We start from the raw sequence: 57,671 nt of genomic DNA, 5'->3' as shown, positions 1-57,671 counted from the left end.
TTGGGGTTGATATGTATACCAGTGTCATCATCATCTCTATTATTACTACCATATATACAGTAGTTGGCGGTTTAACGGCCGTGGTAGTTACCGAGTCTATCCAAACGGTGGTGCTTTTAGGTGGCGCTATTATCATGAGCATTGCGGCTTATACCAAAATGGGTGGTTGGGAGCCAATGGTTGAGGTATTAAAACATACCGGACAGCTTAATAAACTATCTATGCTCCGCCCTCATGGCGATGCCAGCGGTATGCCTTGGTATGCCGTTTTTTTAGGTTACCCGGTATTGGGCATCTGGTACTGGTGTGCCGACCAAACCATTGTGCAGCGCGTTTTAGGCGCCAAAGATGAAAACCATGCGAGGATTGGTCCGCTGTTTTGCGGCTTTATAAAAATATTACCTGTTTTTATTTTTGTGATGCCTGGCCTGTTTGCCTACACGCTGGCGCAAAGTGGGCACCTGGACATTTCGGCATTAAAAAGTGTGGTTGACGGGAAAGAGGTGGTAAACAGCAAAGGGATTTATACATTGATGATTACCCAGTTAATTCCTCCGGGGCTGATAGGCGTACTTGTTGCCGCGTTGTTATCCGGTTTAATGAGCCAGATATCGGGGGCGTTAAATTCAATATCAACCATTGTAAGTTACGATATTTATAAAAGATATAAACCCGAAGCAACAGACAAAAAATTGGTGAGCATTGGTAAAATAGCAGCCGGAGTAGCGCTCGTTCTGTCGTTAATGTTGTTGCCGCTACTCAATAATTACGAAAGCATATTTAACGGTTTAAATGACATTATAGCCCACATAGCGCCGCCGATAACCTGTGTGTTTTTGTTAGGCGTATTCTGGGAAAAGGCATCGGCTGTTTCGGCCAAATATACCTTATGGATAGGCTCGGCAATAGGGGTAGCGGTGTTCATCATTGGCAAAGTTTATCCTTTAAGCGCAATTGGCTCAATTCCTTTTATGATGATGGCCTTTTATCTTTTTGTAGTGTGCCTGTGTTTACAGATCGTATTATCGTACATGTACCCCGTTCAACATACCAAAGAAAGCGCTACCCTCTATTGGAAATCGCCCTGGGAACCTTTGCGTGGTGTAGCCTGGAGCGGTTTAGGCAATTATAAAGTACTTTCGGTTTTGTTAATTGGCATAATGGCCATATTGTTTTACATTTTCAGGTAGCAGCATCATGAGCACAGTTGTCCATCAAATTAAACAGTTTACGATTATACTCGTGGCTTATGGTATTGGTTTTTCGGCATGTAAATATGGCGGCAAGAAAACAGCCCTACCGCAGGATACTGCATCAACAAAAAACGTGCAGCCCAAAAATGTGCAACGTTTTGGTATGATAACCGGCTTGAAGCCCGAAAAGATGGCCTACTATAAACAATTACACGCGCATGCCTGGCCTGGTGTTTTAAAAAAGATAAAAGAGTGTAACATACGCAATTACTCCATCTATATTCAAAAAATAGAAGGTAAGTTTTTTTTGTTTAGTTACTTTGAATATGTGGGCGCTGATTTTAAGGGTGATATGGCCAAAATGGCGGCTGATACCACCACCAGACGTTGGTGGAAAGAAACCGATCCAACGCAAATACCCCTCCCCGAGGCTGCTACCCACAAGCAGCAATGGCAAACAATGGAAGAGGTGTTTCATACGGAATAAAACCTTTGCCTAATTTAAATCGTAAAAAACGTATCCCCTTTTGTTAATTGGTTAAAATTGAAGTGGTGTTGTGAAAATAAAGTGGTGTTTTAACAGCGAATATTCCATTGTTAGTGAAAAACGTAATGTATAACTTTAATGGATTTTATTTAGTTTTGATTTTTAAACTGTCGGAGCACCAAAAAACGACTGTTGCGTTATAAACCTGACGTGATTTTTTGAGTTTTAATTGCGTACTTATTGCATTTTACTAAGGGGGAATAATGCAAGTAGGTACTGGAACAGATTAGCTTCTTAAAAATTATAAATACAAACTTGAATAAATTGATAATTACCTGTTAATTTAAAATATGAGGAAAATTTTACCCTTTAACAAAAATGTTATCTTTTTTGAACTGCATCCGTTTAGTACGTTGGTAATAAATGCGATGCCCTTTGCTGGTTATACAAATCAGACCCGCTAAATGAAAAAAGTGGGCGGTTATGTTTAACTACGGAACACACACAGATGAGCAGCTTACCGCCCTTTTAAAAGAGGGGGATCATGCTGCCTACACCGAAATTTACCGGCGGTACTGGAAAAAATTGTTGTTAATAGCCTGGAATCACAGTAAAGACGAGCTTGCTGCGAAGGATATTGTACACGATGTATTTATATCGTTGTGGGAAAGATATCCCGAGGTTGAGATCAATAATCTAGCCGCTTTCCTGGCAACATCGGTAAAGTTTACCGTTTACAAGTACTATCAAAAAGAGCAGCGCAGGAACGACCTGGCGTTAAAAAATTACGAGTATGAAGCTACCGTAAACGATGAACATAAGCTGGACGCAATTTTTTTGCAGGAATATGTAAACGGAATTGTTGAAAAAATGCCCGAAAAATGCCGCCTGGTATTTGGCTACAGCCGAAACATGGGGATGAAGAATTCAGAGATAGCTACCAAAATACAAATTACCGAGAAAGGGGTTGAAGCAAACCTTACCCGCGCGCTCCGTATTATCAGGGGCGAACTTAAAAATCACGGCTGGATACTCATCATAGCCATTCATATCCACAGGCTTTTCAAATAAAAAAAGTGCACTCCTGCCTTTTTTAAATAAATAAACTTTTTTTTAATAACCATGTAGGGTACCGCTGTTTTCGTGGTACATACCTATACTAAAGCGCAATACCAATTGAACCGCCAAACCATTTACAAGTTAATACGTAAGTATAAAGATAATACTGCGACCGAATCGGAAAAGGAAACTTTAACCGAATGGTACCGTAGTGTAGCCAATCAGGATGCCGAATTTCCCGACGACGAAGAAAGCGTTGAGGAAGAAATGCTTTTGCGCCTGAATCAGCAAACTAAACCTCAAAAACCGCATCGCTTTTTTTTGAAGCGCTGGTCGGTTGCAGCATCTATACTTTTTTTGCTTTCTGCAGGAGTCATTTTTTTCATAAAAAAAAATGGGAGTATCCAGAAGCCGGAATTAGTTCATAATACGATAATAGCACCAGGCGGCAACAAAGCCATTTTAACGCTTGCCAATGGCCAAAAAATATCGCTTACAGACGCGCAAAAAGGGCAAATTACTCAGCAGAAGGGAGTTCAGATATCAAAAACTGCCGATGGACAACTGGTTTATACCGCAGTGGATGATAGTAATGGAGGTTCAAATGCAGTTGCTGTAGCGCAATATAACACTATGGAAACCCCAAGGGGCGGGCAATTTCAGTTGTTTTTGCCCGATGGTACCAGGGTATGGCTTAACGCAGCATCATCATTGAAATACCCGGTAGATTTTGGGGTGGCTGGCGAGCGCAGGGTAGAATTGAGTGGTGAGGCCTATTTTGAGGTAGCTCATAATAAAGACAGGCCGTTCCGGGTAATAACCAACAGGCAGGTAGTTGAAGTTTTGGGCACCCATTTCAACGTGAATGCATATAATGACGAACCAAATACCAAAACCACACTACTTGAAGGTTCGGTGAAAGTTACCGGCGGCGATAAAAGTGCCATGTTAAAGCCTGGTCAGGAAGCAAGCCTTACAGACCATCTTAAGGTATCTGATGTGGATACCGAAGAAGCCGTAGCCTGGAAGAACGGGTATTTCAGGTTTGATGATGAACGTTTGGAAACAGTCATGCGCAAAGTGTCCCGCTGGTACAATGTAGATGTTGTTTACCGCGATAACGACGTTAAGGACGATTTGTTTGCCGCTGTAACCACACGCTTTGCCAATATATCAACCCTGCTTAAAATAATGGAACAAACCGGCGATGCAAGTTTCAGCATTGAAGGGTCAAAGATTATTATTAGCAAAAAGGTAAAAAAGTAAACTGCCAAAACCAATATATAACCAATTATCAACCCTAAATTAAAACCAGCATTATGAAGAAAAACACTACCTGAAGAGTAAAAGATAGCTTATTTGGTAAGTAAGATCAGGAACACTCGCGATGTTCCCGATCTAATAGCTTATAAGCTAAAATGCTAATGTGACTACACCTTTTAACTTTAACAGCCTTAACAAATGTATAAAAATTTTACTACAAACATTTGTATGCCTTCGGGCTACATCAAGAAATTTCTGCTCATAATGAAGATGACAAGCTTTATGCTCATGCTTGCTTTTATGCAGGTGAGCGCAGCGGTTTTTTCACAAAAAATCACTTATGTAAATAAGGATGCTACGCTAAAGCAAGTATTTAAACAAATTAATAAGCAAACGGGGTACAACATATTCTGGTCGCCTAAAAACGTTGACAGCAACCATAAAATAGATGCCGCTTTTAAAGACGCGTCTATTGACCAGGTGCTTGCTACTTGTTTAAAAGACTTTCGGCTAACTTATTTAATTGAAGGTAAATCGGTAATCATTAAAGATGCTCCGGTTGTAAATACACCTTCTATACTGGTTGAAACGATAGCTGATATCACGATAACAGGTACCGTAAAGAATGAAAAAGGCGAAGCCCTGGCCGGGGTTACAATTGCCACTGCCGGCACAAAAAAGTCTGGTACCTTAACCGATAACAACGGTAAGTTTGTATTGGATGTAAAAGACGGAACAGAAATCAAAGTTTCATACATCGGTTACAAATCGCAAACAATTACGGTTACAGCAGATAAAAAAGTTTACAATATTGTAATGGTTGAAGATGTTACTGCAGCCGAAACAGTAGTTGTAACGGCTTACGGCCGTAAACAGCTAAAGGAAGCAATCGTTGGTTCTGTAACAACAGTAAAGCCCGGCAATTTAAAAATACCTGCAAGTAACCTAACCAATGCTTTGGCCGGACAGGTTGCAGGTGTTATTGCTTATACACCAAGTGGCCAGCCGGGTCAGGATAATTCAAATTTCTTTATAAGGGGGGTTACAACTTTCGGTTATAAAAAAGATCCGTTAATTCTGATAGATAACGTAGAGCTAACTTCATCTGATCTTGCGCGTTTAAATGTTGATGATATCGAAAGTTTTTCGATATTGAAAGACGCAAGTGCTACCGCACTATATGGCGCCCGTGGTGGTAATGGTGTAATTTTGGTGAAAACCAAAGAAGGTAAGGCCGGGAAAGCTCAAATTAATGTGAGGGTTGAAAATGCCAGGTCGCAATCAGTAAAAACATTGCAGCTTGCAGATCCTATAACATACATGAACCTGTTTAACGAAGCAGTTATAACACGTAACCCTTTAGCTGAAAGGCCATTTTCGGCAAATAAAATTACCAATACACAGGCGACATTGGCAAATGCCCCGGGAAGTAATCCTTATGTGTATCCCGCTGTTGACTGGTTGAAAATGTTATTTAAAGATCATACCAATACACAACGTGCAGATATGAATCTTAGCGGAGGCAGCGGTATTGCCCGTTATTATGTTGCGGGATCATACAGTAATGATAATGGTATTTTAAGAACTGATATCAGGAACAACAACAATAACAACGTAAAATTTCAAAATTATCAGTTACGCTCCAATATAAATATTAACATAACTGATAAAACGGAATTGATAGTACGTTTATCGGGCACGTTTAATGAATATAACGGCCCGCAAACTGCGGATGGCGGTTTTTCTACCGATTTGTATAACCTGGCCACGCATACCAGTCCTGTTTTATTTCCGGCCTACTTTGCGCCCGATTCTGCCAACTTAAATGTAAAGCACATTCTTTTTGGTAATGTAGCCGGTACAAGTACCGGATCAACAACAACAGTTAATCCCTATGCTTCATTATTATACGGGCATAAAAACTCATCCGAGTCGCGTATGCTTGCTCAGTTGGAGCTAAACCAGAATTTAAGCTTTGTTACGCAGGGATTAACGTTTCATGGTATTTTTAGTACCAACCGCCATTCTACTTTTCAATCATCAACTTACTACAACCCTTTTTACTATAACGTAGCCAGTTATGATAAGCAGTCCAATCAATACAAATTATTCTGGATAAATAACCAGCCCGGCCAGGCGCAGGAATACCTGTCATATTATCCCGGTTCAAGCGGTTTAGATAACTTTTTATATCTGCAGGGGGTACTTGATTATTCGCGCACTTTTGGCAATAATACATTGAGCGGTGCATTAATTGGCACACGCCAGCAACAGGTATACGCAAACGCCGGATCTCTGTTTGCATCGTTGCCATATCGTAATGAAACACTTGCCGGCCGTGCCACCTACTCTTTCAAAAGCAGGTATTATTTGGAGTTTAACTTTGGTTACAACGGCTCCGAGCGGTTTTCGGCAAATCACAGGTTTGGTTTTTTCCCTACTATCGGCGGATCCTGGATCATATCTGATGAAAAGTTCTGGGGCGATCTTTACAACGTATTTGATCGCATGAAACTCAGGGCCAGCTATGGTTTGGTGGGTAACGATGCTATTAGCGACCGTCGATTCTTTTATTTATCTGATGTTAACCTCAACGGTGGCGGTGGTGCTTCATTTGGTACCAATAATGCATACAGCCATGGTGGCGTTTCAATCAACAACTATGAGAATGATGATGTAACCTGGGAAAAATCAAAGCAGCTAAATCTGGGCCTGGAATTTACTGTAATGAAGGATTTTAATGTGGTTGCCGAGGTTTACAAAAACCAAAAGTATGATGTATTGCAAAACCGTAACAACATTCCATCAACAATGGGGCTTGAAGCTGCAATTGCCGCCAATATTGGCAAGGTTGAGTCAAAAGGTATCGATATCCAGGTTGATGGGAAAAGAAACATTGGCAAATCAGCATATATATCTGCAAGAGGTAATTTTACTTATAGCGTAAATAAGTATGTTCAATATGAAGAGCCTGCTTATGAGGCATACCGTTTGCTAACCGGCCAACCGCTTAACCGTAATTATGGTTACGTAGCCGAACGCTTATTTGTTGATGATCAGGAAGCCCGCAATTCGCCAAGCCAGATATTCAGTACCGGTGGTTTCCCGCCACAGGGTGGTGATATCAAATACCGCGATTTGAATGGTGATGGTAAAATAGATGGCGCCGATCAGACATTTTTAGGCGATCCTAATATTCCACAGATCGTTTATGGTTTTGGTGTAAGTGGTGGCTGGAAAGGATTTGACCTTTCTGCATTCTTCCAGGGACAGGCAAAAGTATCATTCTTTATCGATCCGGCCCGCACCAGCCCATTCATACAAAGCCCCGATGCTCAATTTAACGGCAATACACAATTATTGAAAGCATATGCCGATGACCACTGGTCTGAAAGCAATCAAAATTTATACGCTCTTTACCCAAGGTTAGGGCCAAACGGTGCTATTATAGAAAATAACAGGCAAACCAGTACCTGGTGGATGCGCGATGGTAGTTTCCTGAGGTTAAAATCAGTGGAATTAGGTTATACGCTGCCTGCCAGGATTGCCAAAGCCTTGGGTGTCAGAAATACGCGTGTTTATTTTAACAGTTTAAACCTGCTTACCTGGAGTCCGTTTAAATTGTGGGACCCCGAACTGGGCGGCAATGGATTTGCTTACCCTATACAAAAAGTGTTCAACATAGGATTAAATGTTAATTTATAATATTAACTGACGATAACTTAAGAATATGAAATCATATTACAAATATTTATGCATGGTTGCAATCGTTATGACGAGTGTATCATGTAAAAAGTACCTTGATGTTACTCCTGATAACGTTGGTACTATAGATTACGCTTTCAGGAACCGTAACGAGGCCGAAAATTATCTTTTTGGTTGTTATAATGCCATGCAAAGCCTTGCAGATATCAGGTACAACACTGGGTTTGTAACGTCTGGAGAAACGCTTTTTCCTAATGATCTTACCAGTAATTCGAGTATTGACCCGCAAGGGTTTAACCTGGTGCGTGGTACGCAAACCGCACAAAATCCTGCGCTTAATTACTGGGACGGGTCAAACGGAGGACAGGCAATGTTTAAAGCTATAAGAAAATGCAATACAATGCTTGAAAATATTGATAAACCAATTGACCTTACCGCCGCCGAAAAAGAGAGATGGATTGCCGAGTTGAAGTTTTTAAAGGCTTATTATAATTATTATTTATTCAGGATGTATGGCCCAATACCCATTATCGACGTAAACCTGCCAATTACAGCATCAACTGACGAGGTAAAGGTTAAGCGCGCGCCTGCAGATTCTGTAGTTAATTATATAGTGAGGTTACTTGACGAATCGGCGCCTCATTTACCTCCGATTATCCAAAACCAGACCCAGGAATTAGGCCGTATTACAACAACAATAGCGCTTTGTGTAAAAGCAGAGGTATTGGCTACTGCTGCCAGCCCATTGTTTAACGGGAACCCCGATTTTGCCAATTTGAAAAATAAAGACGGGCAAAAGCTTTTTACCACAGCCTATGATGCAACAAAATGGGATAAAGCGGCTGTAGCTTGTAAGGCAGCTATTGATAATGCAGAAGCAAATGGCTACAGGCTGCACACGACAGCAGATTTAACCGCTAATATCCCGGCTACGCTAACCGACTCGTTAAAAAAAGTTTTAAACATTCAAACAACTATTACAGATAAATGGGAGACCAACCCCGAATTGATTTGGGCCTTAAATGCTCATTTTGGATATGGTAACCAGGAATATTTTATGCCAAGGTTAACAGCAGCTGCAGCCGGTAACTTAATTGCCGAGGGTACTATAGCAGCCCCCATTAGCCAACAGGAATTATTTTATACTGATAAAGGGGTGCCAATTAATGAAGATAATACATGGGATTACGGCAATCGTTATACTTCACAAACCAGCGATAACTCTACCAGGTTTTATATTCACTACGGATACCAGACAGTGAAAGCGCATTTTAACCGCGAACCAAGGTTTTATGCAGATTTGGCATTTGATGGTGGTGTTTGGTACGGTAACGGTTTGTTAGGTAATGGCGAGAACGCATATTTTGTAGCGGGCAGAGGGCCTTCCTCAAACGCCGGTCCTAAAGATTATGTACGGTTAAACGAAACCGGTTACTGGCCCAAAAAACTGGTTAATTATTTAACCGTTTATGATAAAACCATGACCTGGGAAGATTTCCATATGCCTTTGATCAGGCTTGCAGGTATGTATCTGTTATATGCTGAAGTGTTAAATGAACAAGGGAAATCCTCGGCCGAAATAGTTCCTTATATTGATAAGGTACGCACGAGGGCCGGCCTGCCAGGCGTTGTTGCGGCATGGACAAATTATTCAAAAAACCCAACCAAGTTTGCAACCCAGACTGGTTTACGCCAGATAATTCACCAGGAAAGACGCATCGAGCTGGCTTTTGAAGGACAGGCCGGATGGGATTTGCGCAGGTGGAAGGAGTTGCAGGCAGTAATGTCAAGACCGCTACAGGGATGGTCGATATTTGAAGATTCGTTTGTAAACTATTATCGTCAGAACACGCTTATAACGCCTGTTTTTAATACAAGGAATTACTTGTGGCCTATAAATGCAAATGATTTGGTAGTTAACGATAACCTGGTTCAAAATCCAAACTGGTAAGCCAGTAACAAAGCTTTAAATATATAATTGAAAAATTATGAAAAATATAAATAAATATTCATTACTGCTTTTTTTAGGGCTGATAATGATGAGCGTGTTTTCCTGTAAGCGAAATGATGGCTTCAGTAATACGCCAATTTCTACCGATAAAACCAAACCTGGCGTTATAACCAATGTTAAAGTAGAAAACTTTAATGGTGGCGCAAACATAACATACGATTTGCCAAAATCAGATAACCTGCTGTATGTGCTGGCTAAATATACCATTAGGGACAAGGTATCAAGAGAAACAAAGGCATCATACTACACAGACACCGTGGTAGTAAATGGCTTTGCCAAATCACAGGATTACCAGGTTACACTTTATGCCGTGAGCCGTGCAGATGTAATGTCCGATCCTGTTACTGTTACCGTGCATCCCCTGACACCGGTTTATGAAATGGTAAGGCCAACCGCAGCAATATCGCCCGATTTTGGCGGTGTTAATATTAAAGCGCTGAATCCTTTAAAGAAGAACATTGGTGTAATAGTAACTGCATTTGACGATGTTACCAAAACAATGGAAATACAGGAGCAGCATTTTACCAAAGTTGATACTATTGACTTTTCGTTGCGTGGTTATACAACAGCCTCGCGGGCTTTTGGAGTATATATTACAGATGAATGGGGTAATATTTCTGATACCTTGAATGTTACGCTAAACCCATTGTTTGAGCAATTACTGGATAAAAGCAAATTTAGCACCTATACCTTACCAAGTGATGACGCCCTGTATGAAGGTGGCGGCTGGACAGTTGATAAGTTGTGGGATGGAAGCCTGAACGATCCGGGATGGCATACTTATTCAAACTCGGTACCGCCTTTTACCTGTACCTTTAGTGTTGGCCCAAGCTATAAACTGAGCCGTTTTGTGATGTACGGAAGGATTAATGGTTACGAATACGGGCACGGTAACCCTAAAGATTTCAGTGTATGGGGTTCTAATAAAACATTACCCGCCGATGCCGTATTGCCTCTTTCGGCCCCCGAAGGTGCAGTGATAGGAGATTGGACCAATCTGGGTAATTATCATTGGCCACCGCCACCATCCGGTTTGCCTTCAACTGCCCCAAGTGCAAGTGATAGGGCATTTTTTGATCTGGGGGCCGGGTTTAATATTCCGTTTAACGCGCCATCAGTAAAATATTTGCGCCTGTCAGTTGCCAGGACATGGGAGGGTGGAACGCTTTGTCATATCATCGAAGTGTCGTTTTACGGTAAACCTGAATAACAGATTGTTATGAAAGCAGGGATAAATTTTTTATTAAATAAAAGCAAGAAGATGAAAAATCTCATATATGCGTCATTGTGTTGTGTGCTGCTGCTTGTAGTATACGGCTGTAATAAAACTCAAACGGATTTTAGAAAATTTGAGAATGGTAAAGAGTTGGTGTACACAGGAGCCGTTGCTGATGTAATATCCGAACCCGGAAACCTTAGAGTGGGCCTTAAATGGAAATCAAGTTCGGACCCCAGTATCGTTAAGTACGTAGTATACTGGAACAATAAAGCCGATTCGCAGGTAGTTGCTGTAACCACCAAAACCGACAGCGTAAAAACTGTTATTGCCGGCTTACAGGAATTTGTTTACTCATTTACCATTTATTCGTTTGATGCCAAAGGGAATAATTCAATACCAAAAGAAATTGATAACGTAAAAGTTTATGGGCCGGTATATGCAAGTACGCTTTTAAACAGGGCTTATAACGCATCTAATCCATATGTTGTGCACAATGACGGTTCGGTAACGCTAAACTTTAAAGGTCCCGATACATCCATTGTAAATGGTAATACCATAATTAACTACACAACTGCTGCAGGAGTAGCATCTACAGCAGTACTTTCGGGCAAGGACAGCGTAATTACATTACCAAGTTATCAGTCGGGGGGGAAGGTTACTTACCAGTCTTCCTATTATCCAAACAAAAACGCGATTGATGCCTTTACGGTTGCCAAGGCTGATGCTTATCCTGATATATTCCGTATTGTTCAATGTGATAAGTCAATTTTTTCAGAATTGCGTTTGCCTCAGGACGTAGGTTTCTATCAATCGGACACAAGGATCAGCAAGTTATGGGACGGAAGCGACGGTCCGCAGGGATATCCAAATATCTTCCACAGTGATGGCGCATATATACCTCACGTATTATCGTTTGACATGGGAAAAAGCTATGTACTTACTCAGGTAGAGGAGACAGGCAGGAATTGCTGTAATAATCCGGATCAGTTTGAAATATGGGGTATAAATGACCTTACCGGAGCTACTACTACTTTACGGGCCGATAATTCAGGCTGGACGGCGGAAGCGATAGCAAAAGGATGGATCTTACTCAAATCCGTTACCCGCTCAGATGATGGCCAGGCTAAATTGAAAGTAGACGTATTACCTAATGCGCCACAGGTAAGGTATATACGCGTCAGGGTATTACATACCGTAACAGGATCTGGTTATAGCAACATGAGCGAAATGACCTTTTATGGCAAGCAGTAATTACTCATTTTAATGTGGATAAAAGAACCTCCCGGCCGCATGTGTCCAGGAGGTTCTTTTTTTACAAATTTTTGCCACCGGTAACGATACTCTTGATGTTCTAAAAACGCAATCATTTGCTAATATTGCTGTTTATATACGATTGTTTTATATAGATATTTAGCTCATCCTACTTTAAACCAAATATGACCAAAAAGATAATTTGCATTGCCCTTGTAGCTATCGGCGCGGTAGCCTTTAACCCGGTAAGCGCTCAAAAGAAAGCCGTAGAAAAACCAAGCCCTTTAGTTATTTGGGACAATAAACCAGCCAAAACCTGGATGACAGAAGCTTACCCCATGGGGAATGGCCGCTTTGGCGGAATGGTTTTTGGCGGCCTGGCACAAGAACATATTCAATTTAACGAGATAAGCCTCTGGACGGGTGATGAAAACGAAACCGGCGCCTACCAGGCTTTTGGCGATTTGTTTATCAATTTTAAAAATAAGGATACAACGCAGGCTATACCTGCTAATTATCGCAGGCAATTGGATATCAGCAAAGCTGTACAGCAGGTTACTTATACTGATAATGGTATAACTTTTAAACGCGAGTATTTTTGCAGTTTCCCGGATAAAGTGATGGTGTTGCATTATACTGCCGATAAGAAGGGGGCTTACTCGGCTATAATCAGCCTCAAAGATGCCCATGGCTCAAAAATAACCGGCAGTGGCAATACGTTGGAGTTTGAAGGTAAGCTTGATAATGGTTTAGCATATAGCGCAAGCATTGATATAAAGCTAACAGGTGGAACTGCTGTGGTTTTAGACGATGATAAAGGTGGTTCGCAACTGAGCGTCAGCAATGCGGATAGTTTTACAATCTTGCTCTCGGCTGCGACTAACTACAGCAACAAGCGCGAACAACACTGGCGCGGCGAAGCACCGGGTGTAAAGGTGAAGCAAAGCCTGGATGCAGCATCTGCCAAAACATACGCGCAATTATTGGATAATCATATAGCCGATTATTCGGCACTTTTCGGTCGGGTTGCCATAAACCTGGGTATAACACCACCACCGGATGCCTCCGAACCAACCTACAAGCGATTGATTGATTATAAAAAACAGGCAGATCCGCAACTGGAGGCGTTGCTTTATCAATACGGACGATATCTATTAATCAATTCTTCGCGCAAGGGTGGCTTGCCTGCAAACCTGCAGGGGCTTTGGAATGAGAGTAATAATCCGCCATGGCGAAGTGATTATCATTCCAATATCAACATCCAGATGAATTATTGGCTGGCCGAACCAACCAATCTTTCGGAATCCCATATCCCGTATCTCGATTATATCAACAGCATGCGCGAGGTAAAAAAGGTAAGCACGCAAAAAGAGTATCCCGGTGTACGCGGGTGGACAGTGAAAACCGAAAATGGTGTGTACGGTGGCGGCAGCTTTTTGTGGAACACCCCCGGCAGCGCATGGTATGCCCAGGGTATTTGGGAGCATTATGCGTTCACTAAAGACAAAAGTTATTTGCAAACTTTTGCCTACCCGATACTTAAAGAGATTGTGGAGTTTTGGGACGATCATTTAAAACGCCGCCCGGACGGCACCCTGGTTTCGCCATTGGGCTGGTCGCCAGAGCATGGGCCAACCGAAGATGGGGTAACTTATGACCAGGAGATTGTATATGACTTGTTTACCAATTATATATCGGCGGCTGATATTTTAGGTACAGATAAAACTTATCGCGATCATGTTGCCGATATGCGCGAGCATTTGTTAAAACCTAAAATTGGCAAATGGGGCCAATTACAGGAATGGGAAACAGATCGCGATGATCCGAAAGATACGCATCGCCACTCATCAAATTTGTTTGGCCTGCACCCGGGTAAACGCATAAGCACTATAAAAACACCCGAACTGGCGCAGGCCGCCAAAGTAAGTTTATTGGCACGTGGCGATGTATCAACCGGATGGTCGATGGCCTGGAAAATGAATTTTTGGGCACGCCTGCAGGATGGCGATCATGCTTACAAAATCCTGAATAATTTTATTACCCTGGCTGGGGGATCGGGTGTTGATTATAATAACGGTGGCGGCGTTTATTCTAATTTACTTTGCGCGCATCCACCATTCCAGATAGATGGTAATTTTGGTTATACAGCGGGCGTTACTGAAATGCTGCTCCAAAGCCAAACCGACGAAATTCAGCTTTTGCCTGCATTACCCAAAGCCTGGTTAAACGGCAACGTGCAAGGCCTTAAAGCCCGTGGCGATTTCGAGATCACAGATATGGAATGGAAAAACGGTAAAATTACCCGGATTGCTGTTAAATCATTGGCTGGCGGAGTGTGTAACCTACGATCGCCAAATAAACTGATGGCCGAAGGGACAAAGATTCCTGGAACTATAGTAAATAACGACTTTAAATACCAGTTTAATTCAGTTGCCGGTAAAACGTATATTTTCAATGCGGGTAATTAATAGCAGGCGGTCCGGATTTCGGTACTTAGCTTTTCTGTTAGCATTTGTAGCTATTCATATCGGCTTACCCTCGTATGCCATAGTAAAATATCCCGATATCAGTAATCGTAAAGTATCGTCGGGCAATACTATGTATTATGTTGATGCTAAAAAAGGGAATGATGATAATTCAGGAATTGATAAAAAACATCCATGGAAAACCTTCAAGCAGGTTAACAGGCGAATCTTTTCGTCAGGAGACAAAATAACAATTGCCGGCCCGGCCGATATCAGGGAATCGCTGTTCCTGGTAGCGCGTGGCAGTAATAAAAAACACGTTAAACTGGTATTTGAAAAAGGTACCTATAATTTTTACCCGGAAACAGGTTTTAAAAAGCAATTCTTTATATCCAACACCAATGACGATGCTTACACCCCAAAAGCCATTGCTATTTATATTGATAGTTCAAGTTATGTAGATATCGATGCCTTGGGGGCCAAAATGCTGATGCGCGGAAAAATGATTGAAACCTGTATCGATCATAGCCATGATATCAAAATACATGGCGCCACGTATGATTATTACCGGCCAACCGTATCGGAATTAGAAGTGATGAAAACCGCTGATAATTTCGCCGATCTGAAGATTCATCACGATTCAAAATATAGTATTAAAGATAGCCTGCTTACCTGGGAAGGGGAAGGTTGGAGGTATAATCCAATATCCTTGTGGCAGGTGCTCGACCCTGCAACAGGCCACCTGCAACGTATTGATATCAATATGGATGGGTTGAGGTATGCGGCAACAGGCTTAAATAGCGTTCGGGTTTATTTTAAAAGCAATCCCGGATTTAAAAGTGGCCTTATTTATCAAAACCGGGATATTACGCGAGATTGTGCAGGAGTATTTTTGGTGCGAAGCAACAATTTGTCGCTAAAAAATATCCATATCAATTTTATGCACGGTATGGGTGTGGTAAGCCAGTTTTGCCGGGATATCAACATCGATTCTGTTTTTGTAAAACCGGCTGCAAACTCCGGGCGTACCTGTGCCGCCTGGGCTGATATTTTGCATTTTTCGGGCTGCGGGGGTAAAATATCGATTATCAATTCCTGGTTATCGGGCGCAAATGACGATGCCGTAAATGTCCACGGTACCTATTTGCGCATAATAAATCAGCCTCAACCTAATCAGCTTCTTGTGAGGTTTATGCACAATCAAACTTTTGGTTTCGAGGCTTTTGTTAAGGGGGATAGTATCGCTTTTGTACATTCAAATAGCCTTTTGCAATATGGGGTAAACATTGTATCAAAGACGGTAAGGGTAAATGATAAAGACATATTGTTAACCCTTAAAACGCCCTTAACCGATGCTATAATGCCAAATGATGTAGTTGAAAATATTACCTGGACACCTCGGGTATATATAGCTCATAATACCGTCGAACATATCCCCACAAGGGGCATTTTGGTTACTACGCGTGGCAAGGTGGTAATTGAAAATAACGTTTTTCAACGCACCAACAATAACGCCATAGCCGTAGCCGACGATGCCGCAAGTTGGTACGAATCGGGCATGGTTAAAGACCTGGTTATCAGGAGTAATAAATTCAATTTATGTGGCGGGCCGGTTATATTGGTTTCACCCGAAAATACCGAAAACAGCATAACAAAAGTCCACAACAATATTTTAGTGACGGATAATGAATTCATTTTACTGCCGGCCACTGATGCGATTTACGCAAAAAGCGCTGCTAACATCAGGGTAGTAAACAATAGCTTCAAAGTTAACGGTGCGCCTGTTACCGAAGCCGGCCTGGTAAAATTTCAGGATTGCACAAATACACTGGTATTGCATAACAAAATTTATAACCGATAAAAAACTATATAATATTTGCATTATCAGCTGAAAAATATAAGCCAATGAAATGTTGGATTTGATTAGATATAGGTGTTTTCTCCATGCCTGGATAACAAAATTGATACAAATGGCTTTTGGGCCTAATCATTCACGGTCGTTTTTTAGCACCTTGGCTGTAGTTGAAGTGCTGTTGGGGGATTTTAGGGTAACATGCATACCCAACTCCAGGCTTTCAGTGGATTGTCCATCGTTTTAAAAGGTTTATCCATTTTTTAAAAAGTAATTAGCTGATACATTTACCCTAACCAATAATAACAGATCGGGTAGATGCGGCATTTTTTAATACATGTACATTGCCGTAATACGGCCTATTTAAAAATACTTTATTCACTAAAATAGCAAGGCTCACAACACCTTTGCCCGAAATTGAAATGTTAAAGCCAATGTCAAAATTTAAACACGCTGTTATCTTATTGTCGTTACTAACTGCTTTTGTTGGTGCCCACGCGCAAAGCAAGACCAACTTATGGAAAGGCTTTGAGAAAGTACAACTAAAACTTGCCGACCGGGATGCTTACTATGTTAAGCCCGCACATCCGTTGCCTGGTAATCCCTGGGTTTGGCGCACATCTTTCCCCGACTGGCATACCGAAATTGACAGCATTTTGCTTGCAAAAGGATTTTATATAGCCTTTATAAATGTTGATAACCAGTATGGCGCACCACCGGCAATGAAGTTTTATGATGTGTTTTATACCTATTTAACCACCCAACTCGCCTTTGCACCAAAGGTAGCGCTCGAAGCCGTAAGCAGGGGAGGCTTGTATGCTTATGCCTGGGCCAAACGCAATCCAGACAAGGTGACCTGCATTTATGCAGAAACGCCTGTTTGTGATATTAAAAGCTGGCCGGGCGGAAAGTTGAAGAGCCCCGGAGATGCCGCTGCCTGGAACGAACTAAAACAGGTTTATCATTTTACCGAAGAACAGGCTATTGCTTATAACGATAACCCAATTGATAACCTGGAGGGCCTGGCCTCATTCCGTGTACCCATTTTACATACAATAGGGCTCGACGATAAACTTGCCCCGCCTGTCGAGAACAGCGATGTGCTGGCCAAACGCTATATTGCTTTAGGCGGCCCCATTAGTATCCATCCCGTAACGCAGGGGCCCATGGAATTACAGGGGCATCATTTTAGGGTAGACCGCCCGGCTTACTATGCCGAATTTATATACAATAACTCGTACCCTGTACAAAAAATACTGCCTTATACAGATTATATCAAAATGGCCGGTGGCTTAAATAATTTTTACTACGCAGCTACAGTAAATAAAAAAGCTACCGTTTCTTTTTTAGGCGGATCGATTACATTTAATCCCGGCTGGCGCGATAAGGTTTGCAAATATCTCAGGGAAACTTACCCCGAAACGGATTTTCATTTTATAGCTGCCGGCATTCCCTCGTTAGGCAGCTTACCGCACGCATTCAGGTTGCAAAGGGATATCCTTGATTCAGGTAAAACTGACCTGCTGTTTTTAGAAGCCGCTGTGAACGATAGAGGCACAGATAGTACCACCCAGGTTCGGGCGTTAGAAGGCATTGTGAGGCATGCAAAAATGAACAACCCGATGATGGATGTTATTATGATGGCCTTTGTTGATCCTCAAAAAATAGAAAACTACGCCAAGGGTAAAGTGTCTCCGGAATTGCTGAACCACCAGATGGTGGCTACACACCACAATTTGCCCTATGTAAACCTGGCATTGGAGGTTAACGATAAAATAAAAAACAAGGAGCTAACCTGGGCCGATGATTTTAAAAGCATCCATCCCTGGTATCATGGGCAGGAGCTTTACTTTGAAACAATTAAAGCTTTGTTGCAGGCCAGCGTTGCTGCAAATTACAAACAGCCGGTTAAAGCAGTGTTACCTAAACCAATTGATAAGGCCAGCTATAACAATGGCAGCTATTATAACATTACTAACGCCAGGCTGGACAAAGGCTGGGCTGTAGATGCTGAATGGAACCCAGGGGATGGTTTGTCAACCCGTCCGGGTTTTGTTGATGTGCCCATGCTGCAGGCTACAGAACCGGGTAGCGAATTAACCTTGCCATTTAAAGGTACAGCTGTTGGTATTGCAGTGGTAGCCGGGCCCGACGCGGGTATTATAGCCTACTCAATTGATGGAGGTGCCTATAAAGATCTGGACTTGTTGACTGAATTTTATAGCTGGATTCACCTGGGCGTTTACCACATGTTGGGCGACAATCTGAATGGCGGCAGCCACACTTTAAAAATTAAAATAAGCGACAAAAAGAACAATTTGAGTAAAGGTCATGCCTGCCGCATTGTTAACTTTTTTGTAAATAAATGAGTGAGTGGTTGATTAGGTTGAATGAGTGGGTAGTTTTTAAAGCCAAACTAACCTAATCCAACTCAATCAACCTAATCCAACCCAATCTAACCATAAAACTAATTAAACTATACTATGAAAAGAAAAGCAGGACTATTGGGAGTCCTTTTATTAAGTACCTGTTTAGCTATCGCTCAGCAGGCAACAAGTTCAATTCCGGTTAAAACTCCAAAAGCGGTCATTGATCAATTTATGGATAAGCGTTTTGGTATGTTTATTCATTTTGGCCCTGTAACCCAACGCGGCACCGAAATAGGATGGAGCCGTAATGATCAGGTGCCCGAGGAAGATTACGATAACCTTTACCACGAATTTAACCCGGTATTATTTAACGCCGATGCCTGGGTAAAGGCTGCTAAGGACGCTGGTATGAAATATCTCACCATCACAGCCAAACATCATGATGGCTTCCTGTTGTGGCCAAGTGCCTATTCGGATTATAATATTTCCAAATCGCCGTTTAAAAGGGATCTTGTTGGGGAGTTGGCCAAAGCCTGTAAAAAACAAGGCATTACCTTTTGTATATATATGACAGTGCTCGACTGGCATGACCAGGATTACCCGGTAGACAACCCGCACCATCCCGAAATAAATGCCCGCAAAGGCGATATGACTGCCTTTAAAACCCGCATGAAAAATGAGCTCAAAGAAGTGATTACCAAATACCATCCGTTTATGCTTTGGTTTGATGGCTATTGGGAAAAACCATGGACAACAGAAGACGGCAAAGAGATTTACAATTACATTAAAAGCGTTGATGTTAACGTAGCTGTAAACAACAGGCTTGGAAAAATAAGCGATAAGCTTGGCGGTGATGCCGTTGGCGATTTTTTAACACCGGAGCAAACCATAGGCAAACTTAATATGGATGAACCATGGGAAAGTTGTATCACCATTTGCAACCAATGGGCCTGGAAACCAAACGACGGCATGAAATCGTTAAAACAGTGCATCCAAACTTTGGTAACATCGGCATCGGGCAACGGGAACCTGTTATTTAACGTTGGCCCGGCAATGGATGGCCACATGGAAGCCCGGCAGGTAGCCCGCTTAAAAGAAATGGGGGCCTGGTTAAGGCAAAATGGCGAAGCGATTTATGGCACAAAAGGCGGCCCATACGTGCCAACTGCCGAATATGGTGCAACGCGCATGGGCAATAAGATTTATATCAACGTTTTTCAACGTAAGGATAGCACGTTAAATATTCCATTACTGCCAAATACCAAAATCCTGAAATCTTACTTTCTGAATGGTAACGCCGTTGCCATCCGGTCGGATAGTAAAGGCTATAAGATAGAGTTGCCTGCCACTTTACCTGATGAAAACTGCTCGGTAATTGTGTTGGAGCTTGATGTGAACGCTATGGATATCCCTGTAATAAAATCATAACCCGCGCTAAATGAATTTTACAAAAAACATATCCGTTGCGGCCGTTCTTTTATTGCTGTCGACGGTCTCAATTGCCCAAAAAAAGGCGCTTACTTTGCATTACGATAAGCCCGCATCGCGCTGGGAAGAGACCCTCGCATTGGGCAATGGCCGTTTAGGCATGATGCCTGACGGGGGAGTGAGCGACGAAAAAATTGTACTTAATGACATAACACTCTGGTCGGGATCGGTACAGGATGCCAATAATTATGACGCCTATAAAAAATTGCCCGAGATAAAGGCATTGCTATTGGCCGGTAAAAACGTGGAAGCTCAGGCCCTGATTGATAAAGATTTTGTGTGCAAAGGCCCCGGATCTGGAGGTAAACAATGGGGCTGTTTTCAAACGCTGGGCGATTTAAACCTGAAGTTTGACTATAATGGTGCTGATGCTACTAAATATACCAACTATCAGCGGGAGTTATCGCTGGATAACGCTTTAGCTAAAAGTATTTACACTGTTAACGGCGTTACCTATAAGCGTGAGTATTTCACCAGTTTTGGCAATGATGTGGATGTTATCAAACTTACTGCTGATAAGCCTGGTCAGCTGAATTTTAGTATTGGCATTAGCCGCCCCGAGCGCTCAAAAACTACTACAATTGGTAATACGCTGCAAATGGAAGGCCGGTTAGATAATGGCACCGATGGTAACGGTATGCAGTACATAGCCAACGTTAAAACCAAACTTACCGGCGGTACATTAACCGCCACGGATAATAGCCTGGTTATAAAGAACGCCACCGAGGTTATTATCTACATTTCGGCAACCACCGACTTTAAGAGTCCCAATTTTAAGATTAAAATGGCTAAGAATTTAGCTGATGCTATGTTAAAGCCCTATGCTTTAGAAAAGCAAGAACATACCAGGAAGTTTCAAAAGCTGTTTAACCGTGTAAGTATCAGTTTAGGCGACGATAATTCAACCGGAACTACCGACCAACGCCTCATTAGCTTTCATAAAGCCCCCGCCGATGATAAAGGCTTGCCGGTATTGTTTTACCAATTTGGGCGCTACTTAAGCATTTGCAGTACAAGGGTAGGCTTGTTGCCGCCCAACCTGCAGGGACTTTGGGCCAACGAAGTACATACCCCGTGGAACGGAGATTACCACCTGGATGTAAATGTACAAATGAATCATTTCCCGGTCGAGGTTTCTAACCTGTCTGAGCTAAACCTGCCATTGGTTGAGTTGGTGCGCGGCATGGTAAAAAATGGTGAGCGTACAGCCAAAGCCTATTACAATGCCGATGGTTGGGTCGCCCATGTTATCACCAATGTTTGGGGATGGACTGAGCCCGGCGAAAGTGCCTCATGGGGGGTAACCAAAGCTGGCTCGGGCTGGTTGTGCAGTAACATCTGGGATCATTATGCTTTTACAAATGACAAAAACTACCTGAAAAGTATTTATCCGATTTTAAAAGGCTCGGCACAGTTTTACAACAGCATATTAGTAAAAGACACTAAAAGCGGCTATATGGTAACCGCACCGTCATCATCGCCAGAAAACAGTTTTATGATGCCCGATGGTAGCGGCAATCACGCCAGTATCTGTATCGGTGCAACTATCGATAACCAGATTATGCGCGAGTTGTTTGCCAATGTAATTACCGCATCAGAAACCTTAGGTGTTGATGCCGCTTTTCGTGCCCAATTGAAAAAACGGTTAACAGAAATTCCACCCGCCGGTATCATCAGCAAAGATGGTCGCATACAGGAATGGCTGGAAGATTATAAGGAAACCGAGCCACAGCACAGGCATATTTCGCATCTGTATGGCATCTATCCGGCATCCGAAATTACAGCAGATGGCACGCCCGACCTGGCAGCCGCAGCTAAGAAAACGTTGGATGTACGTGGTGATGATGGCCCAAGCTGGTCTATCGCCTATAAACTGTTATTCTGGGCAAGGCTACACGATGGTAACCGGGCCTATAAATTATTCACCGAGATAATGAAACCGACTACAAGCACCGGTATTAATTACGGTGCGGGGGGCGGTATTTATCCAAACCTGTTGTCGGCCGGTCCGCCATTCCAGATTGATGGAAACTTTGGCACTACCGCCGGTATCGCCGAAATGCTGATCCAGAGCCATGAAGGCTACATCAACCTGATCCCTGCTATCCCTGATAGCTGGAAAGCATCTGGTGATGTAAAAGGGTTACGTGCCAGAGGCAATTTCACCCTCGATTTTAAATGGAAAGACGGTAAGGTTATTAGCTACCGCGTCACTTCAACCACGCCGCGTAAAGTGAAAATAAAAGTTAACGGAGTAATAAAAGAGGTGATGGCGCAAAAGGTGTAGTTAAATCAATGTGCTAAACTACCGTCATTGCTCCATACCTCGCAATGACCTTTATTATTAAAAATACTAATCAATGAAAATAAGCTATAAAATAATTTTTACCTTTTCGTTAGTCATAAAAACCCTGGTCAGTATTGCATCAACCAGGCAAACAACTATGGTAACAATTCCATACGGTAAAGGCAACAGCATTGTTTATGATCTTAAAACCGGTACCTATAATGTTTATCATGGCAAAACAACCTTGTTTTCTAATGTGACATCCACTTTCAAAATAAAAGATGCAGCCGTAGCTACAACTGATAATTTATATCGTAAGTATGCCTCAACACCCATAACTGATGGTTTTGGCAAAGGCGAAAAATACGTAGTAACACTTACCGGCAGCGGCCTGCCAAAAATTGAACAGGTATTTTACGTTTATCCGGGTCGGGAATTTTTCCTGACCCAGGTTGTATTAACAGGAAAAAAACTATCCAGTAATTCTATTATTCCCTTTTCGGGAAATATTCCCGCTGTTACGGGCGATGCCCGCAGCGTTTTTGTGCCCTTTGATAACGATACGTTTATCCGCTACAATGCCAAAGAGTTTAAAGCCCCGTTTAACAATACCAGTGTCGAAGTTGGTACGGTATATGACAACGCCAGTCGCAACGGTTACATAGCAGGATCTGTTGAGCATGAGGTTTGGAAAACCGGGGTTCGTAGCACAGCCGCAGGCGAAGGTAACCGGGTAGTTGTTTGGAGCGGATATACCGAAGAAAGCGTAACCCGCGATAACATTGAACATGGCGAAGTTAAAGGTGATGTAGTAAAATCACCAAAGATTTTTATTGGCTACTATAACGACTGGCGTACAGGTATGGAAGAATATGCCAAAGCTAACCGCATTGCCGAACCCCCGTTTGTTTTTAACTGGACAAAACCTACACCCGTTGGATGGAATAGCTGGGGTGTAATGCAGGAAAAACTTAGCTACGAAAAAGCTACCAAAGTTGCCGATTTTTTTGCTGACAGCTTATCAACCTTCCGCACAGGTAGCACCGCTTTTATCGATCTGGATTCCTATTGGGATTTTATGCTGAAAGGCGGCTTAGAGGGCGATTACAGCAAGCTAAAGGAGTTTGCCGACTATTGCAAAAGCAAAGGCCTGCAACCCGGAGTATATTGGGCGCCATTTACCGATTGGGGCTGGAAAGATGGTCCCGACAGAAAAGTAGCCGGTACCAGTTACACTTACGGCGAAACCTGGACAAAAGTTGGCAAAGGCTACCACGATATTGATGGTGCGAGAGCTGTCGACCCTACACATCCCGCAACGCTGCAACATATTGATTTGGTGATTGGTAAGCTGAAAGAATGCGGCTTTAAGATGATTAAAATAGATTTCCTGGGTCACGCCACTGCCGAGTCTACCCATTTTTATGATCCTGCCATAACTACAGGAATGCAGGCATACCGTAAAGGGATGGAATACCTGATCAGCAAACTGGGCGATCAGATGCTCATTTACGCCGCTATATCGCCAAGTTTGGCCTCGGGCCGCTATGTGCATACCCGCCGTATTGCCTGTGACGCTTTTAAAACCATTGATAATACGCAATACACTTTAAATAGTGTAAGCTACGGCTGGTGGCAAACCTACCTGTATAATTTTGTTGATGCCGACCACGTGGTGTTAAACAAGGAAAGTGAGGGAGCCAACCGAGCCAGGATGCTTTCGGCCGTGGTTACGGGTACGTTTATCACCGGCGACGATTTTTCGGTGCATGGGCAGTGGAGTGAAAGAGCTATACAGTGGTATCAAAATCCTGAAATATTAGCAGTGATAAAAAATGGCAAATCCTTCAAACCTGTGGAAGGTAACACCGGCCAAAACGCGTCTGAGTTGTTTGTTCAAAAAGTTGGAAACGCGTATTATGTGGCTGTATTTAATTACTCGGATAAGCCTAAGGAGTTTGCGTTGGATTTTAAAAGATTAGGCCTGCCGCAGCAAAAATATAAAGTTACCGAAATACTAAAAGGTACTGATACAGATTTGAATGTAAAGCTTCCGGCTGCCGATGCTGCATTATATAAATTTGAGTTCAAGAACCAATAGTCAATAAATTTAACCTTATTTGTACCTGATAAATAACCTATAAAAAATTGAAAAAGAAGTTAATAAACAAAGTACTGCCATTTGGCGTGGTGCTTGTAAGTTCGGTTGGGTTGGCTATGGGAAGCCACGCTCAAACTGTTACTATTCCGGTAGAAACACAAAATAATGCCCTGGTGCTACAAACCGATGGCGATAAAACCCTTAAAATGGTTTATTTCGGCGGCAAGCTGGGTAATGCCAAAGAGTACGAACAGATTGGTAAAATGTACCGCCAGGCCGATGACTCTGGCGTGTTAACTGAAGCCTACATGGCATCGGGCTCACAAAGCCTGGCCGAGCCGGCAATAACGGTAACGCATACCGATGGCAATAAATCTCTTAACCTGGTTTATGTAAGCCATACCGTTACCAAAGTTGACGAGGATATAAGCCTGCTGACTGTTAACCTGAAAGATCCCGTTTATCCGTTTGAAGTAACATTATATTATAAAACCTATTTTAAAGAGGATGTTACCGAACAATGGTCGATAATAAAACATAACGAAAAGGGTGAAGTAATGCTTAACAAATATGCATCGGCTAACCTTAATTTAAAAGGCAACGGCTTTTGGCTGAAACAATACCATGGCAATTGGGCATTGGAGATGCAACCAGAAGAAGCCAAATTAACCCATGGTATTAAAACTATTGACAGCAAACTGGGCACCCGTGCCAATTTGTATCAGCCATCTATGTTCATGGTATCTATGGATAAACCTGCTACCGAGGATGAAGGCAAAGTAATGCTGGGCGCGCTGGAATGGTCGGGTAATTTTAAGATCGACCTGGAATTGGATGTATCCAATAACTTAAGGGTTATTGCCGGTATTAACAACGCCGCGGCCGAATATCACCTTAAACCAGCGCAGGAATTTACCACGCCGGCGTTTGTTTATACATACTCCGATCATGGTAAGGGAGATGCCAGCCGCAAGCTGCAACGTTGGGCACGCAAATATAAAATTGTTGATGGCCAGGGTGATAGGCTTACTTTGCTGAACAACTGGGAATCTACCTATTTTGATTTTAATGAAAGCAAATTGTTTGGTTTATTAAAAGATACCAAAAAATTAGGTGTCGATTTGTTTTTGTTAGACGATGGCTGGTTTGCTAACAAGTTTCCACGTAATGATGATCATGCTGGCCTGGGCGATTGGCAGGAAAATAAGTTGAAATTGCCTAATGGCATTGGCTCGTTGGTGAAGGAGGCAACTGCCGATGGCGTAAAATTTGGCATCTGGATAGAGCCCGAAATGGTTAACCCCAAAAGTGAACTTTACAGCAAACATCCGGATTGGGTGATAAAGCAACCAAACCGTCCCGAAAAATATTTCCGCAACCAGTTGGTATTGGATCTGTCCAATCCTAAAGTTCAGGATTTTGTATTTGGGATAGTGGATGATCTGTTTACTAAAAATCCAACCCTGGCCTACATTAAATGGGATTGTAACGCGGTGATCTATAATGCATATTCGGCTTATCTGAAAAAGGATCAATCGCATTTATATACCGACTATGTTTTTGGTTTGTACAAAGTATTGGAACGTGTCAGGGCAAAATATCCCAAAGTACCTTTGATGCTATGCTCTGGCGGCGGCGGCCGTGTTGACTACGGCGCGCTTAAGTACTTTACTGAATTTTGGCCGAGTGATAACACCGAACCGCTGGAAAGGGTGTTTATCCAATGGGAGTACTCCTACTTTTACCCGGCTATGACCAGTTCAAACCATGTTACCGATTGGGGTAAACAGCCTTTAAAATTCCGCACGGATGTGGCGATGATGGGTAAACTGGGTTTTGATATTGTAGTAAGTAAATTAAGCGAGCAAGACCTTGCCTATGTGCATGACGCGCTTAAAAATTACGATTACCTGAAAGATGCCATTTGGCACGGCGATCAATATCGCCTGCAATCGCCATGGGATAACGATGCCGCATCTATTATGTATGTTAATGATAGCAAATCAAAAGCGGTAGTATTTAGTTATTTGGTTAATAATCGTTACGGTGCCGGCACAAAAGTGCCTATCCGTTTGAAAGGTCTCGATCCGCAAAAAAAATACCTGGTTAAAGAGATTAACCTTTACGCAGGCTCCAACTCATCCATCGAAAATAACCTGGTTTTAACAGGCGATTTTTTAATGACCGTAGGCATCAACCCTGATGTTAACAGCGGCAGAACAAGTGTTGTTTTGCAGCTTGAAGAAAGCAAGTAACAAGGATGTTATGTAACAAGGCTGCAACAGTTTAAAATAAACCGTTGCAGCCTTGTATTTTTAGCCAAGTTAATTCCTGTCAGTTTTACAAGTTTAAATCGATAGCCTTAAGTTATAAATCGTTTGCAACGAATAACTTTCTGGCTTAAGACTTTTTAACTCCGGACTTAACCCAGCTACATCTGCCTTACCATGAAAAAAACTTTACTCTGTTTATTTATATTGATGTTTGCCGCCATAGGCTATGCCCAAAACCGTCGGGGAGGTGGCAACGGGAATGGAAACAGTGGCGCTGGTAACTTCGGGAGGCAACGCGGTGCAAAAGATCAAAAAGGTACTTTGCCTTTCAGGGAAGTTTATGGGGTAGTTAAGGATACTGCAAATAAAAAATTGGAAGGGGCAACCATTAAACTGGTATCGGCTACAGATAGCATGGTTACCGGCACCGGCCCAACAGGTAAGTTCAGGTTTGGGAAGGTTAAATCGGCTACGTTTGTCATCACCGTTACCAGCGTGGGGTTTCAAACAATAGTACGCAAGATGCTGAACAACGACGAATCGCGCAGTTTGGAGCTTGATGCCTTTGTTTTGAAGCCGCAGCAGCACATGCTGGGCGAGGTAGTGATAAATGGCGAGCCAAGCGTTACTTACAAAACCGATACGGTTGAATATCGCGCCAGCGATTACAAAGTGCGCCCGAACGCTACCGTTGACGAATTGATTAAAAAAATGGAAGGCGTGGAAGTTGCCAAAGATGGAACGGTAACGCACCAGGGCCAGGCTGTAGTGAAGGCCCGGCTGAACGGCAAAGACTATATAGGCGGCGATGTTGCCCAGGCTATTAAAAACCTGCCTGCCGATATAGTTGATAAAGTACAGATAATTGACGACTACGGCGACCAGGCGGCACGTACAGGTATCAAAGATGGTGACCCGCAAAAAGTATTGAACATTACCACGAGGGCCGATAGATCGGTAGGGAATGTTGGGCGGTTAAGCGCAGGTGTAGGTAGTGATGACCGCTATGATAACCGCCTTTTTTTTCAGCGGATAAACGGCAACGAGCAGATAGGGGTGATAGGCAGTTTTGTAAACACGGTAAATGGCGTTTCGGGCGGTACAGGCGGCGGCAGCGGCGGTACTACCAAAACAGGGGGACCTAACATCAGCTACCGGGGCTATCTCACCAAAAAAATCCAGATAAATACCAGCTACAATTATAATTTCAGAGATGTTAATTCTATTAACCATAGCGATGGTCAACAGTTTAGTACATTGGGTACCACTAATTTTATCAGGAACTCCAATTCGCAAAATAATAACAAAACTCATAATGTAAACCTGGAACTGGAGTATAATATCGATAGCGCTAATTACCTAAAAGTGACACCCAGTTTTAGCTACTCGGGTATAAATTCAACAAACACATCTCAAAGTTTTAAAACGGGCCTCATTCACCAGGATATTTTAGGGTTAACAGGCAGCAATAATACTGTGCCCAGTTGGGGAGGTATTGTGTTTTATCAGCATTTGTTTAAAAAGCCAAAGCGCAACCTGTCGTTGCAGGTAAGCTACAACCGGGCGGATAATGAAACCGTTAACGAGCAGGATAATAACATTATCTACTACCAGGATTCTACTAATCACGTTTTAAAAGATTCACTGGTGAACCGCCACATCAGCCGCAGTAACCTGAGTAAAAACTTCAGGACGAGTTTTACCTACGTTGAGCCCCTTACCGATGTGTCGCAATTGGAGTTTAACGCGCAGGTAAATTCGCGAAGTTATGATAACCAGGCCTATACCTATAATATCGATTCGCTCGGCAGGCGCAGTCTTGTCGATTCATTGAGTAATGTTTTTAAATACTCATTTACAGAAACCCGCCTTGCACTTAATTATCGCATTAATCAAAAAAAATACAATGTATCAATAGGTGTAACCGGTGTGCCAACCGTTTTGGACGGAACAAAAGTAACCGGTGGGGTGGTAAGTACGCACCGTACTAATTTTAACCTGATTCCGATAGCTCGTTTTCAATATGTATGGTCAAAGCAGGAGCGTTTTTCGGTGAACTATTCGGGCAGCCCACAAGAGCCTTCGTTTAACCAGATTCAACCTGTGCGCGATGAGTCGAATCCGCAAAACCCTGTAGTTGGTAACCCCGATTTAAAACCATCGTTCAGGAACTCCATCAACCTGCAATACAATAATTACATGGTCGATTCAAAGTTCAATGTATCGGCCAATGCCAACGTGAGCATTATAAAAAATCAGATAGTCACCAATACCGTGCAAATAGCCGATACTCTTGGCGCTTTAAAAAACGAAACACACTATATTAACTTAAATGGCAGCTATACAATAGGCGGTAACTACAATATTTCGAAACAACTGGACAATAGGAAATATAACCTGGCGCTTAATGGCACCATCAATTACGGCCATGGTGTGTCAATGAGTAACAACGTTCAAAACTTTACCACTACTTGGCATTTTAACGAACGGTTAGGCCCACAAATAAACCCAAGCGAATCGGTAGAAATTAATCCGTACGTTTCCTATGACGTGGCAAAATCATATTTCACGCTGCCACACTCGGTAAATACCAATATCAGCACAACGGCTTTGGCCATTGATGGTAAGTTTTATTTCCTTACCGGGCGTACTGCTACCTTTGGCTACAGCGCCAACAAAAACTTTGTAAAAGGGATATCGCAAAACCTTACGCGTAACCCATTGGTCATTAACGCATACATTGAACAGCAATTTTTTAAGCGCCGTAACCTTACGCTTACATTCCAGGTATTTGATATTTTAAAGCAAAATAACTTTGTTAACCAGGTAACTACCGAAAATTCGGTAACCAACACCCTTAGTAACGCCCAAAGCCGCTACTTCATGTTCAGCGTCAAGCTAAACCTCCAAAAATGGACGGGCTCGCCCATGCGCCACGGACAAAGGATGAAGAGGAGGGGAGATGGAAGCTTTATTGAGTAGGGAGCCAGCTTCTCAACAAAACCAAAGTCATGCCGAACTTGTTTCGGCATCCCATATGCTAAGTGTACTTCATGCAGATCACCTTCCTGTGGGATACTGAATCAGGATGACATTTTCTTCGCGATATGCTAAAGTCATGCCGAACTTGTTTCGGCATCCCACATGCAAGGTGTACAACATGCCGGTTACCGTCCTGTGGGATCCTGAAACAAGTTCAGGATGACGGTTTCTTCGCGATATGCTAAAGTCATGCCGAACTTGTTTCGGCATCCCACATGCAAGGTGTACAACATGCCGGTTACCGTCCTGTGAGATCCTGAAACAAGTTCAGGATGACGATTGCCACCGCACAGTCGAGGTTTACAACATTGATTCAATTTCGTCCTTCAAATCTTTCATCGTAGGGTTTATCGACTTTATCAGGTTGATTTTCCAGTCTTTATGCCATCTTTTTAATTGTTTTTCCCGGTCGATTGCGTCTGTTATGCGTTCAAAATATTCATAATAAACAAGATCATAAAGTCGATATTTCTTAACAAAAGCAGAACCTTCTCCGTTGGTATGTTGCCAAACCCTTGCACGCAGATCGCTGGTTACGCCTATATAAAATGTAGTGCGATAAGCGTTAGACATAATGTAAACATGACCTTGCTTGTAAAGCATTTCCTTAGCTATTTAAGTTTAGGGATTTCAATATGCAAAGTTATTAGCACACTGATTACTTGGCATGTGGGGTGCCGAAACAAGTTCGGCATGACTTGGGATTATTGAAACAGGGCACTTATATCTTTATCAATTCCTGCTTCAGCGCGGCAATTACCAGTCCTGTTCGTGATTTGGTTTCAAACTTTTGAAATAGCGCTTCGCGGTAATTGTCGATAGTGTGTGGGCTTAGGTTCATCATATCGGCTATTTGCTTGTACGTAAGGTCGCTGCAACATAGCTCAAGGAATTTTAGTTCATTAGCATTTACTTCAACCAGCTGGGTTTTTACAGGCTGATTGTTTTGAATATTGCGTAGCAGTTTGCCACTTACCAGCTCATTAATATAAAATGATTGTTTAGCAATGCCGTTAATAGCGTCAATTAAATCGGACGCCCGCGATTGTTTGAGCATATAACCGCCGGCACCACTTTTAAGCATGCCTATAATTGGCTTATCTTCTTCAAACATACTTAATGCCAATACTTTTATTTCAGGATGGTTTTCCTTAATCCATTTGGTGCTTTCGTAGCCATCCATCAGGGGCATGGTAATATCCATCAGGATCACTTCCGGCAGGCTATGGCGGGATAACTTCTGGATCATGTCCTGGCCGTTTTCGGCATCAAAAATCACATTTATTTTGCCCGAATCGCTAAGCAGGCTTACCAGCCCCTGTCTAAAAAGGGTATGATCGTCAACAATGGCTATATTTATTTTCTCAGCGTCCATTAATATTTAGTAGGGTATAGTTACAATAATTTCAGATCCGCTTCCCGGAGCAGAGTTGATAGAGGCAGTACCATTTATCATGGCCGCCCGTTTGGTAATGTTGTGCAGGCCCATCCCGTTTTTACGTTTCAATGTTTCTTCTACATCAAAACCCTTCCCGTTATCACGTATTGTTAACTGAAATGAACTTTCAATCTGCGCTAAAGTTATAAATATTTCCGTTGCTTTGGCATGCTGTATAATGTTATTTATAATCTCCTGGAACAGCCGGAAAAGGATGGTTTCTTTACCGCTATCGGCATTAAATGTGCTAAGGTTCCGTTTATCGAAATTGATTTTAAACTTGTCTGAACGTTGCAGCCATTCCAGTTCAAATTCAATAGCGGCCGCCAATCCACGGTTTACTAACTCTTCGCCATGTAACAGGCGCGACAGTGCTTTTACTTCTTTAATAGACCGGGTGGTCAGGTCCTCAATAAACGCAAGTTTTTCGGCTGTTTTATCTGTATTGTTCAGGTCGATGGAACTTAAAGTGATGGTGGTGATACTTAGCAACTGGCCTATATTATCGTGCAAATCGTAGGCGATGGTTTTAAGGGTTTGTTCCTGTACTTCTATCTGTGTTTTCAGCAGTTCATTTTCAAATGTTTTTTGCAGCAGCAGTTTCTCCTCCTGGTGTTTCTTTTTTTTGCGGTTGTATGAAACAACGTAAATGATGAGGAACAGGGGGGCAATCAAAAAAATGAGGGAAGTTAACCCTATCAGGAAGATGATTTCCTGCGAAGATACCTGCATAAGAAAGCGTATGACCAAAATGCGTAAAGTATAATATTAAGTAAATTAAAAATATAGTACCGTATAGAGTGCCCATATATTACCGTACTTGAGTGCGACATATAATCGAAAAAAACATTACAAGTAGTGCTCCCGAAATAAAAAAACAAGGAGCCACTTACCCACCAAAAAGGTGCCGAAAATGCCAGCTGTTCAAACTGTTCATCCATTAGTTTAAGGTAATAGTAATAAAGGCAGGCAAATACAAACATTACCGACATTACCGTTGCTGTAATTGAAACAAAGGTTTTAAAATGAGTTGCAAATAACTCGGTAATAAATATTATCATAAAAATACTGTACCAGGAAAGCAGCCATTTGCGCGTGTCTTTATAGGGTTTGTATAAATTATATAAGGTGTAGCTAACCATGCCACACTCAAATAACAAAAACACATTGTACAAATGATGATTGAAGATATGCGCTATCCTGTTCATATAAATGCCTGTAAGCTCTACAATGCAGGTTAACAGCATGTAAGCTATAAATAGCTTCCAGGCCGCTATTTTTTCGTTTGATAGAAAAATAAGGGCGGCCAGGAAGCAAATAAATTCGGCAACAGTATTTATTGTGATAAAAATCATGTGGTTTAGATATTATTGTACCAATGTTGCACCTATGCTGCTGCAGGTGCTTGGAGGTGGGCATTGCTCGCCGCGGTTTTCAGGAGTGGTACCTACTATAAAGCCGGTTGCGCCATTGTTTTGCCCTGGTGCCGGTTTCTCCTTATAGTAATCCCAATGCAGCGTTTTGCCGTCTTTTATTACTGGGGTGGTTGATACCATTATCAATGTATTGCGGCCCCAATACATTTTATCCGGAATGTGGCCGTCAACAAAAGTGCCTGGATAGTCGTTATGATAGGTTGCGAGGTAAAAACGAATGCCATCGCCATGTTCCTTCTTTATACTATCAACTAAAGCTTTCAGTCGGTCAATATCAAACCAGATAGCCCGGGTATTAGGCACTTTTACAGTGTCGGGCTTCTGGTCAAGCTTAATAATGGAGTCAGCCTTGCCGGCATGTTTTTCGTAATTTTTTACATAGGCTAAAGCTAATTTATACCCTACGGTATCAAGATTAGCCTGGGGGTCGGGATCTGCTACCGTAGTGGTGGCCTGTTTTTGCTGACACGAACTAAAGCCAATAGCGGCAAAAGCCAGTGTAATTAAGGTAATTTTTTTGATCATGATGTTGTTATTTGAGTTTATCGAAAGTGCTTAATTATGTGTAGAAACACAACATCTATATTAAACCTTTTTTTACCCTAAAAAACACCTTTAAAAAAGCGGATTATACCCTATACTACCTTTTAACTATAACAGACATTTGTGATGTGATGCAAATACAAAATACATTACGTTCGTTCTTTTTTAGTTAATTCAAATTTTCAGTTAAATATAACTTATCCGCAATATTAATGCTTTGTAATGCAGGCGTTGTGCTTTATTCGATGGGTAAATTACCTTGTAATATACTTTTGTAAGTAATTGATTTTTAAGTTGATGTTTAAAATTTTATTTTATTTTATCAAATGCGATTTAAGCTATTGTTGGATTTTAATAATATATATTTACCGATAATTAAACAGAATTAATCAATTCTAAACCTAATATAACTTATAACTAAATCCTAAAAACTATGGAACCTTACATTGGCGAAATCCGCATGTTCGCCGGCAATTTTGCACCCCAAGGGTGGTTTTTTTGCGATGGCTCAACATTGCCAATTTCGCAGTACAGTGCATTTTTTTCTTTATTAGGCACTACTTATGGTGGCGATGGCATGAGCACCTTTCAAATCCCTGATCTTCGTGGCCGTGCACCTATACACTCAGGTAACGGGCAAGGGAAAAATGTATCACGTTATGAGCTTGGCCAATTGGGCGGCAACGAAAATGTCACTTTATCTACGCAACAACTGCCTGCGCACTCTCACGTAATCAATTGTTCTGCAACCGCCGACCTTGCAGTTCCGGCAGCGGGCTATCCCGCTGCATCTACAGACCCGGCCTTAGGTACTATTATTAACAGTTACAGTTCAGCCACAGATTCGCAAATGAACCCCGCAGCCGTTGCACCTTCAGGTGGTAGCCAACCTGTAAACGTAGTAACGCCTTATTTAGCCATCAATTTCATTATTGCCTGGCAAGGTATCTGGCCTTCAAGACCATAATAATGAAAAAAACTTTGATGGATTTTAATGCATGCCAATGAAAGTTGGTATCGTATCAAATTCAAAAATATGTATACCCCTGCTTTCGTACCTAAGCAGTATCAAAGCAGGGGTTATATTATACTTCGGGAAATCTGCCCATGCTGATATCAGTGTAAATGACATGGCCGGTTTTTGCAGGATGAACTATATATCGTTCTACGCAGAAGATGATAAAAAAGAGCTTTATAACTGGCAACAACTAAACGAACCTGATATAATTTTCATAACAGGGTACAGTCATAAAATTGATATAAAGGAATTAAGTGGTGTGCCAACGGGAACGTATAATATCCACTTTGGTAAACTGCCGCAATACAGGGGGCCTTCGCCGGTTTTCTGGCAATTGAAAAATGGCGAAACGGAATTAGGCTTATGCATACACCAACTAACCAATAAGCTGGACAGCGGCGCGGTTATTTGGGAACAAAATATTAAAAACGAAGAATACCATACCTACAATTATATAAACCAGGCATTTAGCCAGCTGCAGGTGCAGGGGGTAGCGCAGATAATTGCTGCCCTAAACAGCAAGCAAGCGCCGTATAACAAGTTACAGGATGAAACCAAAGCCCGGTATTACAACAGACCACAATTGGCCGATGTAATGATAAACTGGGATTCGATGGATACAAAAAATATCCTCGATCTTATTAAGGCATGCTCATCGTGGAATAACGGGGCAAGCACTTTAATAAACGGTTTCGAGCTGAAAATATTAGATGCCGAACCGGATTTCGCAGGAGCAAATAGCATACCCGGCACCATTAACATAGCTAACAACAAGTTTAATGTAGCTTGCATAGGTAACCAGGCTTTGAACATAAACTTTTTCAATATAAATAATACTTGCATCCCTGCCCGGCATGCCGGTTTTTATGGTTTAAAAACAGGGCAAACATTCATTAGCAAAATATAACGGCGCAGCCGGACAATAAACAGAACGTTTAAAATTTCATTATGAAAACACTTTTACCTGTATCTAAAAAAGAATTAATAACAAGCGTGCGTCAAATGTTTGCGCCGTTACTGTTGTTAATTTTCCTGTGCGTTGGCGGTAGTACCCAGGCGCAAGTTCATTATACTACCACAGGCAGTGCCTCTACCACGGAGGTTAATGACGCGTTGAGCAGCGTTAATTATAATGGTACAGGTGCCGCTGCAATTATAAACTCGCTGGTACCGGCGCCTACTGCTACAGCAATAGATTATAATGGTAGCCGCGCGTTTGTATATGACAATACAGGCGGGGTAAAACAAATTAAGGTTATATCCCTTACCACTAAAGCTGTTACAGGTACTATAACTGTACCGGACGTTTTAACGGCTATGCGTTACGATGCTGCGAGTGATTATATTTATTATTTAACCACATCCGGAGCAAATACTTTAGCTGCAAATGACGCATTGAGAAAAGTTCAGCCAAGTGGCACTAACGATGTGGCTGTGGTTACATCTATAGCTAATACGCCTATAGGCCTGGCGCTTGATTTAGCGCACAATGTTGTTTATGTACTTGATAAGTTCGGTTCATCAAATGTTATCAAAAAAGTTGATTTTACTACACCTGCGTCTCCTGTTACAGTTACCGTTTTATCACAAACTAAGTCGATAAATGGGTTGGATTATAATCCGAATGACGGAAATATTTATTTTTTGCAAGCTGATGCCACTGGTTTTACATCAAAAGGGGCAGATGATGCTATTTTGAAAATTAGCGGAAGCGCGGTTTCTGGAACACCAACAGTTATTGCAAGTTCAATAGGCTATCAGCCCTCTGTGTTTGCGCTTGATGCTGGTAATGAAAGGGTGTTTTTCTATGACGGATCAACATCTGCGAGCGCTTTGGCAAGAGAGATAAGGCCAGTATCATTCACCGGGGTAGTTGGCGGTGCGATTGTGACTTTCGCCTTAGGTACGTCCACCATTTCGGTATCAGCTTTAAACGCACCGAGGCCTGCAGTAACATCGACAGCAGCTGTCACAACTTTCTCATCTGGGTCGGCAACATTAGGCGGGCAGGTAACACGTAGCGATATAAGCGTTACAGAGCGTGGTATTATATATAGCTCCACCAACCAAACGCCAACAATAGGCGGCAGTGGAGTTACAAAATCAGCTATAGGCAGTGGTAATGGTGCTTTCTCCGGAAGCATAACCGGGCTGTCAAGTTCAACCACTTACTATGTACGCGCATATGGAACAAGTACTGCGGGTACGGGTTACGGTGATGTGGTTTCTTTTTCAACGCTATCAAATGATGCCACACTTTCGGGGCTTAGTTTAAGTAGCGGTTCATTAAGCCCAACATTTGCTTCGGCCACTACTTCTTATACAGCCTCGGTACCAAACAGCACAACAACAATTGCCATTACACCAACGCGCAACCAGGCCAACGCTACTATCAAAGTTAACACCACCATTGTAACATCAGGCTCGGCATCTGCCAATTTCAACTTAAATGCAGGCGATAATGCCCAAAGCATTGTGGTAACCGCGCAGGATGGTTCAACCAAGACTTATACAGTAACCGTAAACAGGGCCAAGGCCGCACAAACCATTACTTTTGCTTCAACAGCCTCAAAAACATATGGCGATGCAGATTATGCGCCGGGCGCAACAGCAAGTAGCGGGTTAACGGTTAGCTATAGCAGCGATAATACAGCTGTGGCAACTATAGTGAGTGGTAAGATTCACATTGTTGCACCCGGTACCGCCAATATTACGGCCTCGCAGGCAGGCGATGCCAGTAATCTGGCCGCAACCAGTGTAGTGCAGGCCTTAACTGTAGGTAAGGCTTCAATAACGGTAACTGCAAATGCTGCAAGTAAAATTTATGGCGATGCCGACCCATCGTTAACTTATTCAGTTACCACGGGTGCGTTGGCGGGCAGTGATGCTTTCACCGGTGCATTAACACGCGATGCCGGTACCAATGTTGGCACCTATAATATTACCCAGGGAACGCTCGCTCTAAGCGCCAGCAAATACACACTTAGCTTTGTATCCGGTGTTTTAACTGTTAGCAAGCGGGCTATCAGTATTCAACCTGCACCTGCAAGTAAATCTTACGGTGATGTCGATCCCAACTACCCTTACTATTATAGGGTGGGCTCGTTAGCAAGTGGCGATGGGATGACAGGTTCATACGTGCGCGATCCGGGCGAAACCCCAGGTACATATGCACTAAGTATAGGAACTAAATACCCCGTTAATGCCACAACAGGTGTAGACCAAAGCAATAACTATGTTATTACTTATATACCAGAATATTTAACCATCACCAAAAGGGCTATAACGCTGCAGCCTGCTCCGGCCACTAAAGTTTACGGCGATGCTGATCCTGGCTTCCCTTATTATTATCGGGTGGGTTCGATTGCGCCAGGCGAAGGCATGACTGGTACATTTGGCAGACAGACCGGCGAAGATGTGGGCACTTATGTGCTAAATCTTGGTACCAAAAGGCCGGTAAATGTAACAACAGGCGTTTTTACAGATCAGTATTATACCATATCATTTTTACCCGATAACCTTACCATTACCAAAAAAACAGTTAATGTAAGCGCGAACGCGCAAAGTAAAACCTATGGCGACGTTGACCCGGCTTTAACCTATAGTGCCAGCGCCGTTGGGTTTAGTGACACATTTAGCGGTGCGCTCACGCGGGCAGCCGGCGAAAGTAACGGCACTTATGCCATTAGCCAGGGAACGCTTGCTTTAAACACCACAAACTATAACCTTAATTTTACAGGTTCAAATTTAACTATAGGCAGAAAAGTAATTAACGTTACTGCGGCTGCCCAAAACAAAACCTATGGAGATGCCGATCCTACCTTAACCTATACTGCCGATGCATTGACAAGCGGCGATAGCTTTACAGGGGCATTAACCCGCGCATCTGGCGAGGCAGCCGGTACTTATGCCATTAGCCAGGGAGGCCTGGCCTTAAATAACAACTATACTTTAAACTTTACTGGCAGTGCCTTAACTATAGGTAAAAAGGTAATAAATGTAACAGCAAACGCGCAAAGCAAAGCTTATGGCGATGCCGATCCGGCTTTAACCTATACGGCCGATGCATTACTGGGTGGCGATACTTTTAGCGGTTCGTTAACGCGTGACGCTGGCGAGCTTGCTGGCAGCTACAACATCAACCAGGGCAGCCTTACATTAAATGATAATTACGCTTTAAATTATGCTGGCAACAGTTTGACAATTAATAAGATTGCTTTAAGTTACGTGGCAACCCCGGCAACTAAAACTTACCTGGCGCCCAATCCGGCCTTTACCGGTACCGTAACGGGTTTTATCAATGGTGATACACAAGCTACGGCCACAACAGGTACATTAACCTTTACATCAACAGCAACAGACTCAAGTCCGCAGGGAAACTATCCTATTAATGGCTCGGGTTTAAGCGCCAATAATTATAGCTTTGTACAATCGCCGGCAAATGGTTCGGCATTAACAGTAGTTTTATCTTCTGATGCAGCTTTATCCAATATATCTGTCTCACAGGGAACGTTAAACACGTCTTTTGACGCCGCGACACATCAATATTCGGTAAATGTAGATCATAACACCACATCAATTGATCTTACGGCGGTGGTTCATCAGGGCAATGCCACTATGCTTGTAAACGGTATGGCGCTTACCTCAGCTTCTGCAATTACTTTGCCTTTAAATGGCGGTGACAATTACTTTACCACGGTTGTTACTGCCCAGGATGGCACAACTACACAAAGTTACCTGGTAACTGTAAACAGGGCGCTTTCTACAAATACCCTATTAACAAATATTGCGCTTAGTGGTGTTACAATTAACCCCGTGTTTGATTCAAACACAACAACGTATACGGCTGCTGTAAGTAACCTTGTTACCGGTACCGATATTACTGCAACCGCCGCTGATGTTGATGCCAATGCACAAATAGGTCCCATCAAAATAACAGCAACCACGTCTTATCATTTTCCATTAAACGTTGGCGACAATCCCATCAGTGTTGACGGGGTAGCTCAAAACGGCGATATCAAACATTATAACATCACCATAACCAGGGCACCATCATCAGATGCCAGTTTATCGTCGCTTAATACTACTGTATTAACGTTTAATGAGTCATTTAGCAGTACTACGTATAATTATACGGCGACAGTAGCCAACAATATATCACAGTTTAATTTTGTGCCTGTTGGTTCAAACAACGCTGCTGTTATTACATTTAACGGTAATCTGGTAAATTACTTAGGCGTTACACCAACACTCAATTATGGCGTTAATACTTACAATATTGTAGTTACATCCGAAGATGGTACTGCAACACATACCTATACTATAACAGTAACGCGTACGCTATCGTCAGATAATAACCTGTCTACACTTTCCATTCCGTTCGTTACAACCATAAATGAACCGTTTGATCCGGCAGTATTAAATTACACTGCCGACCTGGCCGATTCGACCATCACCGGTTTGCCGCTTACCGCCTACTCTTACGATCCAAACGCTACTATGAAAATAAATGGTACCGCGGTAACAAGGTTTGCCAATTACACCATGACTTTACATGGCGGCGCAAATACCTTTAATATAGTAGTTACGCCGCAGGATAACAGCGCTGCAAAAACGTATACGCTGGTGCTTACACGCGCAGGTACGCCACCGCCGCTATTGTCGCCTAATGCTACTTTAGCTGCAATGTCTGTTTCGGCTACCGGCTATAGTCACAACTTTAATTTCGCTTTTGATGCGCTTACACCGCTTACCGTGGCAAATAAAGTAACCGGGGTGAGGATTCATCCTGTAATCCCTGCCGATGGTGCAACAGCTACTGTTAACGGCGTTGCATTAGCTTATGATGCCAGTACAAATCTGTTACCGTTAAATGTAGGCGATAACACTTTTGATGTGGTTGTAACCGCAGCCGATGGCGTTCATCAAACTACAAATACACTGCACATAAACAGGTTACCGTTCGCTGATATTAGTCTTGCTTCATTAGTTTTAAATGCCGGCACCTTGAACCCTGCTTTTGTTGGCACTACACTTACTTATTCTGCGTCGGTGCCTTATAGCGTTGGCAATTTAAACGTAACTCCGGTTGCCAATGCTGCCGATGCAACAGTTACAATAGGGGCCGCAACTATTAGCGCCGGTGCACCAAGTGCAAGTGTTCCGCTTAACGTGGGGCTGCCAAACCGTATAAGGGTAACGGTAACCGCTGCAGACGGTGTAAATACCCAAAATTATACCATAAATGTAACCCGTTTGGCCCCCGATGCTACACTTGCTTCGCTTACACTCAGCAATGGTACGCTAAGCCCGGTTTTCGATGGTACAAACGCTACCTATACCGCTTCGGTAGGTGGCAATGTTAGCAGTGTGGTAATCACACCAACTGCCAAAGATGCCGGCGCCGCAATAACCATTAATGGCACGTTGATTGGCGCATCGGCAACCGTGCCTTTAATTGCCGGCGACAACAGTTTTGCTATAGTTGTAACAGCCGGCGATGCCGCTGGCGGTATTGTTACCCAAACATACAATGTAACGATAACCAGGGCTGCCCCGGTATCAAACGTCACGCTCACCAGTTTGACTACCAGCAGCCCGCTGAGCCCGGCATTTTCTGCTGGAATCAATACCTATACCGCAGCGGTAAATAATGTAACTACTACCTATACGGTAATCCCGGTTGTGAGTGATGCTAATGCTACAGTTAAGGTAAATGGCCAGGCATTGGTGTCAGGCAAAGCGGTTATAAACCTGGTACCTGGCAATAATATCATAATAACCACCATTACTGCGCAGGATGGTACGGTTAGCATTTATACTATTACAGTAAATCAAAGTACGCTATCCAATAATGTGAATATGGGCTTTAGTATTACACCAGCTTCATCTTTTGTCTCCACTCCGGGTACAGCGTCGCAATATAACTATACCGCCTCGGTAGCATTGGGAACAAACAGTATAACGGTAATGCCAACAGCCGGTGATCCGGGAGCATCAATAACAGTAGAAGGACAGGCGGTAAGCAGCGGTTCTGTATCGCAGGCGATAGCATTGAACGTATCGGGGACAACAACGGTTCACATGCATGTGACTGCGCAGGATGGTATCACCGCCCGTGATTATTTTTTGGTAATAAGCAAAAATGGTTCGAGCAATGTAAATATGGGCTTTACGATGAGCCCTGTAGCATCGTTTACCTCCGCGCCGGGAACCTCATTACAATTTAACTACACCACCTCGGTAGTAGCGGGAACAAGCAGCATAACCGTAACTCCTACAGCAGGCGATCCGGGAGCATCCATAACAGTAGAAGGGCAGGCGGTAAACAGTGGTTCGGTATCACAACCGATCACACTAAATGCATCGGGAACAACATCGGTTCATATGCGTGTGATAGCTCAGAATGGTATTGCTAAACGCGATTACGTAGTGGTTATAAGTAAAAATGGTTCCAGTAACGTAAATATGGGCTTTACCATGAGCCCAGCCGCATCGTTCACCTCTGTACCGGGAACCGCATTACAATATAACTATACCACTTCGGTAGTAGCGGGAGCAAATAGCGTAACGGTAACTCCAACAGCGGGCGATCCGGGAGCATCCATAATGGTAGAAGGGCAGGCGGTAAACAGCGGTTCGGTATCACCGGCGATAACGCTAAATGCATCTGGGACAACAACGGTTCATATACATGTAACTGCGCAGGACGGCACTACAACGCGCGATTACGTAGTGGTTATAAGTAAAAATGGTTCCAGCAATGTAAATATGGGCTTTACCATGAGCCCGGCGTCCTCATTCACCTCGGTGCCTGGAACCGCATTACAATATAACTATACTACTTCGGTAGTACCGGGAACAAATAGCGTAACGGTAACTCCAACAGCGGGCGACCCGTCAGCATCCATAATGGTAGAAGGCCAGGCAGTAAACAGCGGTTCGGTATCACCGGCGATAACGCTAAATGCCTCGGGGACAACAACGGTTCATATACATGTAGCTGCGCAGGACGGCACCACAACGCGCGATTACGTAGTAGTGATAAGTAAAAATGGTTCCAGTAACGTAAATATGGGCTTTGCCATGAGTCCTGTGGCATCGTTCACCTCTGTACCAGGTACTGCGTTGCAATATAATTATACCACCTCTGTAGTACTGGGAACAAATAGCGTCACGGTAACTCCAACAGCGGGTGACCCGTCAGCATCGATAACGGTAGAAGGGCAGGCGGTAAACAGCGGTTCGGTATCACCAGCGATAACGCTAAATGCCTCGGGGACAACAACGGTTCATATGCATGTAACGGCTCAAGACGGCACCACAACGCGCGATTACGTAGTAGTGATAAGTAAAAATGGTTCCAGTAACGTAAATATGGGCTTTGCCATGAACCCTGCCGCATCGTTCACTTCTGTACCGGGCACTGCATTGCAATATAACTATACTACCTCGGTAACTTCCGGCACAAGCAGCATAACGGTAACTCCAACAGCGGGCGACCCGTCAGCATCCATAACAGTAGAAGGCCAGGTAGTAAGCAGTGGTTCAGTATCACCGGCGATAACGCTAAATGCCTCGGGGACAACAACGGTTCATATGCATGTAACGGCTCAAGACGGCACCACAACGCGCGATTATGTAGTAGTGATAAGTAAAAATGGCTCGAGCAATGTAAATATGGGCTTTGTCATGAGCCCTGTGGCATCAGTCACGTCTGTACCGGGCACTGCATTGCAATATAACTATACTACCTCGGTAACTTCCGGCACAAGCAGCATAACGGTAACTCCAACAGCGGGCGACCCGTCAGCATCCATAACAGTAGAAGGCCAGGTAGTAAGCAGTGGTTCAGTATCACCGGCGATAACGCTAAATGCCTCGGGGACAACAACGGTTCATATGCATGTAACGGCTCAGGACGGCACCACAACACGCGATTACGTAGTAGTGATAAGTAAAAATGGCTCGAGCAATGTAAATATGGGCTTTACAATGAATCCGGCCGCATTCTTTACCTCTGTACCAGGAACCGCGTTGCAATATAATTATACTACTTCGGTAGCTTCCGGCACAAGTAGCATAACGGTAACCCCAACTGCGGGCGACCCGTCAGCATCCATAACAGTAGAAGGCCAGACGGTAAACAGTGGTTCAGTATCACCGGTGATCATACTAAATGCCTCGGGGACAACAACGGTTCATATGCATGTAACAGCCCAGGACGGCACCACAACGCGCGATTACGTAGTAGTGATAAGTAAAAATGGTTCCAGCAATGTAAATATGGGTTTTACCATGAGCCCTACGGCATCGTTCATCTCAGTACCGGGAACCGCGTCGCAGTATAATTATACCACAATGGTGGCGTCGGGAACAAGTGTTGTTACATTCACACCCAAAGCAGGTGATGCAGGTGCTACAATTAAAGTACAAGGTCAAACGGTTGCCAGCGGTACAGCCTCACAAAACATTACATTAAACGCTGCAGGCACAAGCACTACCATCCAGATGGTTGTAATTGCACAGGATGGTATAGCTACGCGTACTTACTCCGTTATTCTATCCCGTGCTGCGCCCAACTTTAATGCTATGCTGCCTGTTGTCACCGGTGTTGCTACCAAATCAAATGATATCAATGCATCAGCCATCACTGTTCACCAGGCTCTATCGCCAAATGGCGATGGCGTTAATGATGTGTTCACCATAGATGGCATAGAAAATCATACGGATAACCGCCTGAGCATCATGAATGCCGGAGGGGCATTGGTATATGATGTAAAAGGCTACGGAAGCAATGGCAACGTGTTTGATGGGCATTCCAATAAAACCGGTACCATGCAAAAACCAGGTACCTACTACTACTCGTTAGAGTACAAGGATGGTAATGAAACCAAACGTAAAACCGGTTATATTATCCTGAAATATTAACGGGAAAGGTATGGACCGATAGGCGTGGTAATAAACTCCGGTTGTTGAAGATAGGCAACCGGGGTTTTACTGTAAATAACCTGCAGTAATAGGGTGAAAATAGCCTGCTAAAAGCACCAAATCAGGCTGATAAACACCATAGGTAAGTTAATAATTCGGCCTATCATTACTAAGTTTTTCATAAGCAGGTTTTTGCCGAAAATAGTCCGGCAAACTGCTTATGGACAAACTATAATACCGTCCTCTTAAACGAATTGCTAACCAGGATTACAAAAAAAATGTCCATCAAAAAAAATATACTAAAGCTATGCATGGTACTTGCATTTATAATGTGCGGCAAGGCTTTTGCACAGCAACAAATTTATAACTACAGTCAATATGCAGATAACCTTACCGCAGTTAATCCGGCATATTCTATACTTGATAAGGCTGGGTCTGTAAGCGTGCTGGGGCGTAAACAATTTATAGGCATAGATGGTGCGCCAAGCAGCCTCATGCTGAATGCCAATTTTCCTATCGAATCTATCAACGGCGCGGCCGGTGTGTATGTGTTGAATGATCAGGCTGCGGTAGAGAAACAGATTGAGGCTAACGTTTTTTTTGCTAAAGGCGTGCAGCTTACCCAAACTGATTACCTGGCCGTGGCGCTAAATTTAGGGGTGCGTAATTATGTGGGGAACTATTCGCAACTGGATGCTACCGACCCGCAGTTTATGAATGATGTGCGCGAAACAAAACCCAACATTGGTTTCGGGGTGATGTTGTATAGCACTAATTACTATTTAGGCTTATCAGTTCCCGAGTTTACCATTCGTAGCCTTGGCACGGCATCCCAACAGCAGGCCAATTACCTGCGCACACATTATTATTTTACAGGGGCCTACCTGGCCGATGTAAGCGACGATGTAAAGGTTAAGCCGGCCACCTTGGTTAGTTATGTAAACGGATCAACAGTTTTGGCAAATATTTCGGGCACATTATACCTTAAGGAGCAATTGGGCATAGGCTTAAATTACCGCACTGATAAAAAAGCGGCGGCTATGTTATCAGTAATTGGTAAAGTATTCAGGGTAGGGTATAGCTACCAGTTTGGCACATCATCAAATAACCTGGGCGGTGTTAATATCACCACCCATGAAGTAAGCATAAGTTACAGGTTTGGAAATGTAACCGGCAATAAATTATTATAAACCAGAATATCAAAGTGCAATTTTTAAAACCTGTTAATAGCCTTTAAAAAGCTAAGCGGGAATACTTTGCCCTTGTTTTTGATAAAACCAACAGGCAGATACCGAAAGCCTTAAAAGAGTAGGTGCAAAAAACTAACCAAACAAAAATTATTATGGATCCCATTATTCATTTAAACCAAGCCGAGCAACAACACATGCTTTTTATGTTTGTGCCGGTAAAAGCCAAAAAAAAGCATCTTATTAACGAAGCCCTAACATCGGTTAAGCAATCATTTATCCAGGCAGATGAAGATATGCGCGCTTTAACCGGTGTGCACTTTTTTATGTTTTACCATTTAGATGCCGGCGGATCGGCAAATTTACCCATCAAAAGTTTTGAAGCGCCGGAGAAGCAAGGCTTATTGGTGGTGCAGGCAATTTACGATGCCGATTTTGTACCCTATATCAGCTCATTTGTTGATAATCCTAAGGTGGCCTTTTTTCTCGATATTTTATTAGATTATATTGATGAAGATGGCATATTTGACCTTGATGACCCTACCTCGGCGGTATCTATTAAAGCGAATGGTGGGGTGGCGTTAAATAAGGCGGCATTTATTTGCCTATTGATGCGCTATAATTTTTCGGACCCAACTATACCTGCTGCTGCAAAATCAACAAAAGAAGAAAAATTCATATTGGGTTATACGTTCCCTGGTTTAACTGTTGGCAATATACTGGCAAATTATCCACATGCACGTGAATTATGGCCAACAAAACCAGTAGCCATTCAGTTTGAAGATTCTGTACCACCAGAGCAATGCTAAAATAATTTGCCCCACTGTAATAAGTGGGGCGTTATAACTAAACTGAATTACCATGACCCCGAATTTAACCGATATTAATGCCGCTGCCCAGCCTATACCTAAACTTAGCGATATACAAGGTTTAATACTGCGTGGCTATAATTTACCTTTTGTACGCTATATTATTTTTACTATAAACAATGTAGATGGGGCGCGCCGGTTTTGTAAAGATATATTGCCCGGGAGTAGTGCATCAATGCACGTAACTACAGCTTTGCCATGGCACAACGGCATAAAGCCCGATTATTGCCTAAACGTAGGTTTTACAGCCAGCGGCCTGGAAAAAATGATAACTAAAACGAACTTCAATAAAGTGAGTGCCTGGAGTTTGGATTTTTTTAGTTCGTTTAAAGCAGGTGCCATTAAAACTGCCGAGAGACTTGGCGACATCGGCGAAAGCGCACCCGACCAATGGTGGAAAGATGATGGCTGGATCCCCGAAGATACCGACCCAGCCCCGGATGGTTCGGATTTGCATATACAGGTAACCCTTTTTGCGCATGATACCCAAAGCCTTGATACTTATTACAACGCCTTGCTGGGCATGGTGCCCGAAGATGCAGATGGCAAGGCTTTGAATGCTGTTTTTTTAAAAGATTCAGAACCGTTATCCCAGGGCGATGATTATATCCATTTTGGGTATAAAGACAGTTTTTCGCAGCCGCGGCTAACAGATGTGCCCTGGAATACTACACAGGGAAGATTGCGTGCTGGCAAAAGCACTGTTGACGACAGGCCGGTAGTGCCAATAAACCAATTTGTGATAGGCATTACCAAGGTTTCTGTTGATCCTCAACCATTAAGGTATAATCCTCATCCCCTGTTAGAAAATGGCAGTTTTGCGGCTTTTAGGTTATTATACCAGGATGTAGCCGCTTTTAATAAATATATAAACTCTGCTAAAGATGGTACACCTCCTGATCTGGTAGCTGCAAAAATGTGCGGCAGATGGTTTGACGGTACACCGCTGGTTGTGTCGCCGGATAAGCCAAACCCTAATTTGAAAGATTTCGATTATACCAATTTTAATTATATCACCCCCACAGCCAATCAACGGGGTGAACCGAAACCGAAAAACGACGACTTGGGGCAACTATGTCCTTATGCAGCCCATATTAGGCGGGCAAATCCGCGGGATGATGAAAAAGTGAAAGGCAATAGTGGGCTGGCGGCAGACGCGAGAACGCGCAGGATTATGCGTAGGGCCGGCCCGTATGGCCCCGATTACAGAGACGATGAAGTAGCCAAAAAAGACGGTGGGGTTGAAATAAAAAGGGGATTGGTCGGCTTGTTTATATGCGCCAATTTAACCCAGCAGTTTATATTTATTATGGATTCGTGGATTAATCATGGCGGTTTCAGGTCTGCTGATAAAAGCCCTAACGGCAGTGGTGTCGATCCTTTATTCGGCCCGTCTAAGAATGATTATGCGCCTAATAACGAATTTGATTACCTTCCCGATGGCCCAACCGATCAGCCCTATAAACGCATGCCCGGCCTTGAACGCTTTATACGTACCGATGGTAGCTTGTTTTTGTTTTTGCCCGGAATAAAAGCGCTTGAAGATATATCAAATGGTATAATACCAACTACACCACAATCATAACCTAAAAAACTTAACCATGAAAAGTACCTTGCTATTTACGCATGACGACCGGCTGAAAAATCGCCCGGTTTCATTTAAAGAAGTTGATGAACAGGCCTTGCACGCTATTGTACAGGCTGCCGTGAACGTCGAGTTGTTTACAATTCCATTGTATATGACCTCGTTATACTCTCTGCAGGGGATGCATGAGATGAACAGCAAGGGCAATAATTTTTACCTTGGCCGAACCTGGCCGGGTATGGCGGCAACGGCCAAACCTGCAACGGCCAATGAAAAAGCATTTAATGCTGTTTTTAGTGTTTTTGTGGCCGAAATGCTGCACCTGCAAATTGTGTCAAACCTGGCCAAGGTGGTTGGGTACGATCCTAAGTTTACCTGCGAGCCCTTACAAGACGAGGAGACCTACGCCTGGAAATGCTATGGCGATGATAAAACCGTGCTGCCGCATATTCTTGATTTTAAAGATTGCGTTGCTCCATTTGACAAAGTAAAAGTTAAAACCGGGGCAATGAATAAAGAACAGGTGCGCTTATTTTTGGCCATTGAGCAAACCGAAACTGATGCCGAAAAATTGATTGATCCTGATAAAATTGCTAAATACAGTGAGAAAGCACCTTTTGATAACTGGAAGCCTGGTGCCGATTTACCTTTATTTGGATCGATAGGGAACATGTACCTGCAATTGTGGAATTACCTGTCCATAACCTATACCGATGGGGCAACCCTTTGGGATATTGTTTTTGAAAAAGGAAAGGGCGGAGGTGATGTAGCCGTACAAAAGGAAATTTTTAATCCGGAGAGACTCGACCCTAAAACAGAACCAGATCCGAAAGATCCGGGCGACGATGAATACCCCGGCATTGCTACCAGTATCCAGAATACCGAATCGGAAGCTGCCTTATTGGATGCCATGAACATGATTAACGGCATTACCGACCAGGGTGAAGGCGGCGGCGTAATTAAACAAATCCTGGACAGGATGAATAAAAGCAAGGGTGCTCATGAGCATGTTAACCTAAGCGCCGTGCAAGACCAGTTTAGGCCAAGTTGCCCGGTTTTGAAGAATAAATATCCCTCCTATACTGCTACCGGTGCCGATGCGCCATCGGCCAAAGCCGATGCCCGCGACACATTTGGCAAAATGGACCATTATGAAACTTTTGCTTTTGTTATGAATTTGCTGATGGAGGGACAGATTGAAACCTGGGACCAATGGCATGCGAAAGGTAATTCATGGTCGGCCGAATCATTGCAAACGGCAGCTTATGATCCTTCACACAATCCGCAGCTGCCTGCATCAGGCGATATTGCCGGTGCTTTAAACAGGTTAAAGTTGAATGATGCCGATGAAAAGAACTTTGAACTGTTTAGCCGCGCCTCTACAGGCGCCATAGCCGGTGTAACCAAAGTACTTAACGATTATTTTAAAAATCCTAAAACACAGTTCCCTTACCCATCAATGGGAGGCTCGGGCGATAGGATGTCAATCTGCTGGGCTGTTTTTGGTAAGGCGCCGGATATCAGCCTTGGCGTAACATCGCCTGACGATAAACCAATAGACCGTACCCAGCACCTTTACCATGCCTGCCAGGGAATGAGCCTGGATGATGTGTTGAAGGATAACCCGGAAACCTGTGCAACAACGGCAATTTACCATACCTGCAAAGGATCAAACGATTGTAAAACCGAAGGTGGTTGCGGCTTCGTTCAGAAAACTACGGGCGGCGGGCTGTGCGGTGGCAAGGCTACTGCATTTTATAAAACACAACCCGGATGGCCTGCAGCAAACGCTTTGCCTTTTAGTCCGCCGGCAGATAATGCCTGTAAAGCTTTGGGTGGCTGCGCTGTTCCTATTTCGGCATCACAAATGTACCCTGCCTTAAAAGATGGGGAAGAGTACCGGATGCAACTATATGATTTTGGCAGCAAACCCGATTTTAAACCACAATCATTCGGTATCCTTGATTACGAAAAAGGTGAACTGGTTTATGACGTGGCCTGGAAAGCTTATCGGGCAGTTTTAGAGAAGAGGGGATTACCCGTACCTGAAAAACCAAAACCAAGTGATTTGCGTTTAGCCTTCCCGCCATCAACTTAAACAAAATTGTTTATGAATAATAACACTTTACCACGCCTGGGCCTGCCAAATTTGGGCCTTGGCGTGGGTTTAAGAAACAAGCATTTTAATTACCTGCTGCATAACCCGGCGCAGGTAGACTGGTTCGAGATCATCAGCGAAAACTTTATGGATGATTTTGGCTTTGCCCGCCATGTGCTGATGCATGTGCGCAAACAGGTACCTGTGGTAATGCACGGGGTATCATTATCTGTTGGCAGTACCGACCCTGTTAACTTTAAATATCTTGAAAAGCTGAAGGCATTAGCTGAAGCTATCGAGCCGGAATGGATATCAGACCATTTATGCTGGACAGGAGTTGCCTACACTAACACGCACGATTTGCTGCCAATGCCCATGACCCAGGAAAGCCTGACCCATGTTTGCGAACGCGTAATGCGTATCCAGGATTATTTAAAACGACCACTCATATTAGAAAATCCATCTACTTATTTGCAATTTAAAGCATCAACCATATCTGAGTGGGGCTTTTTATCGTCATTAGCTACTACAACAGGTTGCGGGTTATTGCTTGATGTTAATAATGTATTTGTATCGGCAACAAATCACGGTTTTAACGCGCCAAATTATATCAATAACCTGCCACATGAGCATATTGTACAAATGCACATTGCAGGCCCTACCGATTGCGGCGATTTGCTGATAGATACGCATGACCAGCCTGTGCCATCGCAGGTTTGGGAGCTATACGCGCAAGCACAAAGGCTCACTGGTGGTGTAAGTACCCTGTTGGAATGGGATGCCAAAATACCCGATTATCCTGATCTGCTGATTGAACTTTACAAAGCCCGCGAAGCTTTAAAAGGAAATATTCCCGTTCAGGGTGTTAATAAATCTGAACATCAGCCTGTATCAAACCCGGTTGAATTTCAATTGCTGGCAGCAAATGGCTAAAGATCAAAAATTGGCATTACTGCAAAACTGGCTCAAAACCGTAGTGATAACGCCGGGCCACTTGCCTCAAAAACTGGGGCAGGCATGGCATCTGCACGGCCTTGATGAAGCCGATGTGGTGGTTGCCGATGAGGGTACAGCATCGGTTTATACCCGCCTGAACGTTTATTGCTCGGGATATTTATTGCGCTTGCTGGAATGCATGTATGCCGATTATGCCACCAGCCGGAAATTTATGGGCGATGAGGTATTTGATAGTTTTGCCAAAGCTTACCTGTTATATCATCCATCCACCTCGTTTACTTTGTATGATCTGGGTGCCGCATTCCCCGGATTTTTGGCCAAAACAAAGCCTCCCGTTACTCCGGGCGAAGGGCCGGATGTAAGTGATTTTATGAGCCTGCCCATATCATTTGCCAAACTGGAACGGGCCCGGCAGGAAGCCATACGTGCGCCGGGAACAGAAGGTGCCGCCGAACATGATCAGGAAATTAGTATCCAGGACATTCTGTTTGGTGTTGTTAAAATAACTACTCCCGGCTGTCTGCGATTGCTGGAACTGGATTTTCCTATGATCTCTTTTTTTACCTCGGTTTACCGGGATGAGGATTATGAACTGCCATCCCCCCAAAAAACATTCACCGCAGTAAGCCGTAAAAATTTCAGGGTTACGATGACCGATGTTACCGAAGTGCAATATACCCTGCTTTCGTTATGCCAGGCAGGGGATAACCTGTACGATGCCATAACCGCGACGGCATCATTTAATAAAATACCCCCGTCCCAACTATTGGCTGATGTATTCCTTTGGATGCCTCTGTTCCATAAAAATGGTTTGCTTAACTGGGCCTGATAGGGGCCTTAAACCCAAGTGAACCCTGTTATTACGATGTAGCAATTGGTTAAGTGATAGGGAAGACCTAAATGCGTGTGTTTAAAATTAATCAATAATAGTTCACACAAATTAAAGCGAACAACGACCATTAAACGCTGTGCAAAACAACATAGAAACTGTTTCTATTTGTTGGTAAACAGTACAAATTTACCCGCTTCCTTTTATATTTCAAAATCACCATTTATTGATACATAAATAGGTACAAATAAGGCAATTAATTGAAATTTTTTCGCAATAAATAAGCAGTTTATTGACACAAAAAGTACATTTATTGACACAAAAATAAAATGAAGATTTTTGCGAAAAAGATCAGAAAGACAGCCTGAAAAATAAAGTGTCGTTCGTTTAAAACGGCAGGCTGAGCCGTCGCCCTGTTCCCGGTCCGGAGGGATGAAGTAAGCCCGACCGATAACTTAAAAAAAATGCTTTCCCGTACAGGCCGTCATGGAACCGACGATATACTTATATAAAAAAATATGTAGATACATTTAAATTTGCTTTTGTGAGGTATATTCGCGGTATCAACCTTATTGATTAATGAAAAAACTTTTAAGTATTGGCTTCGTTTGTTTATGTCCCATTGTGTTTGCCCAAAAAAAACCTTCTCCGGGCAATTTGGTACAGTATGTTAACCCTTTTATAGGTACCGGCGCTGTTGACAAAAACAGTTTATCGGGCAGTAATTTTCCCGGCTCAACTGTCCCTTTCGGTTTTGTACAGCTGAGCCCCGATACCCGCGAAGCACCGGACGATCCTGCATCCGGTTATGATTATAATGATAAAACCATCATCGGCTTTAGCCATACCCACCTGAGCGGTACCGGTGTAGCCGATTTGTTTGATGTGCTGATGATGCCAACCACCGGCGCAATTAACCTGGTGCCCGGCAGCGCAGATAAGCCCGGTAGCGGCTATAGTTCCGCCTTCTCGCATAAAGAAGAAACAGCCCGGCCCGGCTACTACCAGGTAATGCTGAAGGACTATAACATCAATGCCGAACTTACCTCAACATCGCACGTAGGTTTGCATCGCTATACTTTTCCTAAAAGTGATGAATCGCATGTGATTATTGATATGGACCACTCGCTGGATAAAAAGCGGGGTTACTGGTCATGTAAAATTGTGAGCGCGCAGATACGTGTAATAGACGACCACACCGTTGAAGGTTACCGTGTTTTAAGCGGCTGGGCCAAATTGCGAAAAATTTATTTCCATGCCGAATTTTCAAAACCATTCACCAGTAGTGTACTGGCCAGCGGCGGCCACCGGTATCCCGATCTGTCAATCATCAACGGCACAAACCTTAAAGCAGCTTTAAACTTTAGTACTAAGGATAAAGAACAAATATTGATAAAAGTAGGCCTGTCGCCGGTAAGTACCGAAAATGCCCGAATGAATATAAAAGCCGAGCTGCCGGGCTGGGATTTTGATAATACCAGCACGCAAAGCAGCCTGCAATGGGAACATGAACTGGCCAAAATTAAAGTAGAAGGTACCCTGGAGCAAAAACAGATTTTTTATACCGGCATGTACCATGCCTTTACCCAGCCCAATAATATGGCCGATGTAAACGGCGATTACCAGGCTACAGATTTAACCATTGCCAACGCGCCGGATAAAACGCATTATTCAACCTTCTCGTTATGGGATACTTACAGGGCGGCACACCCTTTGTATACGCTGATTCAACCGGAAAAAACTGCCGGCTTTATCAACAGCATGATGCGCCAGTACGATACTTATGGCTACCTGCCTATATGGCAATTATGGGGCGATGAAAATTATTGTATGATAGGCAATCATGCCATTCCTGTTATTGTTGACGCGGCTTTGAAAGATATTAAAGGTTTTAACCAGGAGAAGGCTTACGAAGCGGTTAAAGGTTCATCCATAACAGATCATCCCGGCTCGCCTTTTACTACCTGGGAAAAATACCAGTATATCCCTGAAGATATTGAATCGCAGTCGGTTTCGGTAACGCTGGAGATGGCTTATGATGACTGGTGCGTGGCACAATTAGCCAAAAAGCTGGATAAAACCGAAGATTATGACCGCTTCATGAAACGATCGGAATACTACCGGAACCTGTACAATACCAAAACAGGCTTTTTTCAGGCCAAAAAGAAGGATGGCAACTGGCAGGAACCATTTGATGCGCTGGCTTATGGCGGCAATGGCGGCAGCCCGTATACCGAGGGTAATGCCTGGCAGTACTTTTGGTACGTGCCGCAAAACGTATCCGGCTTAATTGATTTAGTAGGAGGGAATACTGCTTTCAACCAAAAGCTCGACCTGTTTTTCTCTACAAAAGATAAACCAGGCGAGGTAAATGGCAATGCATCGGGTTTCATTGGCCAGTATGCACATGGCAACGAGCCAAGCCACCACGTAGCTTACCTGTATGATTATGCCGGCCAGCCATGGAAAACGCAGATGTACGTTGCTAAAGTTTTGAATGAATTGTACAATAACTCATCATCAGGTTATTCGGGTAACGAAGATTGCGGGCAAATGTCATCATGGTATATATTTAGCGCCATGGGATTTTACCCGGTTAACCCGGCCAACGGGGTGTATGCTATCGGTTCGCCCATATTAAAAAACGCGCAGATTAACCTGGGAGATGGCACAGTATTCACGGTTGACGTAAAAAACGCGGGCAGGCAAAATGCGTATATCCAATCGGTAAAACTAAACGGTAAAAGCTATACCAAAACTTATATTACCCAAAATGATATCACCGGCGGCGGCAAACTTGAATTTGTAATGGGATCTAAACCCAACAAAAACTGGGGCATTAAACCTACCGATGCTCCTTTGGCGTGGGGGTATTAAATTCAAAATTCAAAAGTAAAAATTCAAAAAAGGACCTTTCAAATCGTTAAAACCAAAAGCCAAGGCAGGAAGCATAAAATACATTTTGAATAAACCCTTTTGTATTTTACCCCTAAAGCTTCCCGCCCTCGGCTCTTGGTTTGTGATTAGTTTTGAAAAACCTTTCGGTTTTCGCCTTTTACCTTTCGCCTTTCACCCTTCACCTTTCGCCTTCTCTACTCCATATTGGCCAGCTTTACGGCGAATTTGCCGTCGAGGGTGCCTGTTGTGCCGTAACCTTCCAGTTTGGCGTGTACGGTGCCTTTGAAAGCTCCGTTGGTAAAGCTCAGGATGTTGATGTTGCCACCCGCGCAGTGGATTCCTTTTTCGTCGGGGTTTTGCTTTGGGTCATTGGCGCAGCCAAAGGCTTGCTTATTATCCATAAATATCACGTAGGCCGTGTTTTCCTTTGCCCGTTTTAAGCCATACTGCCCCGGCGCCTTTCCTTTAAAGGTTAAGGTGATCATGATTTGTTTTACACCAGCGTAGCGTGCATTTTTGGTTACGGTAAAATGCCCGGTAAATTGCATGGTGGTGATATTGCTTTGCCGGGCGTAAATGGCTTTAGCATTGCTCATGACCACATCCATATTTAAACCCTTTGAAGCTGTAGCAGCCCGTGCCTGTTGCGTTACTTGTGCAAGCTGCGCTTGCAACGCTGCCAATTTTGCCTGTTGAGCGGCACTGGCGTTGGCTCTGGCTGGCAATTTCATAGTCGCCAATTGGTCCATCTGGCTATCATTTGGTTTGATGATGTATTTTTCCTGCATAATGCCTGCTGTTGGGGCGTCAAAATAAAACACGATGGGGTTATCTTCAATATAAATGGTTTGCAGCAATACTATCTTGGCCAAACCGGGCCTGTTGGGGATGAGTTCTACGCTAATGGTGGCGCACCGCCCGGCCGGGATGGTTGATGGGGCCTTGTAGGTAGCAAAATCGTCGTTTACATTAAGGCTGCCTGCACCTTGCTCCATTATTTTCCAGTTTTTTATTTTATAGGGCTCGCTTGCCGGGTTGCTGGTATCGTAACGGTAATCCTGGCCGTAATTGGCATCGCCGGGGTTCATCGTGGCCGGGTCGCCAGGGAAAATCTGTAGCTCAATATTTATCTGTATCTGTTCACTGGTTTCCACAATTTCCTTATCCGGTTTTAGTGTGAAAGCCACCGCCCTGCGGGCAATAGCCTGGTCAAGCTGTTGCGGGGTATAGTGCTGTGCTTCTGCCGCCTGCATAACGCAAACAAACACGAATACCATGAATATTATCTTCCTCATTTTTTTAGGTTTATTTTATAATGACACTTATGTTGGTGGTGACTATTTTACCAGGGAAATCGGTTTTAAATTTTATGATTAATTACGTTGAGCTATTTCTGTCAGAGCAATTGTTTATATGATCGCGTTTACAGGTTTTTCGCGCCAAGACGCAAAGGCGCTAAGAAAAAACAAGCAAATCGCTTTGTATCTTAGCGTCTTTGCGCGAAATAAATCTTATCAATTTCAAAAGCGATTGCCTTATTATTTCGCCCGTTATTTCTTTGCTGTTGCGGTTCTGTTGCGTTTTTAATTTTATAATAATTGTTAATCAATTGATTTGTAAATAGTTAAGATTTTTAACTGTTTCACCTGTTGCGCAACACTACAGCAAATGGGAACCCGGTCTTAACTCTTGATTCTTGATTCTTCCCCCCTCTATCTTCCTTCCAGTACCCAGCGTGCACTTTCGGCATCATCCCATATATTGGTGCTTTGCAGGGCGCCGCTCTCCATATTCAGGTAGGTGTTGTTGCCCACATTTTTAAACCTCACCCTGTCCGATCCGGGTACCGGTTCAATGTACCACATGGTGCCGGCGTATTGGGTATTGCTGTTCAACTCCACACTGCCGGGTTTGCCGCTGCTGATGTAAGCGTTAAGCCCTTTGCCTTTAAGCAGGTAATAATTCGCACCGTTTACAGGGATAATTTCCCACTGCAACATATGGTTAGATTCGGTGTTATTGGTGGTGATAAAGCCTGCCCGGTTATCAAGGTATACACCTTTCCAGCTATTGCGGATGTCATAATAACTTCCTCGGTTATAACCATCGCGATAAGCCGGCCCATACCCCGGTGGTGGCGGTGGCGTGCCATAATTAGCGGAGTTTAAAACGTTACCAACCGGCGAAACCGCATTCATGAGGTAGGTGGCCGTAACCTTAGGCTTATCGTTTAGCGGCACAATCACAATGGCCGTGGTGCTGATGGTTTCGCCGGCCTTTATCCAGTAGCCGATATCAACAAAGCGTTTGTTCTTTACGCTTTTATTGGGGTCTTTCGGGTCTTTATCATCCACCCGCGCCAGTATGGTACAAGGATTGGCCGATAGTATGGCCTCCTTACTGGTGAGCCGGGCGCCTGTGGCATTTAACACATTAAACTGCACGATGTAGGGCGCAATTTCATTGAGAAAATTAAAGCCGGTACGGTATAAAATGATCTTGGATTCGGGCGAGGTGTTGGTGACAAAAAACTTTACCGAAAAGCGGCTGAAATCGCCTTTGTCGCTCACTTTTTTTACTTCCTCGCTGTTAATATGGTAGCCCATAGTTAAACCGTTGAGTGTAAGTGGGGCGGTATCTGTAACATCAAATACCTGTGATTGCTGCTGGGCCAAAAGGGGGGCTGCAAAGGCAATGGCTGCCAAAAGGCAGATGAATAATTTTGTTTTCATATCACTTGATTTTAGGGTTATCTAATAATTGCGGGATGTTTTTAAGGTCGACGTTGGCCAGTACCTTTTGAATAAGATCATTGCCG

34 protein-coding genes (2 of these 34 cut by a window edge) are annotated in these 57,671 nt (G+C 43.3%); 26 read left to right on the top strand and 8 right to left on the bottom strand.

Going from position 1 to position 57,671, the window contains the following annotated elements; all coding sequences use genetic code 11:
• From AC1RM2_RS00400 to AC1RM2_RS00325, 16 genes are all read left to right on the top strand, one after another.
• A protein-coding gene (locus AC1RM2_RS00400) for a sodium:solute symporter (RefSeq protein ID WP_492982285.1) crosses the window boundary here: on the top strand, window positions 1-1,190 show its 3' portion. 466 nt of this gene lie to the left of the window's left edge; the window shows 1,190 of its 1,656 coding nt (coding positions 467-1,656); its start codon lies off the left edge, out of view; its stop codon occupies window positions 1,188-1,190.
• 7 nt (window positions 1,191-1,197) lie between these two features.
• Window positions 1,198-1,680, top strand: coding sequence for an L-rhamnose mutarotase (locus AC1RM2_RS00395; protein WP_492982283.1), 483 nt, complete (start codon window positions 1,198-1,200; stop codon window positions 1,678-1,680).
• A 483-nt stretch (window positions 1,681-2,163) separates the two neighbouring features.
• Window positions 2,164-2,751: a sigma-70 family RNA polymerase sigma factor gene (locus AC1RM2_RS00390; protein WP_492982280.1), complete on the top strand. Its 588-nt coding sequence runs from the start codon at window positions 2,164-2,166 to the stop codon at window positions 2,749-2,751.
• A 105-nt stretch (window positions 2,752-2,856) separates the two neighbouring features.
• Window positions 2,857-4,005: a FecR family protein gene (locus AC1RM2_RS00385; protein WP_492982278.1), complete on the top strand. Its 1,149-nt coding sequence runs from the start codon at window positions 2,857-2,859 to the stop codon at window positions 4,003-4,005.
• Window positions 4,006-4,200: 195 nt separating this feature from the next.
• Window positions 4,201-7,707: a TonB-dependent receptor gene (locus AC1RM2_RS00380; protein WP_492982276.1), complete on the top strand. Its 3,507-nt coding sequence runs from the start codon at window positions 4,201-4,203 to the stop codon at window positions 7,705-7,707.
• Window positions 7,708-7,732: 25 nt separating this feature from the next.
• The gene (locus tag AC1RM2_RS00375) at window positions 7,733-9,658 is read left to right on the top strand and encodes a RagB/SusD family nutrient uptake outer membrane protein (protein WP_492982274.1); all 1,926 of its coding nucleotides are present in this window, start codon (window positions 7,733-7,735) and stop codon (window positions 9,656-9,658) included.
• A 37-nt stretch (window positions 9,659-9,695) separates the two neighbouring features.
• Window positions 9,696-10,928, top strand: a complete 1,233-nt coding sequence (locus tag AC1RM2_RS00370) for a DUF4959 domain-containing protein (RefSeq protein WP_492982272.1) — start codon at window positions 9,696-9,698, stop codon at window positions 10,926-10,928.
• Window positions 10,929-10,979: 51 nt separating this feature from the next.
• Window positions 10,980-12,188, top strand: coding sequence for a DUF4998 domain-containing protein (locus tag AC1RM2_RS00365; protein WP_492982270.1), 1,209 nt, complete (start codon window positions 10,980-10,982; stop codon window positions 12,186-12,188).
• 185 nt (window positions 12,189-12,373) lie between these two features.
• On the top strand, window positions 12,374-14,656 hold the full coding sequence (locus AC1RM2_RS00360; protein WP_492982268.1) for a glycoside hydrolase family 95 protein: 2,283 nt from the start codon (window positions 12,374-12,376) through the stop codon (window positions 14,654-14,656).
• Window positions 14,643-16,514: a right-handed parallel beta-helix repeat-containing protein gene (locus AC1RM2_RS00355; RefSeq protein ID WP_492982266.1), complete on the top strand. Its 1,872-nt coding sequence runs from the start codon at window positions 14,643-14,645 to the stop codon at window positions 16,512-16,514. The genes AC1RM2_RS00360 and AC1RM2_RS00355 overlap by 14 nt, the downstream gene beginning before the upstream one ends.
• Window positions 16,515-16,939: 425 nt before the next feature.
• Complete coding sequence (locus tag AC1RM2_RS00350) at window positions 16,940-18,874, top strand: SGNH/GDSL hydrolase family protein (RefSeq protein WP_492982264.1); 1,935 nt, start codon at window positions 16,940-16,942, stop codon at window positions 18,872-18,874.
• 114 nt (window positions 18,875-18,988) lie between these two features.
• The gene (locus AC1RM2_RS00345; RefSeq protein ID WP_492982262.1) at window positions 18,989-20,302 is read left to right on the top strand and encodes an alpha-L-fucosidase; all 1,314 of its coding nucleotides are present in this window, start codon (window positions 18,989-18,991) and stop codon (window positions 20,300-20,302) included.
• 10 nt (window positions 20,303-20,312) lie between these two features.
• A complete protein-coding gene (locus AC1RM2_RS00340; RefSeq protein ID WP_492982260.1) occupies window positions 20,313-22,649 on the top strand; it encodes a glycoside hydrolase family 95 protein in 2,337 nt (778 codons plus the stop codon).
• Window positions 22,650-22,722: 73 nt separating this feature from the next.
• Window positions 22,723-24,750: an alpha-galactosidase gene (locus AC1RM2_RS00335; RefSeq protein ID WP_492982258.1), complete on the top strand. Its 2,028-nt coding sequence runs from the start codon at window positions 22,723-22,725 to the stop codon at window positions 24,748-24,750.
• Between the two features lie 47 nt (window positions 24,751-24,797).
• Entirely contained in the window at window positions 24,798-27,005 is a 2,208-nt protein-coding gene (locus tag AC1RM2_RS00330) for an alpha-galactosidase (protein ID WP_492982256.1), read from the top strand.
• Window positions 27,006-27,197: 192 nt separating this feature from the next.
• Complete coding sequence (locus AC1RM2_RS00325) at window positions 27,198-30,005, top strand: outer membrane beta-barrel protein (RefSeq protein ID WP_492982254.1); 2,808 nt, start codon at window positions 27,198-27,200, stop codon at window positions 30,003-30,005.
• A 360-nt stretch (window positions 30,006-30,365) separates the two neighbouring features.
• Here AC1RM2_RS00325 and AC1RM2_RS00320 read toward each other — a convergent pair whose 3' ends face one another.
• The 5 genes from AC1RM2_RS00320 to AC1RM2_RS00300 all read right to left on the bottom strand — a co-directional run bounded on the left by AC1RM2_RS00320 (window position 30,366) and on the right by AC1RM2_RS00300 (window position 33,464).
• Window positions 30,366-30,668 (bottom strand): GIY-YIG nuclease family protein, encoded by a 303-nt coding sequence (locus tag AC1RM2_RS00320; RefSeq protein ID WP_492982252.1) that lies wholly within the window; start codon window positions 30,666-30,668, stop codon window positions 30,366-30,368.
• Between the two features lie 118 nt (window positions 30,669-30,786).
• Window positions 30,787-31,440 carry a response regulator gene (locus AC1RM2_RS00315; RefSeq protein WP_492982250.1) on the bottom strand — a complete coding sequence of 218 codons (654 nt, stop codon included), beginning with the start codon at window positions 31,438-31,440 and terminating at the stop codon, window positions 30,787-30,789.
• A gap of 6 nt (window positions 31,441-31,446) precedes the next feature.
• Window positions 31,447-32,235 carry a sensor histidine kinase gene (locus AC1RM2_RS00310; RefSeq protein WP_492982248.1) on the bottom strand — a complete coding sequence of 263 codons (789 nt, stop codon included), beginning with the start codon at window positions 32,233-32,235 and terminating at the stop codon, window positions 31,447-31,449.
• Window positions 32,202-32,858 (bottom strand): hypothetical protein, encoded by a 657-nt coding sequence (locus AC1RM2_RS00305; protein WP_492982246.1) that lies wholly within the window; start codon window positions 32,856-32,858, stop codon window positions 32,202-32,204. Before AC1RM2_RS00305 ends, AC1RM2_RS00310 begins: the two co-directional genes overlap by 34 nt.
• A gap of 12 nt (window positions 32,859-32,870) precedes the next feature.
• Window positions 32,871-33,464 carry a hypothetical protein gene (locus AC1RM2_RS00300; protein ID WP_492982244.1) on the bottom strand — a complete coding sequence of 198 codons (594 nt, stop codon included), beginning with the start codon at window positions 33,462-33,464 and terminating at the stop codon, window positions 32,871-32,873.
• 451 nt (window positions 33,465-33,915) lie between these two features.
• Between AC1RM2_RS00300 and AC1RM2_RS00295 the strand changes: the two genes are divergently transcribed.
• The 10 genes from AC1RM2_RS00295 (at window position 33,916) to AC1RM2_RS00250 (ending at window position 54,832) form a co-directional block, all read left to right on the top strand.
• The gene (locus tag AC1RM2_RS00295) at window positions 33,916-34,449 is read left to right on the top strand and encodes a phage tail protein (RefSeq protein ID WP_492982242.1); all 534 of its coding nucleotides are present in this window, start codon (window positions 33,916-33,918) and stop codon (window positions 34,447-34,449) included.
• Between the two features lie 37 nt (window positions 34,450-34,486).
• Complete coding sequence (locus AC1RM2_RS00290; RefSeq protein ID WP_492982240.1) at window positions 34,487-35,407, top strand: methionyl-tRNA formyltransferase; 921 nt, start codon at window positions 34,487-34,489, stop codon at window positions 35,405-35,407.
• Window positions 35,408-35,448: 41 nt separating this feature from the next.
• Window positions 35,449-44,430 carry a cadherin-like beta sandwich domain-containing protein gene (locus tag AC1RM2_RS00285; protein ID WP_492982238.1) on the top strand — a complete coding sequence of 2,994 codons (8,982 nt, stop codon included), beginning with the start codon at window positions 35,449-35,451 and terminating at the stop codon, window positions 44,428-44,430.
• A 278-nt stretch (window positions 44,431-44,708) separates the two neighbouring features.
• Complete coding sequence (locus tag AC1RM2_RS00280) at window positions 44,709-45,620, top strand: PorP/SprF family type IX secretion system membrane protein (protein ID WP_492982236.1); 912 nt, start codon at window positions 44,709-44,711, stop codon at window positions 45,618-45,620.
• Between the two features lie 152 nt (window positions 45,621-45,772).
• Window positions 45,773-46,426 (top strand): hypothetical protein, encoded by a 654-nt coding sequence (locus tag AC1RM2_RS00275; RefSeq protein WP_492982234.1) that lies wholly within the window; start codon window positions 45,773-45,775, stop codon window positions 46,424-46,426.
• Window positions 46,427-46,478: 52 nt separating this feature from the next.
• A complete protein-coding gene (locus tag AC1RM2_RS00270; RefSeq protein WP_492982232.1) occupies window positions 46,479-48,071 on the top strand; it encodes a hypothetical protein in 1,593 nt (530 codons plus the stop codon).
• A gap of 16 nt (window positions 48,072-48,087) precedes the next feature.
• On the top strand, window positions 48,088-50,169 hold the full coding sequence (locus AC1RM2_RS00265) for a ferritin-like domain-containing protein (RefSeq protein ID WP_492982230.1): 2,082 nt from the start codon (window positions 48,088-48,090) through the stop codon (window positions 50,167-50,169).
• 12 nt (window positions 50,170-50,181) lie between these two features.
• On the top strand, window positions 50,182-51,102 hold the full coding sequence (gene bufB / locus AC1RM2_RS00260) for an MNIO family bufferin maturase (protein WP_492982228.1): 921 nt from the start codon (window positions 50,182-50,184) through the stop codon (window positions 51,100-51,102).
• Window positions 51,095-51,955 carry an HvfC/BufC family peptide modification chaperone gene (locus tag AC1RM2_RS00255; protein WP_492982226.1) on the top strand — a complete coding sequence of 287 codons (861 nt, stop codon included), beginning with the start codon at window positions 51,095-51,097 and terminating at the stop codon, window positions 51,953-51,955. Before bufB ends, AC1RM2_RS00255 begins: the two co-directional genes overlap by 8 nt.
• A gap of 579 nt (window positions 51,956-52,534) precedes the next feature.
• A complete protein-coding gene (locus tag AC1RM2_RS00250) occupies window positions 52,535-54,832 on the top strand; it encodes a GH92 family glycosyl hydrolase (protein ID WP_492982224.1) in 2,298 nt (765 codons plus the stop codon).
• A gap of 215 nt (window positions 54,833-55,047) precedes the next feature.
• On the opposite strand, the gene AC1RM2_RS00245 is transcribed toward AC1RM2_RS00250, so the two are convergent.
• The 3 genes from AC1RM2_RS00245 to AC1RM2_RS00235 form a co-directional block, all read right to left on the bottom strand.
• The gene (locus AC1RM2_RS00245; RefSeq protein WP_492982222.1) at window positions 55,048-56,148 is read right to left on the bottom strand and encodes a hypothetical protein; all 1,101 of its coding nucleotides are present in this window, start codon (window positions 56,146-56,148) and stop codon (window positions 55,048-55,050) included.
• A 417-nt stretch (window positions 56,149-56,565) separates the two neighbouring features.
• Window positions 56,566-57,585, bottom strand: coding sequence for an RICIN domain-containing protein (locus AC1RM2_RS00240; RefSeq protein WP_492982220.1), 1,020 nt, complete (start codon window positions 57,583-57,585; stop codon window positions 56,566-56,568).
• A gap of 1 nt (window position 57,586) precedes the next feature.
• Window positions 57,587-57,671, bottom strand: the final stretch of a protein-coding gene (locus AC1RM2_RS00235; protein WP_492982218.1) for a hypothetical protein. The gene runs 1,361 nt beyond the window's last position; 85 of the gene's 1,446 nt are visible here — the last part of the coding sequence; its start codon lies off the right edge, out of view; the stop codon is at window positions 57,587-57,589.

This window comes from Mucilaginibacter sp. GW822-FHT03E02 (genome assembly GCF_058801545.1).
The sequence above is the reverse complement of the archived record's forward strand: the minus strand, read 5'-3'. Positions and strand labels throughout refer to the sequence as shown.

Bases quoted from the DNA above. Each gene is read 5' to 3' on its own strand.
- AC1RM2_RS00395 (WP_492982283.1), top strand. From the start codon at position 1,198: ATGAGCACAGTTGTCCATCAAATTAAACAGTTTACGATTATACTCGTG.
- AC1RM2_RS00240 (WP_492982220.1), bottom strand. From the start codon at position 57,585: ATGAAAACAAAATTATTCATCTGCCTTTTGGCAGCCATTGCCTTTGCA.
- AC1RM2_RS00360 (WP_492982268.1), top strand. From the start codon at position 12,374: ATGACCAAAAAGATAATTTGCATTGCCCTTGTAGCTATCGGCGCGGTA.
- AC1RM2_RS00270 (WP_492982232.1), top strand. From the start codon at position 46,479: ATGACCCCGAATTTAACCGATATTAATGCCGCTGCCCAGCCTATACCT.
- AC1RM2_RS00345 (WP_492982262.1), top strand. From the start codon at position 18,989: ATGAAAAGAAAAGCAGGACTATTGGGAGTCCTTTTATTAAGTACCTGT.
- AC1RM2_RS00380 (WP_492982276.1), top strand. From the start codon at position 4,201: ATGTATAAAAATTTTACTACAAACATTTGTATGCCTTCGGGCTACATC.
- AC1RM2_RS00265 (WP_492982230.1), top strand. From the start codon at position 48,088: ATGAAAAGTACCTTGCTATTTACGCATGACGACCGGCTGAAAAATCGC.
- AC1RM2_RS00375 (WP_492982274.1), top strand. From the start codon at position 7,733: ATGAAATCATATTACAAATATTTATGCATGGTTGCAATCGTTATGACG.
- AC1RM2_RS00320 (WP_492982252.1), bottom strand. From the start codon at position 30,668: ATGCTTTACAAGCAAGGTCATGTTTACATTATGTCTAACGCTTATCGC.
- AC1RM2_RS00250 (WP_492982224.1), top strand. From the start codon at position 52,535: ATGAAAAAACTTTTAAGTATTGGCTTCGTTTGTTTATGTCCCATTGTG.
- AC1RM2_RS00355 (WP_492982266.1), top strand. From the start codon at position 14,643: ATGCGGGTAATTAATAGCAGGCGGTCCGGATTTCGGTACTTAGCTTTT.
- AC1RM2_RS00255 (WP_492982226.1), top strand. From the start codon at position 51,095: ATGGCTAAAGATCAAAAATTGGCATTACTGCAAAACTGGCTCAAAACC.
- AC1RM2_RS00350 (WP_492982264.1), top strand. From the start codon at position 16,940: ATGTCAAAATTTAAACACGCTGTTATCTTATTGTCGTTACTAACTGCT.
- AC1RM2_RS00275 (WP_492982234.1), top strand. From the start codon at position 45,773: ATGGATCCCATTATTCATTTAAACCAAGCCGAGCAACAACACATGCTT.
- AC1RM2_RS00365 (WP_492982270.1), top strand. From the start codon at position 10,980: ATGAAAAATCTCATATATGCGTCATTGTGTTGTGTGCTGCTGCTTGTA.
- bufB (WP_492982228.1), top strand. From the start codon at position 50,182: ATGAATAATAACACTTTACCACGCCTGGGCCTGCCAAATTTGGGCCTT.
- AC1RM2_RS00325 (WP_492982254.1), top strand. From the start codon at position 27,198: ATGAAAAAAACTTTACTCTGTTTATTTATATTGATGTTTGCCGCCATA.
- AC1RM2_RS00305 (WP_492982246.1), bottom strand. From the start codon at position 32,858: ATGATTTTTATCACAATAAATACTGTTGCCGAATTTATTTGCTTCCTG.
- AC1RM2_RS00290 (WP_492982240.1), top strand. From the start codon at position 34,487: ATGAAAGTTGGTATCGTATCAAATTCAAAAATATGTATACCCCTGCTT.
- AC1RM2_RS00310 (WP_492982248.1), bottom strand. From the start codon at position 32,235: ATGCAGGTATCTTCGCAGGAAATCATCTTCCTGATAGGGTTAACTTCC.
- AC1RM2_RS00285 (WP_492982238.1), top strand. From the start codon at position 35,449: ATGAAAACACTTTTACCTGTATCTAAAAAAGAATTAATAACAAGCGTG.
- AC1RM2_RS00300 (WP_492982244.1), bottom strand. From the start codon at position 33,464: ATGATCAAAAAAATTACCTTAATTACACTGGCTTTTGCCGCTATTGGC.
- AC1RM2_RS00315 (WP_492982250.1), bottom strand. From the start codon at position 31,440: ATGGACGCTGAGAAAATAAATATAGCCATTGTTGACGATCATACCCTT.
- AC1RM2_RS00280 (WP_492982236.1), top strand. From the start codon at position 44,709: ATGTCCATCAAAAAAAATATACTAAAGCTATGCATGGTACTTGCATTT.
- AC1RM2_RS00370 (WP_492982272.1), top strand. From the start codon at position 9,696: ATGAAAAATATAAATAAATATTCATTACTGCTTTTTTTAGGGCTGATA.
- AC1RM2_RS00390 (WP_492982280.1), top strand. From the start codon at position 2,164: ATGTTTAACTACGGAACACACACAGATGAGCAGCTTACCGCCCTTTTA.
- AC1RM2_RS00340 (WP_492982260.1), top strand. From the start codon at position 20,313: ATGAATTTTACAAAAAACATATCCGTTGCGGCCGTTCTTTTATTGCTG.
- AC1RM2_RS00335 (WP_492982258.1), top strand. From the start codon at position 22,723: ATGAAAATAAGCTATAAAATAATTTTTACCTTTTCGTTAGTCATAAAA.
- AC1RM2_RS00295 (WP_492982242.1), top strand. From the start codon at position 33,916: ATGGAACCTTACATTGGCGAAATCCGCATGTTCGCCGGCAATTTTGCA.
- AC1RM2_RS00245 (WP_492982222.1), bottom strand. From the start codon at position 56,148: ATGAGGAAGATAATATTCATGGTATTCGTGTTTGTTTGCGTTATGCAG.